Source organism: Leptolyngbya sp. FACHB-541 (assembly GCF_014695875.1).
Classification (GTDB): Bacteria; Cyanobacteriota; Cyanobacteriia; order Elainellales; family Elainellaceae; genus JAAUTN01.
Genome location: NZ_JACJPC010000110.1, coordinates 57,672 through 115,342 on the forward strand (window position 1 = coordinate 57,672; position 57,671 = coordinate 115,342).

The 57,671-nt window shown below is 49.1% G+C and carries 56 protein-coding genes (1 of these 56 only partly in view); 30 read left to right on the forward strand and 26 right to left on the reverse strand.

What is annotated here, in order from left to right; all coding sequences use genetic code 11:
* From H6G00_RS22835 to H6G00_RS22850, 4 genes are all read right to left on the reverse strand, one after another.
* A protein-coding gene (locus tag H6G00_RS22835; protein ID WP_190798520.1) for a heavy metal translocating P-type ATPase crosses the window boundary here: on the reverse strand, positions 1–446 show its start. 2,011 nt of this gene lie to the left of the window's left edge; the window shows 446 of its 2,457 coding nt (coding positions 1–446); it begins with the start codon at positions 444–446; its stop codon lies off the left edge, out of view.
* 107 nt (positions 447–553) lie between these two features.
* Complete coding sequence (locus H6G00_RS22840; protein WP_190798521.1) at positions 554–784, reverse strand: hypothetical protein; 231 nt, start codon at positions 782–784, stop codon at positions 554–556.
* Positions 785–817: 33 nt separating this feature from the next.
* Positions 818–1,309 carry a DUF2752 domain-containing protein gene (locus tag H6G00_RS22845; RefSeq protein WP_199318658.1) on the reverse strand — a complete coding sequence of 164 codons (492 nt, stop codon included), beginning with the start codon at positions 1,307–1,309 and terminating at the stop codon, positions 818–820.
* Positions 1,310–1,356: 47 nt separating this feature from the next.
* A complete protein-coding gene (locus H6G00_RS22850) occupies positions 1,357–1,617 on the reverse strand; it encodes a TM2 domain-containing protein (RefSeq protein ID WP_190798522.1) in 261 nt (86 codons plus the stop codon).
* A gap of 513 nt (positions 1,618–2,130) precedes the next feature.
* Between H6G00_RS22850 and H6G00_RS22855 the strand changes: the two genes are divergently transcribed.
* On the forward strand, positions 2,131–2,655 hold the full coding sequence (locus tag H6G00_RS22855) for a pentapeptide repeat-containing protein (RefSeq protein ID WP_199318659.1): 525 nt from the start codon (positions 2,131–2,133) through the stop codon (positions 2,653–2,655).
* 291 nt (positions 2,656–2,946) lie between these two features.
* Positions 2,947–3,786 (forward strand): pentapeptide repeat-containing protein, encoded by an 840-nt coding sequence (locus H6G00_RS22860; protein WP_190798524.1) that lies wholly within the window; start codon positions 2,947–2,949, stop codon positions 3,784–3,786.
* Positions 3,787–3,958: 172 nt separating this feature from the next.
* Here H6G00_RS22860 and dnaK read toward each other — a convergent pair whose 3' ends face one another.
* Positions 3,959–5,881 (reverse strand): molecular chaperone DnaK, encoded by a 1,923-nt coding sequence (gene dnaK / locus H6G00_RS22865; protein WP_190798525.1) that lies wholly within the window; start codon positions 5,879–5,881, stop codon positions 3,959–3,961.
* A 142-nt stretch (positions 5,882–6,023) separates the two neighbouring features.
* On the opposite strand from dnaK, the gene H6G00_RS22870 reads away from it, so the two are divergent.
* Together H6G00_RS22870 and dusB are read left to right on the forward strand one after the other, a co-directional pair.
* Positions 6,024–6,287 carry a hypothetical protein gene (locus H6G00_RS22870; protein ID WP_190798526.1) on the forward strand — a complete coding sequence of 88 codons (264 nt, stop codon included), beginning with the start codon at positions 6,024–6,026 and terminating at the stop codon, positions 6,285–6,287.
* A 32-nt stretch (positions 6,288–6,319) separates the two neighbouring features.
* A complete protein-coding gene (dusB, locus tag H6G00_RS22875; protein WP_190798714.1) occupies positions 6,320–7,408 on the forward strand; it encodes a tRNA dihydrouridine synthase DusB in 1,089 nt (362 codons plus the stop codon).
* A gap of 5 nt (positions 7,409–7,413) precedes the next feature.
* Here dusB and chrA read toward each other — a convergent pair whose 3' ends face one another.
* Positions 7,414–8,679: a chromate efflux transporter gene (gene chrA, locus H6G00_RS22880; protein ID WP_190798527.1), complete on the reverse strand. Its 1,266-nt coding sequence runs from the start codon at positions 8,677–8,679 to the stop codon at positions 7,414–7,416.
* Between the two features lie 107 nt (positions 8,680–8,786).
* Positions 8,787–9,092 carry a PadR family transcriptional regulator gene (locus H6G00_RS22885; RefSeq protein WP_190646271.1) on the reverse strand — a complete coding sequence of 102 codons (306 nt, stop codon included), beginning with the start codon at positions 9,090–9,092 and terminating at the stop codon, positions 8,787–8,789.
* A 197-nt stretch (positions 9,093–9,289) separates the two neighbouring features.
* Here H6G00_RS22885 and H6G00_RS22890 point away from each other — a divergent pair, with 197 nt between their 5' ends.
* Positions 9,290–9,931, forward strand: coding sequence for a DUF3318 domain-containing protein (locus H6G00_RS22890; RefSeq protein ID WP_190798528.1), 642 nt, complete (start codon positions 9,290–9,292; stop codon positions 9,929–9,931).
* A gap of 195 nt (positions 9,932–10,126) precedes the next feature.
* Here H6G00_RS22890 and H6G00_RS22895 read toward each other — a convergent pair whose 3' ends face one another.
* Entirely contained in the window at positions 10,127–11,200 is a 1,074-nt protein-coding gene (locus H6G00_RS22895; RefSeq protein WP_190798529.1) for a tetratricopeptide repeat protein, read from the reverse strand.
* A 562-nt stretch (positions 11,201–11,762) separates the two neighbouring features.
* Here H6G00_RS22895 and H6G00_RS22900 point away from each other — a divergent pair.
* The 5 genes from H6G00_RS22900 to H6G00_RS22920 all read left to right on the forward strand — a co-directional run bounded on the left by H6G00_RS22900 (position 11,763) and on the right by H6G00_RS22920 (position 15,406).
* The gene (locus H6G00_RS22900; protein ID WP_190798530.1) at positions 11,763–12,212 is read left to right on the forward strand and encodes a MarR family winged helix-turn-helix transcriptional regulator; all 450 of its coding nucleotides are present in this window, start codon (positions 11,763–11,765) and stop codon (positions 12,210–12,212) included.
* A 20-nt stretch (positions 12,213–12,232) separates the two neighbouring features.
* Positions 12,233–13,030, forward strand: a complete 798-nt coding sequence (locus H6G00_RS22905) for an ATP-binding cassette domain-containing protein (RefSeq protein WP_190798531.1) — start codon at positions 12,233–12,235, stop codon at positions 13,028–13,030.
* A complete protein-coding gene (locus H6G00_RS22910) occupies positions 12,987–13,838 on the forward strand; it encodes an ABC transporter permease (protein WP_190798532.1) in 852 nt (283 codons plus the stop codon). Before H6G00_RS22905 ends, H6G00_RS22910 begins: the two co-directional genes overlap by 44 nt.
* Before the next feature lie 419 nt (positions 13,839–14,257).
* Positions 14,258–14,758: a hypothetical protein gene (locus tag H6G00_RS22915; RefSeq protein WP_190798533.1), complete on the forward strand. Its 501-nt coding sequence runs from the start codon at positions 14,258–14,260 to the stop codon at positions 14,756–14,758.
* A gap of 72 nt (positions 14,759–14,830) precedes the next feature.
* Positions 14,831–15,406, forward strand: a complete 576-nt coding sequence (locus H6G00_RS22920) for a sugar O-acetyltransferase (protein ID WP_190798534.1) — start codon at positions 14,831–14,833, stop codon at positions 15,404–15,406.
* Positions 15,407–15,420: 14 nt separating this feature from the next.
* Here H6G00_RS22920 and H6G00_RS22925 read toward each other — a convergent pair whose 3' ends face one another.
* A complete protein-coding gene (locus tag H6G00_RS22925) occupies positions 15,421–16,449 on the reverse strand; it encodes a YhjD/YihY/BrkB family envelope integrity protein (protein WP_190798535.1) in 1,029 nt (342 codons plus the stop codon).
* A 406-nt stretch (positions 16,450–16,855) separates the two neighbouring features.
* Between H6G00_RS22925 and H6G00_RS22930 the strand changes: the two genes are divergently transcribed.
* Positions 16,856–18,721: a tetratricopeptide repeat protein gene (locus H6G00_RS22930; RefSeq protein WP_190798536.1), complete on the forward strand. Its 1,866-nt coding sequence runs from the start codon at positions 16,856–16,858 to the stop codon at positions 18,719–18,721.
* A 118-nt stretch (positions 18,722–18,839) separates the two neighbouring features.
* On the opposite strand, the gene H6G00_RS22935 is transcribed toward H6G00_RS22930, so the two are convergent.
* The 4 genes from H6G00_RS22935 to H6G00_RS22950 form a co-directional block, all read right to left on the reverse strand.
* Positions 18,840–20,189 carry an NAD(P)/FAD-dependent oxidoreductase gene (locus tag H6G00_RS22935; RefSeq protein ID WP_190646262.1) on the reverse strand — a complete coding sequence of 450 codons (1,350 nt, stop codon included), beginning with the start codon at positions 20,187–20,189 and terminating at the stop codon, positions 18,840–18,842.
* 242 nt (positions 20,190–20,431) lie between these two features.
* Complete coding sequence (locus H6G00_RS22940) at positions 20,432–21,496, reverse strand: LOG family protein (protein ID WP_190798537.1); 1,065 nt, start codon at positions 21,494–21,496, stop codon at positions 20,432–20,434.
* A 339-nt stretch (positions 21,497–21,835) separates the two neighbouring features.
* Positions 21,836–22,159 carry a thioredoxin gene (trxA, locus tag H6G00_RS22945; RefSeq protein WP_190646260.1) on the reverse strand — a complete coding sequence of 108 codons (324 nt, stop codon included), beginning with the start codon at positions 22,157–22,159 and terminating at the stop codon, positions 21,836–21,838.
* A 433-nt stretch (positions 22,160–22,592) separates the two neighbouring features.
* Positions 22,593–23,756 carry a GuaB3 family IMP dehydrogenase-related protein gene (locus tag H6G00_RS22950; RefSeq protein WP_190646259.1) on the reverse strand — a complete coding sequence of 388 codons (1,164 nt, stop codon included), beginning with the start codon at positions 23,754–23,756 and terminating at the stop codon, positions 22,593–22,595.
* Between the two features lie 142 nt (positions 23,757–23,898).
* On the opposite strand from H6G00_RS22950, the gene H6G00_RS22955 reads away from it, so the two are divergent.
* The 3 genes from H6G00_RS22955 to H6G00_RS22965 all read left to right on the forward strand — a co-directional run bounded on the left by H6G00_RS22955 (position 23,899) and on the right by H6G00_RS22965 (position 27,104).
* Positions 23,899–24,537 (forward strand): histidine phosphatase family protein, encoded by a 639-nt coding sequence (locus H6G00_RS22955; RefSeq protein ID WP_190798538.1) that lies wholly within the window; start codon positions 23,899–23,901, stop codon positions 24,535–24,537.
* Positions 24,538–24,552: 15 nt separating this feature from the next.
* Positions 24,553–25,305: a TIGR04283 family arsenosugar biosynthesis glycosyltransferase gene (locus H6G00_RS22960; protein ID WP_190646257.1), complete on the forward strand. Its 753-nt coding sequence runs from the start codon at positions 24,553–24,555 to the stop codon at positions 25,303–25,305.
* A gap of 242 nt (positions 25,306–25,547) precedes the next feature.
* Entirely contained in the window at positions 25,548–27,104 is a 1,557-nt protein-coding gene (locus tag H6G00_RS22965) for an adenylate/guanylate cyclase domain-containing protein (RefSeq protein WP_190646256.1), read from the forward strand.
* Positions 27,105–27,113: 9 nt separating this feature from the next.
* Here the strand turns inward: H6G00_RS22965 and H6G00_RS22970 are convergent, their stop codons facing one another.
* Complete coding sequence (locus H6G00_RS22970) at positions 27,114–30,410, reverse strand: ATP-binding protein (RefSeq protein ID WP_190798539.1); 3,297 nt, start codon at positions 30,408–30,410, stop codon at positions 27,114–27,116.
* Between the two features lie 238 nt (positions 30,411–30,648).
* Between H6G00_RS22970 and H6G00_RS22975 the strand changes: the two genes are divergently transcribed.
* The 3 genes from H6G00_RS22975 (at position 30,649) to kaiC (ending at position 33,632) form a co-directional block, all read left to right on the forward strand.
* Complete coding sequence (locus tag H6G00_RS22975) at positions 30,649–31,560, forward strand: circadian clock protein KaiA (protein ID WP_190681423.1); 912 nt, start codon at positions 30,649–30,651, stop codon at positions 31,558–31,560.
* Between the two features lie 81 nt (positions 31,561–31,641).
* Positions 31,642–31,959, forward strand: coding sequence for a circadian clock protein KaiB (gene kaiB, locus H6G00_RS22980; protein ID WP_190646253.1), 318 nt, complete (start codon positions 31,642–31,644; stop codon positions 31,957–31,959).
* 110 nt (positions 31,960–32,069) lie between these two features.
* Positions 32,070–33,632, forward strand: coding sequence for a circadian clock protein KaiC (gene kaiC, locus H6G00_RS22985; protein ID WP_190646252.1), 1,563 nt, complete (start codon positions 32,070–32,072; stop codon positions 33,630–33,632).
* 264 nt (positions 33,633–33,896) lie between these two features.
* Here the strand turns inward: kaiC and H6G00_RS22990 are convergent, their stop codons facing one another.
* From H6G00_RS22990 to puuE, 3 genes are all read right to left on the reverse strand, one after another.
* Positions 33,897–35,354 carry a DUF4335 domain-containing protein gene (locus H6G00_RS22990; protein WP_190798540.1) on the reverse strand — a complete coding sequence of 486 codons (1,458 nt, stop codon included), beginning with the start codon at positions 35,352–35,354 and terminating at the stop codon, positions 33,897–33,899.
* Positions 35,355–35,511: 157 nt separating this feature from the next.
* Entirely contained in the window at positions 35,512–36,129 is a 618-nt protein-coding gene (locus tag H6G00_RS22995; protein WP_190646250.1) for a DUF3038 domain-containing protein, read from the reverse strand.
* 223 nt (positions 36,130–36,352) lie between these two features.
* The gene (gene puuE, locus H6G00_RS23000) at positions 36,353–37,261 is read right to left on the reverse strand and encodes an allantoinase PuuE (RefSeq protein ID WP_190798541.1); all 909 of its coding nucleotides are present in this window, start codon (positions 37,259–37,261) and stop codon (positions 36,353–36,355) included.
* Positions 37,262–37,414: 153 nt separating this feature from the next.
* On the opposite strand from puuE, the gene H6G00_RS23005 reads away from it, so the two are divergent.
* Complete coding sequence (locus H6G00_RS23005; RefSeq protein WP_190681431.1) at positions 37,415–37,810, forward strand: gamma-glutamylcyclotransferase; 396 nt, start codon at positions 37,415–37,417, stop codon at positions 37,808–37,810.
* A 109-nt stretch (positions 37,811–37,919) separates the two neighbouring features.
* Here the strand turns inward: H6G00_RS23005 and H6G00_RS23010 are convergent, their stop codons facing one another.
* Both H6G00_RS23010 and H6G00_RS23015 read right to left on the reverse strand, forming a co-directional pair.
* A complete protein-coding gene (locus H6G00_RS23010; RefSeq protein WP_190646247.1) occupies positions 37,920–38,159 on the reverse strand; it encodes a hypothetical protein in 240 nt (79 codons plus the stop codon).
* Positions 38,160–38,246: 87 nt separating this feature from the next.
* Positions 38,247–38,528, reverse strand: coding sequence for a hypothetical protein (locus H6G00_RS23015; protein WP_190681433.1), 282 nt, complete (start codon positions 38,526–38,528; stop codon positions 38,247–38,249).
* Between the two features lie 336 nt (positions 38,529–38,864).
* On the opposite strand from H6G00_RS23015, the gene H6G00_RS23020 reads away from it, so the two are divergent.
* A complete protein-coding gene (locus H6G00_RS23020; RefSeq protein ID WP_190798542.1) occupies positions 38,865–40,700 on the forward strand; it encodes a nucleoside transporter C-terminal domain-containing protein in 1,836 nt (611 codons plus the stop codon).
* A 67-nt stretch (positions 40,701–40,767) separates the two neighbouring features.
* Here H6G00_RS23020 and H6G00_RS23025 read toward each other — a convergent pair whose 3' ends face one another.
* A complete protein-coding gene (locus tag H6G00_RS23025) occupies positions 40,768–41,361 on the reverse strand; it encodes a MarC family protein (protein ID WP_190798543.1) in 594 nt (197 codons plus the stop codon).
* 287 nt (positions 41,362–41,648) lie between these two features.
* Between H6G00_RS23025 and H6G00_RS23030 the strand changes: the two genes are divergently transcribed.
* Entirely contained in the window at positions 41,649–42,209 is a 561-nt protein-coding gene (locus tag H6G00_RS23030) for a hypothetical protein (RefSeq protein WP_190798544.1), read from the forward strand.
* A gap of 77 nt (positions 42,210–42,286) precedes the next feature.
* On the opposite strand, the gene acnB is transcribed toward H6G00_RS23030, so the two are convergent.
* Entirely contained in the window at positions 42,287–44,896 is a 2,610-nt protein-coding gene (gene acnB, locus H6G00_RS23035; RefSeq protein ID WP_190798545.1) for a bifunctional aconitate hydratase 2/2-methylisocitrate dehydratase, read from the reverse strand.
* A gap of 160 nt (positions 44,897–45,056) precedes the next feature.
* A complete protein-coding gene (locus tag H6G00_RS36230; protein WP_277881941.1) occupies positions 45,057–45,179 on the reverse strand; it encodes a hypothetical protein in 123 nt (40 codons plus the stop codon).
* Positions 45,180–45,248: 69 nt separating this feature from the next.
* On the opposite strand from H6G00_RS36230, the gene H6G00_RS23040 reads away from it, so the two are divergent.
* From H6G00_RS23040 to H6G00_RS23075, 8 genes are all read left to right on the forward strand, one after another.
* Positions 45,249–46,307 (forward strand): zinc ABC transporter substrate-binding protein, encoded by a 1,059-nt coding sequence (locus H6G00_RS23040; protein ID WP_190798546.1) that lies wholly within the window; start codon positions 45,249–45,251, stop codon positions 46,305–46,307.
* A gap of 19 nt (positions 46,308–46,326) precedes the next feature.
* Complete coding sequence (locus tag H6G00_RS23045; protein WP_190798547.1) at positions 46,327–47,169, forward strand: metal ABC transporter ATP-binding protein; 843 nt, start codon at positions 46,327–46,329, stop codon at positions 47,167–47,169.
* 74 nt (positions 47,170–47,243) lie between these two features.
* Positions 47,244–48,083 (forward strand): metal ABC transporter permease, encoded by an 840-nt coding sequence (locus H6G00_RS23050; protein ID WP_190798548.1) that lies wholly within the window; start codon positions 47,244–47,246, stop codon positions 48,081–48,083.
* Positions 48,084–48,427: 344 nt separating this feature from the next.
* The gene (gene gmd, locus H6G00_RS23055) at positions 48,428–49,501 is read left to right on the forward strand and encodes a GDP-mannose 4,6-dehydratase (RefSeq protein WP_190646238.1); all 1,074 of its coding nucleotides are present in this window, start codon (positions 48,428–48,430) and stop codon (positions 49,499–49,501) included.
* Between the two features lie 71 nt (positions 49,502–49,572).
* A complete protein-coding gene (locus H6G00_RS23060; protein WP_190646237.1) occupies positions 49,573–50,517 on the forward strand; it encodes a GDP-L-fucose synthase in 945 nt (314 codons plus the stop codon).
* A 144-nt stretch (positions 50,518–50,661) separates the two neighbouring features.
* On the forward strand, positions 50,662–51,111 hold the full coding sequence (locus tag H6G00_RS23065; RefSeq protein WP_190798549.1) for a hypothetical protein: 450 nt from the start codon (positions 50,662–50,664) through the stop codon (positions 51,109–51,111).
* A gap of 93 nt (positions 51,112–51,204) precedes the next feature.
* The gene (locus H6G00_RS23070) at positions 51,205–51,759 is read left to right on the forward strand and encodes a 5-formyltetrahydrofolate cyclo-ligase (RefSeq protein WP_190798550.1); all 555 of its coding nucleotides are present in this window, start codon (positions 51,205–51,207) and stop codon (positions 51,757–51,759) included.
* A gap of 66 nt (positions 51,760–51,825) precedes the next feature.
* Positions 51,826–53,274, forward strand: coding sequence for an ATP-dependent DNA helicase RecQ (locus H6G00_RS23075; RefSeq protein WP_190798551.1), 1,449 nt, complete (start codon positions 51,826–51,828; stop codon positions 53,272–53,274).
* A gap of 33 nt (positions 53,275–53,307) precedes the next feature.
* Here H6G00_RS23075 and H6G00_RS23080 read toward each other — a convergent pair whose 3' ends face one another.
* The 3 genes from H6G00_RS23080 to clpS all read right to left on the reverse strand — a co-directional run bounded on the left by H6G00_RS23080 (position 53,308) and on the right by clpS (position 55,178).
* Positions 53,308–53,892 (reverse strand): DUF3611 family protein, encoded by a 585-nt coding sequence (locus H6G00_RS23080; protein ID WP_190646233.1) that lies wholly within the window; start codon positions 53,890–53,892, stop codon positions 53,308–53,310.
* A 141-nt stretch (positions 53,893–54,033) separates the two neighbouring features.
* Complete coding sequence (locus tag H6G00_RS23085) at positions 54,034–54,897, reverse strand: CPBP family glutamic-type intramembrane protease (protein ID WP_190798552.1); 864 nt, start codon at positions 54,895–54,897, stop codon at positions 54,034–54,036.
* Positions 54,897–55,178: an ATP-dependent Clp protease adapter ClpS gene (gene clpS / locus H6G00_RS23090; protein ID WP_190646231.1), complete on the reverse strand. Its 282-nt coding sequence runs from the start codon at positions 55,176–55,178 to the stop codon at positions 54,897–54,899. Before clpS ends, H6G00_RS23085 begins: the two co-directional genes overlap by 1 nt.
* Positions 55,179–55,604: 426 nt before the next feature.
* Between clpS and H6G00_RS23095 the strand changes: the two genes are divergently transcribed.
* Positions 55,605–56,012, forward strand: coding sequence for a hypothetical protein (locus tag H6G00_RS23095; protein ID WP_190798553.1), 408 nt, complete (start codon positions 55,605–55,607; stop codon positions 56,010–56,012).
* Positions 56,013–56,158: 146 nt separating this feature from the next.
* Here the strand turns inward: H6G00_RS23095 and H6G00_RS23100 are convergent, their stop codons facing one another.
* On the reverse strand, positions 56,159–56,353 hold the full coding sequence (locus H6G00_RS23100) for a hypothetical protein (RefSeq protein WP_190646229.1): 195 nt from the start codon (positions 56,351–56,353) through the stop codon (positions 56,159–56,161).
* An 885-nt stretch (positions 56,354–57,238) separates the two neighbouring features.
* Here H6G00_RS23100 and H6G00_RS23105 point away from each other — a divergent pair.
* On the forward strand, positions 57,239–57,574 hold the full coding sequence (locus H6G00_RS23105; protein WP_190681462.1) for an STAS domain-containing protein: 336 nt from the start codon (positions 57,239–57,241) through the stop codon (positions 57,572–57,574).
* The last annotated feature ends 97 nt before the right edge of the window (positions 57,575–57,671 follow it).

Sequence of the window (57,671 nt, forward strand, 5' to 3'; positions counted from 1 at the left end):
TGAAACCAAATATTGCTAAGGAGAGGAATCGTACCCCAACTAAAGTGGTCAAGATGCCCGATCGTGGACAGCAGCAGCAAGGTTGCCGCGATCGCCACTCGCTGGAAATGCTGTCGCGTTTCTAACCGCTGCCGTTCGGCTAAGTCAGGAAGATTCTCAGAAGAGGTGCCCGCTGTCCCTTCGACTGCACGAGGTTGAGTAGGAAAGCCAATTTCCGTCACCCGCTCTGCTAGTTTTGCAGGGTCTACCTGTCCTGGCTCACACTCTACCGTCGCCACCTCCGTTACGAGGTTGACGGTTGCCGAAACAACACCAGGGTGCTGAACAAGCTGATTTTCGACTGCTTTGACACAGCCTGCACACTTCATCCCACTGACATCTAGAGTCACCGTGTAGCGAGTATCAGAAGCAGTTGTGGTAGTAGACAGGGGTGGGCTAACTTGCATACTCAACGCAATGAGGGTTACGCCCCTGCAAAATCACAGGGTTTCTCTTTGAGAGTAGGCGAATTAGCGCCAAAATGACCACTGCATCGCGATTTCTTCTGAGTTAGTTAAGAATGTTCTGCTGAATGCTCTACGGGAAATTGGGTTGGCTCGGCTGGGCGATCGCCTCGACGCAAATACAGCAAATAGATCAAAACTCCAACCTGAACTGGCACCAGAGTCAGGTAACTTTTCAAAGGTGAAATTAGCTCTAACTGCGAAAAAGCACCAAAGTAGCCTGCGCCCATTAGCGCCAAGAGTAGAGTCAAAGCAAGCTTTTTACGCTTAATTCCTAACATTATTTCTACCAATATTCTGTTAGATAAACTCAATTAAGTCAGGTTTGCTGCTGCGCCGAGCAAATTCGCCAAGGGGGATTGAGCAAAAGCAGTGTAAAGGTTTCCAGAATTTGCCAACCCATAGAGCCGCCACGCATGGTAGCTCAGAGCTGTAACCAAACACAGCAGCAAGAAACGGTGGTCGCTCACCATAGCGGCATAAACTGCTCTGATTCGTCTAGCGGCAAGCAACTCAACAGCGATGTGAATTGCGACTCCGACAAAACCTGCAAAGACAATTGGTCCAAGCAGATGATGCTGAATGGCTAAGCCAAAATCTCCCTGAGCGATCGCCATAAACGATCGGGTCATGCCGCAAGTTGGGCAGGGAATTCCAGTTAGATGCAAGATTGGGCACTGGAGCAGCGGCACTCGATATCCCTGGTTGTACAGATAGGCACCTGCAATGGGAGCGATTGCTCCCCCCAAAAATCCCCAACGAATGCGGCGATCGCTAGTCGAAAGAGCGTCAGAAAACTCAAACATATCGGTTAGAAACCCTTAACCCTAAAGCCAAGCAGCAAACGAATCAGCTAGAACCAGCCCTTCTTGCTGAGGATATAGGTGCTAACAAACTCTTCATCAGATTTGGTCAGGTACATAATTCCTTCAACCAAACCGATAATGCCCATCACAGCACCACCGAATCCACAGGTCAAAATTGTGACAAGCAGCATAATTAGCCCCTCAGTGGTGTAGCCCAGAAGGAACTTATGAACCCCCAGAGCGCCCAGAAGAATGCCGCAGACTCCAGCCGCAACTTTTTTATCAGTACCTTGAGAAGGATTAGTCATTTTAGCGAGACTCCTATGTAAAATTTCTATGCTTCGCAAGCAGTATACCCAGTTATGCTGTGCATCCACCTCATGGCATATTTCTTGTAAAAAACTTGCAAATCCAAGTTTAGATTCAACTTGAGGATTGGGAAAATCGGACTTTTATCAACAGATTCTCGAGAATTTTCAGGGGTTACCTTCGGAAATCGGCAACGTTTAATAAGAACAGCACTCCACCCTGCAGTTCTTTGCTTGACCTATTGAATTTGCTAACTTTGAGCGTGCGAAAGGAAGCAGACCACTGTAGCTATAGCAGCTTCCAAAACAAATCTTGAAGCGTTTTCTTGGGGCGACTGCTTCAAGAAATCCGAGAATCTAAAAAGAACATTAACCTTAAGCGCTGAAGCTGCTTGTATTTCGTAAACTATTGTAAATAAGTACAAATACTTAACTTCTGTTTTGAACGAGCAGTTCCATCTTCTCTACGGAAGGTGGCGGTTGTGGTGTCAAAAAACTTTTAGTATGCGTAGGATGAGTACTGAGGAGCTATTAGCTGAGTACGCTAGTGGCCGACGAGATTTTCGGGAAGTAGATTTGAGCCAGGCTTACCTCTTTGAATGCAATTTACAAGATGCTGATTTTCAAGGAAGTAACTTAAGCCGTATTTACATGCCTTATGCCAACTTAGGTCGAGCCAATCTGCAAAAAGCCATCCTCTATGGAGCTGAACTCAGTAACACCAGATTTCAGTCTGTAAATTTGACAGATGCAGACTTGACACAAGCGAACCTATTTCGTGCCGATTTACGCAACTGTCAATTACAGCGCGCCAACCTATTCAGCACTAATTTTCAAAGTGCTGATTTGCGTAACGCTGATCTCAGCTTTGCTGACTTGAGTGGAGCAAATCTGGACAGCAGCAACTTAGACCAAGCAAAACTAATTGGCGCAAAGTTGAGCCGCTGTACTCTATTTCGGGCTCAGTCCGTTGACTTGGAGGGAGCTGAGGTAGATGGCACAACCGTCTTTCCAGATGGACACCGATTTGAATTTTGAGTATTGAATTCTACGTCTCAGACGACACGTTTCGATGCGTTTTCTGGACGAAAATTACTACACGGCGATTCTTGTAGGAAGCAGAGTAATTTTCTCTGCTCTCGCTCTTCAAACGCAGAGTCAGCTAAATTCAGCAAACTTCCCGAAAACCAACGCAATTCCTTGTAGAACAACAAAATAGAAACGCAAACGCGCCAAAATGAAAATGCGGGCGATCGCCCCGTCAATTGGGGCAACATAAGAGCAACATCACGTCCAAGTTGGTGTTTTGAGTCACACAGGGCAGTAAGTATGGATGCTGAGGAGTTGCTAAGCCAGTATGCAGTTGGGGTAAGAGACTTTCGCGAAGTCACTCTGGTTGGAGTAAATCTGAGCGGACAAGACCTACGCGAAGCGAACCTACGACGGGCTAACCTGAGCAAAGCAGATCTACGAGGCACAGACCTAAGTGCGGCTAATCTGCGCGAAGCCAATCTGTTTGGAGCAGATTTAACTCAGGCAATTTTGAATGAAACCAATTTGATTGGGGCAGATTTGACTCAAGCAGATCTGACTGAAGCAGATTTGACCGAATCTGGACTAAGAGGCACGAAACTTAATGAAGCCAACCTCAACCGTGCCAACTTGGCAGGCGGAAATTTGGGCGAAGCAAGCCTTAACAAGGCTAATCTACGGGAAGCTAACCTGAACGAAGCCAATTTGAGTCGGGCAAAACTCATTGCCGCAGATTTAACCAGCGCAATTTTAGAAGGCGCGAATCTCACCAACGCGATTTTGAACGAAGCAATTTTAGAAGGCGCGAATCTGATTGGGGCCCTGTTCAACGGAGCTAGTTTAGAAGAAGCAGATTTACGGAATGCAGATTTAAGCCGTGCCAGAATGATGAGCGCAAATCTAATTAACGCCATACTGACTCACACCAGTATTCGGGGCGCAAACTTGAGTTGGGCATCTCTGCGAGGTGCAAATCTGCGGGGTGCAAATTTGTATCGAGCCAGATTAAGCTGGACAAACTTGAGCGAGGCAAACCTGACAGAAGCAGTTTTAATCAATGCCAATATGACTCAGACGAATCTGCATAATGCCGATCTGACCGGCGCTATCATGCCAAACGCCAGTACTCATAAGTAGGCTAGCTACAGGTACACAAAAAAGGGAGGGCTAAGCCTTCCCTTTTTTAATTCAAGCGATCAGCATTATACCAATTCCAAGAATTAGGATTACAGATGGAAGAACACCCCACTCCGTGAAGTGCCCTTCCATGTGTAGCCTCTTTATTAGAATTAGAGAAACGTTATTACGACTACTTGGTCTCTGAGAACTCAGCGTCGATCACATCATCGTCGCCACCTGTAGGAGGTGGGACATCCGCACCATCGGCACCGGGAGCACTGCCGCCTCCAGGAGGTGTAGAGCCATCACCACCTTGCTGCTGATAGAGGTTGCTGCTGATGCTGTAGAAGGTTTGCTGAAGTTCACTGGTGAGTGTCTTGATCTTCTCGTAGTCTTCACCTGCACTGGCTTCGCGCAAATCCTTAATCAAGCCCTCAACCTTAGTCTTATCAGCCGCAGGTACCTTGTCTCCAAGGTCAGCAATTTGCTTCTCGGTTTGATAAACCAGCGAGTCTGCCTGGTTCTTGATGTCGATCTTCTCACGCCGCTCTTTGTCTGCCGTTGCATTAGACTCAGCCTCGCGTACCATCCGCTCGACTTCATTTTGAGGCAGGGTGGAAGCACCCGTGATGCTGATGGACTGTTCTTTGCCAGTCCCTTTATCCTTGGCGCGAACGTTAAGGATACCGTTTGCGTCGATGTCGAAGGTTACTTCGATTTGGGGAACACCACGAGGCGCAGGGGGAATGCCGTCTAAGCGGAACACACCCAGGTCTTTGTTGTCGTTTGCCATTTCCCGCTCACCTTGCAGGACATGGATTTCAACGTTGGTTTGACCGTCTGCTGCGGTGGAGAAGACCTCTGACTTCTTGGTGGGAATGGTGGTATTGCGAGGAATGATCTTGGTCATGACGCCGCCCAGCGTTTCCACACCCAAGGAGAGGGGACTTACGTCAAGGAGCAGGATGTCTTTCACTTCGCCTGCCAACACACCCGCCTGAATTGCCGCACCAACTGCAACCACTTCGTCTGGGTTAACAGTCTGGTTCGGGTCTTTGCCCAAAATCCGTTTGACCAGATCCTGTACAGAAGGGATTCGGGTAGAACCACCCACTAGTACAATTTCGTCGATCGCACCCTTATCCAGCTTGGAGTCACGTATGGCTGCTTCCACAGGGACGCGGCAGCGATCGATTAGGTCAGCACAGAGTTCTTCAAACTTGACGCGAGTCAGGGTCATGTCCAGGTGCTTTGGCCCGTCCTGAGTCGCAGTGATGAAGGGCAGGTTGATCTCCGCCTGAGTCACGCTAGAAAGCTCAATCTTCGCTTTTTCTGCGGCTTCAGTGAGACGCTGTAGGGCCTGCTTGTCTTTGCGCAGGTCGATTCCTTCAGTTCTTCTAAATTCTTCAGCCAGATGGTCTACGATTTTCTTGTCGAAGTCGTCACCACCGAGGTGAGTGTCTCCAGAAGTTGCCAGTACTTCAAATACGCCATCGCCAACTTCCAGGATGGATACGTCGAACGTACCGCCGCCTAAGTCAAAAACGAGGACTGTTTCGTTGCTCTTCTTATCTAAGCCGTAGGCTAAGGATGCAGCAGTTGGCTCGTTGATGATTCGGAGGACTTCAATACCCGCGATTTTTCCTGCGTCTTTGGTAGCTTGCCGCTGGGAGTCGTTGAAGTAAGCCGGAACGGTAATCACCGCCTGAGTCACGGTTTCACCCAAATATTTGCTGGCATCTTCAACGAGCTTGCGTAACACCTGAGCCGAAATCTCTTCGGGCGCAAACTGCTTACCAGCAGTCGGGCAGTCAATTTTGACATTGCCATTGACGTTGAGGATTTTGTAGGAAACCTCTGTCGCTTCATGAGTAACTTCGTCAAACCGGCGACCAATGAACCGCTTCACCGAGTAGAAGGTATTCTCAGGGTTCATCACTGCCTGACGCTTAGCGATCTGACCGACTAGGCGATCGCCATTTTTTGCAAAGGCAACAACCGAGGGAGTAGTCCGAAAACCCTCTGCATTGGCGATTACAGTGGGTTTGCCACCCTCCATTACTGCCACGCATGAATTGGTTGTTCCTAAGTCAATTCCAACAACTTTTGCCATAATTTACTCCAGTTCTACGATGGGGTCTGGTCAATTCCAGATTCATTAAGGGTTCTCAGTTCCCTCGCTTGAGACTGGGGAGATCCGCAGTCACCCCCAACTCTCCTCATGCGGCACAGGTTCATTACTCTATATACTGCGTATGTTTTCCTATTCTCATGAAGGCGTATTTACCGAACCAAGGCTTGGACGGTCGTACCGCATTGCACCAAGCGAGACACTGGGAGACAGAGGAATAACCCTGCTTAGCGCTCTCAATGACTTCAGTTTAGATGCTGCGATCGCTAGCCGAATTGGGGCGAACCGTAACCAGACAGGTGTGTTTGCCGCCAATTTCCAAATTTCAGAGGAAACTCAATGGCAAAGTCAGGTTGCGATCGCCAAAACAGTAGAATTGATCTGGTGAAAACAAACGCAGCGTGCGATCGCCGCCCCCTCATGGTTCATTTGTCTCCTGAATTGAAGTCCCGACTGTCCACCCCTTTGAGCATCGGCTCCTTTGAGGTCAACAGTCGCGTTTTGCAGTCGCCCTTATCGGGCGTAACCGATCTCGTGTTTCGGCGGTTGGTGCGACGCTATGCACCCACTTCGATGATGTACACCGAAATGGTTAACGCTACCGGGTTGCACTATGTGAAGCATTTGCCCAAGCTGATGGAAGTTGACCCCAACGAACGCCCAATCAGCATTCAGCTTTTCGATTGCCGTCCTGACTTTTTGGCAGAAGCGGCGCAGATGGCGGTTGATGAAGGAGCAGATACCGTAGACATCAACATGGGCTGTCCAGTCAACAAAATTACTAAAAATGGCGGCGGTTCCTCTCTACTACGCGATCCTGAGACAGCAGAAGCGATTGTCCGGGCAGTAGTGAAAGCCGTCAAGGTGCCTGTCACCGTCAAGACCCGCATCGGCTGGACAGAGAAAGAAATCAACGCAGTTGAGTTTGGTCAGCGAATGCAGGATGCAGGCGCACAGATGCTCACCCTGCATGGACGGACTCGCGCCCAGGGCTACAACGGACCCGCCAAGTGGGAATGGATTGGTCGTGTCAAGGAAGTGCTTTCGATTCCGGTGATTGCGAATGGAGACATTTTTTCGGTCGAAGCAGCCGTTCGTTGTTTAGAGCAAACCGGAGCCGACGGTGTGATGTGTTCACGCGGAACGCTAGGATATCCGTTTCTAGTGGGTGAAATCGACCATTTTCTCAAAACTGGGGAGTTGAGGGAGCCACCAACCGCTACAGAGAGGCTTCAGTGTGCGCGAGAACATCTGCAAATGCTGTGGGAATATAAGGGCGATCGCGGCATTCGTCAGGCCCGCAAACACATGACCTGGTACGCCAAAGGTTTTCCAGGAGCAGCCGAACTGCGCGGTCAGTTGTGCAACATTGAAACCGTTGAGCAAGGCTGTAGGTTAATCGATCAAGCGCTAGAGCAGCTTGCAAAAATTCCTACTCACTACGACGAGAGTTTTAACGAATTAGCTAACCAAGCAGAAACTGATTCTCCACTAGCAATTGCAGGGTAAGGGAACTACAGGAAAGCCCCTGCAATCAGCCCCACTAATGCACCCGCTGGAACTAACTGCCAGGTCGGGCGCTTGAAGCGAATCAGGGCAATCAAGGCAACCACGCCGACTACCGCTGCAACAATTGTTCGCCCCGGTGTTTCTTGTAGAATTGCTGCCTGGGCAAGAGGAATGGCAGCGGCGGCGATCGCCCCCAACACAGCAGGCATAACACCTTTCAAAAAGCTGCGAATCCAGGGATTTCGCCGAATCCGAATCAGGAACGGAGCAGCCCCCATAATGAACAGGAAGGATGGCGTGAAAATGGCGATCGCCGACACTAACGCACCTAAAGCCCCCGCCACTTTGTAGCCAACAAATGCAGCAGTAATCACAACTGGTCCAGGCGTGAGTTCACCAATGGCAACCCCGTCAATGAACTCGCTTCGAGTCAACCACTGAAACTGGTTAACGACCTCAAACTCCAGCAGGGGAATGATTACCAAACCACCGCCAAAAATGAAGCTACCGACTTTGAGAAAGAATAACGTTAGCGGCCCAAAATATTCCTGAATTCGTTCTAGTCCCCAAAAGCTGGACAGCGCCAAAGTTTCAGCAGGTATGGTGGCGATCGGGAATCCCTGCATAATCGGAGTTAGGGGAAATAGCCAGCCGCTCGTGCGATTAGAGGGAGCAGCAGGGGGATCGGGTCGATACACGATTAGACCGACGATACCTGCCAGGATAAATTGCAGCAGAACGTTGGTCTGGAAGAGTAATGTGACGAGGAGAACGGTGAGGGCGATCGCCACGCCTTTCCAATCCTTAATTCCCTTCTTGGCTAATTTCCAGCAAAACCCGAAAATGATGGCAATTACGACAGGCGAAATGCCCAGAAACAGATCATCAATCTGAGGCACACCCTGAAAGCGAAAGTACGCCCACGACAGCGTTAGCACAATTAAAAAAGCAGGCAAGATGAAACAAATGCCTGCGACCAGTGCCCCCAATTGCCCCGCCCGTATATAGCCGGTGTAAATTCCCATCTGGGTCGATGCTGGACCAGGCAACATTTCACAAACCGCAACTCCTTCAAGAAATTGCTCTTCTGTGAACCAGCCTCGCCGCACCACTGCCTCATCCTGAATCATGGCAATGTGCGCTTGCGGTCCGCCAAAGCCAATGGTGCCAAGTCTTAGAAACAATCGAGCCAGTTCCTTCAGTCGGGCAGCCAGACTGGATGCAGGCAGGCTAGCTTCTGCCACAGAGTCGTGATTGGTATGCTGATCCATTGCTGCGAAACCCTTAGAGGTAATTTACTCGTTGCCATCACAAAATCTTCACAGAAGCAGTGTATCGGATTTCGATAGCGAAAATCTAGACTTATTCCAAACGAGAATTACAGTTCCTCGAACAATTCGCCAAACAGTTCCCGCACCTTCTTTTTGGCATCTTCTAACTGCATTTTTCCTAAGTCGGTTGCTCGATAGAGCCGTCGATTTTGCCGTCCCGATCGCTCCTCCACGGAAGATAGATATCCCTTCCGCTCCATATCGTGCAGCATGGGGTAGAGCGTTCCAGCACTAAGCTTGTAGCCGTGACGGGCCAGTTCTTCCATAATGCCTACCCCAAAAATCGGCTCCTGAACTGCGTGATGGAGAATGTGAAGCCGGATTAAACTGGAGTAAAACTCTCGACCATCCATTGGGTGGGCTTTGCTAGATTAAGTACGGTGTAAAACGAATTTCCCTCTAAGTAGGTAGCGATCGCACCATTCGTGTGCTGATGAAGACCGCTATACTCCAAATTAGTACCTTATCAATTTGTGTAACTAGTCAGACTAGTTAGACTGGTTTTAGACTAGTTAAATTAGATCTATATTGAATATCCCAAGGCTAGATCATGACCTCATTTGCCACCTCTACTGTCAGAGCTGACCTGGGCGAGTTGCGGCGGTTGAAAACCCTGCTGCCTCCCGAACTTAGAAGCTGGGTTTCTATTGAAGCGTCTACTGCTGTCAACCCACCGCTGATTACCTGCGAAGAAATCGGCAAAGACCAGGTTGAGGTTCAAGTAGATCTAATCAAGTGGGATCAACTGGCACTAGACCAAAGAAATCTGCTGTTTTGGCATGAAGTCGCCCGCATCCAGAACGACACGATTCCTAGAGATGGCTGGGAAATGGCGGCTTTGGCAATTGGTCTGGGCGGTGCTGTCGGTGAGCTTTGGGTGCAGGATGGTCTGCTACTGTTCTTGGCACTAGTACTCTGTGGTGTTTCCGGCTATCGCCTCTACCAGCGCAACAGCGGTGAGAAGGTGCTAAACGAGGCGATCGATGCAGACGAAAAGGCAATCGCCCTTGCCACTCGCTTTGGCTATACCTTGCCCAACGCTTACAAAAGCCTCGGCAGTGCGCTCAAAATCTTGATTGAACAAACTCCCAAAAAGCGCAACCGCAAGAAATACGAGTCTCGCCTCGAAGCGTTGAAGCAAAGTGCAGCTAGAGCAAAGGCAAGAGCAAAATCAATGCGAAGCGAAGCTTAATTTTTTGAACTGACGACCATTCATTGATTCCAAAAATTGTAGGGACGCAACGTTATTGTGTCCCTTTTATTCATTTTCTTTGGACAGCAACCACCCCCGATGTAAACCATCAATTTGAAAGAGTTGGTGGCGATGCGTATCTACAAGGGTTGTTGTTACTTAAACGCAGCGTTGTGTTCCTCTATTTGATTGATTCTATGAAACGGTTTGCTTTGTGAAAAGGTATAAAGCTAATGTGATTACACCTATTAGTATCCATCCAAGTCCTGGAATTAGTAATAGAAAAAGTAGCAGAGCTATTAAAGCTCCTGAGCCAGTGAGCAGATTAATTAATATTGGAAAACTGAATATAAAAGCAGTTCCAGCATGAGCGAGTTCTTTGCTTACATTACTGCTATTTCCTCTAGATAATTCTTTAGACTTTAGTAAATCCTCTTGAGCACTTTCCTGATCACCTAGCTTTTGATATGAAATACTGCGATTTTTATAGTAAAGTTCGGAGTTAGGCTCAATCAAAATTGCTTTGCTGAAATCTTGAACAGCCTGCCGGTAGTTTCCTAAGTTTTCGTATGCTGCTCCTCTATTATTGTAAGCAGATGCGTAACTAATACCATAATTAAAAGACCAAGTATAATCTTCAACGGCCTTTTGATATTCTTCTATAGCAAAGAACGCTAGCCCTCTTTCATAGTAAGCCTGACCATGATCAGGCTTCAAGCTAATAACTCGGTTGTAGTCCTCAATGGCTTCTCTGTGATGTTCCAGAGCTAGTTTATTAGAGGCTCTCATAAAGTAGGCTTCAGTGTGGCTGGGGTCAAGACTTATTATTTGTGAGAATAAGTTGATCGCTTCCTGATTCTGACCCTTGTTCTTTTTAAGTCCTTGACTGAAAAGGGAATCAATTATTTCTATTTTGCTTTGATCTAGAATGTGGAACGACTGATTTAGAGATGAGTACTTGAGCGCCTCTACGCCCAACTCAAATTCTCGGTTCCATGCTGGAAAATCTTCGCCTATTTGTTTTCCATAAATCTTGATTCTTTCAAGGTTCAATACTCCTAATTCTGTTAATCTTTCACAGATAAATTTGACCCACGGTTCTTGAGAAGGTGCTTGCTCACTCTCTAGCATAAGATGCAAACAATTATTCTTGAGAGAAACTTTAGATATGATGTTTTTGGTTTGTAGTTGCTGATTTAGCAAAGCAGCAATTGCTTTTGGATTGCCCTGTTTTGCGAGAGCTAAGAGGGATGGTTTTGAAATAGTCATAAAAGTTTCTCAGTTAGAAGTATCGGGAGGGGAATTAATTGTAGGGTGCCCTGAGGTACTTCTGGACTACCTTAAAACTGAAGAACCAATTGACGATTTTGTAGCTAGATGGATTTCCGACTATAACGAAAGCGCAGGTTGTTGGTTTGCTTGAAGAGGCTAAAAAGCAACTCATTGGCTCAGTGCATAGTATGGAACTTCTTCTAGAAGAATGCATGTGATCGCACTTGCGAGAGAGTTTGCTACTCACAAGCTGCGCTAGCCTCAGCAGCCAAAGGACAGGCTACGGTCGTTAGGGCATAAGAGAATCTGTAAGAATTAGCAACGCGCATCAATGTATAAGAACACCTTCTGGTATTCAAGCTAGGGACAGCCCCAGGCGGAACAGCTTCTAGAAAGTCGGGAATTATTTTCACTACAAGTTGCTCGACTAATAGTTAGGCTAGCGAAATGTTTGCTAGGCTATTTAACAGCCAGCTCAATTGAGCTGTATTGGTTCAGTGTTAAGGGTTTGTTCTTTGGGTCTTGTTCTTTCAGTAAGGTCGCGATTGCCCTTTCTCCCATGCTCACCACATCCACTTCAGAGCAATGCGCCGCAAAAATCATGGAAGTCGTCCCAGGAGTAATTCGCTTTATTCGGGCAGATATGCGACGACAGGGGCAAGCCTCCGTATCCCTCTCCCAACTGCGCGTATTGTGGTTTCTGAACCGTTGCCCCCAGTCTTCTCTTTCTGAAGTGGCTGATGATCTGGATGTCACTCGTCCCACAATGTCCGCAATGATTGAACGGCTGGTACAGCGAGGATTTGTGAATCGGGTAGAAGATCCTGAAGAGCGCCGTCGTGTTCTGCTAACCCTGACCGCTACAGGTTCCAAGTATTTAGAACAAGTCTCTGAAGCAACTCGGTCTAAAGTGGCTGGAGTTTTGTCACCGCTCTCCGACACCGAGCTTCAGCAACTCATGCAAGGCATTGCCCTATTAGAAAAAGCATTCCGTGACGTTAAAGACTGAATCTATGTAGAGGATGTGCGATGCCCATTATTGAGACCCGTCAACTGACAAAGCAGTTTAGACAGACAGTAGCTGTTGATGCTTTGTCCATCGCTGTTGAGCCAGGTGAAGTGTTTGGGCTGCTTGGTCCCAATGGTGCAGGAAAAAGCACCGTCATCAAAATGCTAACCACGCTATTGCCGCCTACTTCTGGTGCTGCTAGTGTGGCTCAGTTTGATGTCACCCGACAGATGCCACTGGTGCAGCGGTCAATTGGCTACGTTCCGCAGGCTCTTTCGGTGGATGGGACGCTGACAGGCTACGAAAATTTGCTGATTGTGTCCAAACTCTACGACATTCCTCGCTCTCAACGGTTGGGACGGATTCAGGACATTTTAGGCTACGTCGGACTAGAGGATGTTTCAGATCGATTAGTGCGAACCTACTCTGGCGGCATGATTCGGCGATTGGAAATTGCTCAGGCATTGCTGCACCGTCCGCGTGTGCTGTTTATGGACGAACCAACTGTAGGGCTTGATCCCGTTGCCCGCAATTCCATGTGGAATTTGGTGAAACAGCTTTGCCGCGACTACGAGGCCACGATTTTCCTGACGACTCACTTCATGGAAGAGGCAGATAGTTTGTGCGATCGCCTTGCCATCATGCACCTCGGAAAAGTCGTTGCAACAGGCACTCCTGATCAACTCAAAGCTTCGATTAACAAACGAGATGCCAGCCTCGACGACGTATTCATCTACTACACCGGGGATTATTTAGCATCAGCAGGAGACTACCGTGACACCTCAAAAACCAGGCGCACTGCTCAGCGGCTCGGCTAGACCGACTCAGACTCACTCAGCTAACCCCTTTTCTAGCCTCGGCAACTTCATCTATAAAACGCTGACGGTGACAGAGCTAGAAGTTCGCAAGCTGCGTCATGATCCGACTCAATTGATGACGCGAGCGGTACAGCCTTCCTTGTGGCTACTGATTTTTGGACAGGTATTTAGCCGGATTCGGGCAATCCCAACCGGGGATCTGCCCTACCTGGACTTTATGACACCCGGAATTCTTGCCCAAAGCATTCTATTTATGGCAATTTTCAACGGGCTGTCTGTCATTTGGGAGCGCGATTTGGGCATTTTGCACAAACTGCTAGTTAGTCCGACTCCCAGAGCTGCGCTAGTAGTGGGGAAGGCGATCGCCGCTGGGGTGCGTAGCCTTTCTCAGGTCATCTTGATTTACATCCTGGCTTCCCTGCTTGGCGTTGGAATCGATTGGAATCCATTCGCTCTGCTGGGAGTCCTAATCGCCACTCTGCTCGGGGCTACCCTCTTCTCCACGCTGTCGCTGATCGTTGCCTGCATCGTCAAAACCCATGAGCGCTTTATGGGAATTGGTCAATTTCTCACCATGCCGCTGTTTTTTGCCAGCAATGCTATCTACCCAATCGAAATCATGCCGCATTGGTTGCAGGTGATTTCATACGTTAACCCTTTGACCTATCTGGTAGATGTCTTGCGAAGTCTGATGCTCACCAGTGAAACCAGCACCTACCCGATTGCGACAGACTTAGGCATTTTGTTGGCTGCAACTGCCTTTTTGACTATGGTTTGCGCTCGTCTTTATCCCAAACTCGTAACTTAGGAACGTGAATTAACTAAACTACTTAATTCCCCTGCTGTAAGGGCTTGGCAGTGCCAAGCCTCTAACTGAAATCCTGCACTTTACTAGATTCATGCTCCTTGATGTCCAGTTTGGTGAGTTTGTGGAGTGTAAAAAGCTTTAGATCGCTCTTTCAAAAAAACAAGCATCCAGCTCGATTAGAGAAGCGTACTTATTCAAAGGGCGAATTTTAAGCAGAGATCTATCAGATTGGGTTGTGGAACTTAGTCCCTTAGTCCGCAGTCTCTAGGCTCAAGCAGTTGAGTGTTGGTCAAACCGTCAGCAAACGTTTCGACCCTTCTGAATGCATCTCGTTTCAACTTTGCTAGACAAGCTTGACTGCATAACTAAGACGTCACTATTTCGCCCATCACCCACAAACACAATATTCATTGCTGACTATGAAGATCCAACCGCTGGCAGCAGGGGTGTTAGGGCTGATCGCAACTGGAGGCATTGTCTATGGTGCAGTCAGTTCTGTCCAACCTGCATCAGATGCTCCGACATCGAACACAGCCAGCTCTGATTCCTCATCACCGTTGCCCTCGGAGTTTTCAATCCTAGAAACTCCAGTTGCTTCCGCACCTGCCGATGATTCCTCTAGCGCTTCCGCACCAGAGCCAGAGCAGTCTCCAGACACGCCACTTTACCAGCAGCTAGAAGGCACCTGGTCATCTGACATGATGACAGTAACTTTCAGTTGGGATCAAGGAGTTTACTCAGGCGTGTTGCTAGATCAGCCGTTTACCAAATCCCTAGAGTTTGTCCGAGAACAAGAAAATGCCGTGGTTTTCAAGGCAAGTGGCAGTGAAATGATCTGCGAGTTTCAGGCGGATGGAGCGATCGCCCTGGTGACGCGAGGCGAAGACAATCCACCGATTGTGCTAAGAAAATCTAGCTAACTCATCTATTAACTCATCCGTAAGTTCTGAAGCCAAATGTAGAATTTACAGATGCACGGGTGAGGAAACGCAATGCAGCCTAACAAGACCGAAAAGCAAAAAATGTTGGCGGGTGAACTGTACTGGGCTGCTGACGCAGAGCTAGTTGCAGGGCGACGGCGAGCGACTCGGTTGACTCGTGACTACAACGCAACAACCGAGGAAGAACAGGAACGGCGATCGCACCTCCTACAAGAGCTATTTGGACAAGTAGGACCGAAAATCTATATTGAGCCTCCGTTCCGCTGTGACTACGGCAGCAACATCTACGCAGGCGAGAATGTGTACATGAATTTTGGCTGCATTATTTTAGATTGCAGCACAGTTCGATTGGGTGACAATTTGCTCTGTGCGCCCAATGTGCAAATTTATGCTGCCCATCATCCAGTAAGTCCGGCAGAGCGGCTAACAGGGCTAGAGCTAGCGTCTCCTGTAACGATCGGTAATAACGTTTGGTTGGGCGGTGGAGTGATCGTTTGCCCCGGTGTGACAATTGGCGACAACACCACTATCGGCGCAGGCAGTGTCGTCACGAAAGACATTCCCGCTAATGTGGTGGCGGTGGGCAATCCCTGTCGGGTAATTCGGGAGTTGGGGGTTGAGAATTAGGGATTGGGGAATTTTTACCGGCGCTTTCTTCTGGGATTGTGGGGGAATGGGGGGCGGTGGGGCGATCGCTTCATGCGGCGGTCGCCTCGATGATCGCGATCGATGCGGTCGGCTTCTTCCACCATTTTTTTGGAAGGGATGCCCTGTTCAGCCCGCGCATCATCCGTGATAGCGACAGCGTGGTCGTCGGGGACAATCCTAGAACCGTAGCGTCTGGCATAGACCTGCGTTAGCTCTGCCCCAAAAAATAGAATTTGAGCGGAGTAATAGACCCACGCCAGGATGATAATCACCGAGCCAGCCGCGCCGTAGGCTGAAGCAAATCCGCTGTTACCCAGGTACAACCCGATGAGGTACCGACCAATGGAAAACAGCAATGAAGTCAACACCGCCCCAATGGCAACGTCTCCCCAGGTAATTTTCACGTCTGGCAAAAATTTGTAAATCATTGCAAACAGCAAAGCTGTCACGCCAAACGAGATGAAAAAGTTGACCAGTTGCCAGAGTCCATCAACCCCTGGCACTAAGCCGCTCAGATAATTGTTTAGGGCAGCCAGAACCGCACTGATGACGAGCGACACGAGCAACAAAAAGCCGATGCCGAGCACCATGCCAAAGGACAAAACTCGCTTACGTACCATTTCAAATACATTGCCATCGGGTCGTTCTGTCACTTCCCAAATGGTGTTCAGTGCGTCTTGAAGCTGAGAAAACACGCCAGAGGCACCAAATAGCAAAATTGCGATACTGATGGTCGAGGCAAGGAAACCAGTATTTTCTCCAGGCTGGTGGGCATTGTTGATCGCCGTCTCGATAAATTCGGCTCCTTCTCGACCCAGCAATCCTTGAATCTGCCCTACAAGTTGTCCTCTGGCAGCTTCTTCGCCAAGTACGGCTCCGGCGATCGCAATCACGATAACTAGTAGTGGCGCTAGGGAAAATACGGTGTAGTATGCCAGAGATGCGGCTAACCGTGATGCTTTGTCCTTATTCCACTCTGAAAATGCTTCCTTTAAAAGTCTCCAAATTTTCTTTAAGCTCACAGCCGCCCATCCTTTGAGGTGAAATAAGCCTTGGCAAAAATTGCAATCCCTCTGGCAATTGACTTATACCGTTTTTGTATAAAGCTATGTATTCGGGAGCGTGCCCTGCGTACGCGTGACACACTTCAAAACACACAGCTAAAGAAAATTGGTATTGAACCTCTTGCAAAAGGCTGAGGATTACAGTTCTTGTCTGTCTCCTATTTACTACGAGGTGCCCACTAGAAGGATCTTCCGCAGGAGCGAATGCATCAAAATCCTTGCTAACTTAAGACTGGTTTGGTTGAGATGAGTTGAGACTATCAGCCCAAGTGATCGAGCGGGGTAATGCCCCTCTTGTAGCTTGTCGTGTAGGAGTCTCAAACTGCTATGCAATAATTTTCACAGTGCCAGGGTGTTAAAGATAGTGAGCCAACTATTGGGTGGTCGTTATCAATTCATCAAAATTTTAGGATCAGACGAGCTAGAGCAAACTTATCTGGTCGGGGATACGCAATTTCCAGGACATCCAAAACGGGTTGCCAAACATCTACAGCTTCCCGACCGTAATCCCAGGACGCTCAAATTTGTATTAATTCTGCTGAAAAAGAAAGCAGAAGCGCTACAAAAGGTCGGAAAGCACGACCAAATTCCGCAAATTTTAGATTTTTTTGAGGAAAATAATAATTTCTATCTAGTTGAGGAATTTATCCTCGGTCACCCCCTCAGTGACGAAATTTTGCCGAAGCAGGCATTGTCTGAACTGTGGGTTTTGCAATTTTTGCGCGAGGCGATGGAGATTTTGGTGGTGGTGCATCGCTGGGGATTCATTCACCGCCGAATTAAGCCCTCCAACCTACTGCGTCGCCATTCTGATAGCCGTCTGGTGCTGACGGGCTTTGGCATCTTTAAGGAAATTAGTGCTGAGGTGATGCGATCGCCCGAATACGCTTCTCCCTTTGGCACCAATGGCGCTTCTGCTTACGTTCCAAATGAGCAAACTCAGGGACAGCTTCAGTCTAATAGCGACATTTACGCAGTCGGGATGATTGGGATCCAGGCGATTACTGGACTGACTGCTCCCGAATTAATCAAATTGCAGGATGCCGGACGATTTAGCCAGGGCGAAATTTGGAATGGTCGCACTCGAATTAGCCCAGAGCTAGCAACCATTCTCGATAAGATGGTACATCCCGATAGCAGCCAGCGCTATCAAGAGGCAACAGAGGTGTTGGACGAGCTGAATCGGCTGGTTTCAGGTGAAGAAACTGTGCCGATTCCATCACCGCCCCGCCCTCCACGCTTAAATCTGTCTGCACCTCCAGTGCGTCGCTCTTTAATCCCTGTGGGAATCGCGCTGGCAGTTCTGGGCGGGTTGGCGATCGTCCTTTATTCACGCCTTCCCCAAACGCTGATGTCCAACCATTTGCTCAACCGGGGATTGGAGCAGGAAGAACAGGGCGACGATCAGCAGGCGATCGCTCGCTACGACCAGGCCATTCGCACTAACCCTAGTAGTGAGGTGTACTTTAACCGGGGTGTCGCTCACTCTCGCCTGGGCAACCAGCAAGCCGCTTTAGAGGATCTGACCCAGGCAATCCAACTGAATCCCAATCAGCCTGAGGCTCACTATTTTCGGGGAAATGTGCGCTACGAATTGGGCGATCGCCAGGGAGCGCTTTCAGACTATACCGAGGCAATTCGGCTTGAGCCCCAATCTGCCCGTGCTTACGCAAATCGGGGCAGTGTTCGAGCTGACCAGGGAGATGACCGAGGCGCGATCGAAGACTACACGCAGGCGATTCAAGTTGATCCCAACATGGCAGCGGCTTATCTCAATCGCTGTTTGTCCCGCTCTAATCTAGAGCAGCATCGAGAAGCAATCGATGACTGCACTCAAGCCATCAGCTTGCAGCCTAACTCAGTCGCAGCGTACCAAAACCGAGGGCTAGTGCGTCGTCGTTTGGGAGATATCACCGGTGCAATTGAGGATTTCAACATTGCAATTCGGCTTGATCCTGATGATGCCGATCCCTACTACAACCGAGGGGTGGCACGATCAGAGTATGGGGATGAAACGGGGGCGATCGCCGACTACAGCGAAGCGATTCAGCGCAACCCCAACCATCCATTTGCTTATTACGATCGGGCCTTGTCGCGGGTAGATACCGGAGATCAAGAAGGGGCGATCGCCGACTTTCACCAGTCTGCCAAACTCTGCCTTGATTCGGGGAGAACTGGCTGTTATGAAGATGCTCAATATCAAATCGAACAGCTTCAGGGAGCAGAGTAAATTCTGCTAGAAAGCCGTAGATGGGCAAAGAGCAATTGCTCTTTGCCCATCTCACAAGTTTATGAGCTTAGGATAGGCACGCTTTGCTTTGCCCATCCTGCGACTTCCTGGGAGTTCCCTAAACATTCACCACCGATTTATCGGGCATGACTGACGCAGGTGTAATCTCTCCCAGCAGTTCATCATCTTCACCCGTAATTAACCGAGCGCCTCGATTTTTGGTGAAATAGCTCCACGCCCACTGAGTCATGACGATCAGCTTATTGTCAAACTCAACCAGGTAGTAGATGTGAACGAAAATCCAAATCAACCAGGCGGGTAAACCAGCAAACTTGAGCTTACCCAGGTTTGCCACCGCTGCATTGCGCCCAATCACCGCTAAACTGCCGCCATCAGAATACTGGAAGGCTGGCACTGCTTGACCCTCAAGCCGCTGCTTGATCAGCTTGGCAATGTAGCTGCCCTGCTGCATTGCGACAGGTGCTACACCTGGAAGGGGTTTGTCACCCTGATGGGCAAAATGAGCCAGATCGCCCACCACAAAAATGTTTGGATGTCCCGGCACAGACAGATCCGATTCCACGATTACCCGACCGACGCGATCGAGTTCTGCACCTGCGCGCTCTGCCAACACTTTCCCCATCGCGGAGGCCTTGACTCCAGCCGCCCAAAGGATTGTGCGAGATTGAATCTGTTCGGTGCGATCGCCCTGCTTCATCGTCACCACATTGTCATCAATATTGGTAACCAGAGTGCGCGTCTGCACCGTCACACCCAACTGAGTCAGCGACTTTTCTGCTTCTGCCGACAACTCAGGCGGGTAAGGAGGCAACACCCGATCCAACCCTTCCAGCAAGAAGATGCGGGCTTCAGTCGTGTCGATGTTGCGAAAATCATGCTTAAGCGTCGTGTGAGCCAATTCTGCCAGTGCACCTGCAAGCTCTACGCCGGTTGGACCACCACCTACTACCACAAACGTCAACCAGGCACGCCGCTTCTCAGGATCAGGCTCCTTCTCAGCCGCCTCAAATGCCATGAAGATCCGTCGCCGCATTTCCAACGCATCTTCGACGGTTTTTAAGCCTGGAGCAACGTTTTCCCAGGCATCGTTGCCAAAGTAGTGATGGCTTACGCCCGTCGCTACGATCAGGCTGTCGTACTCTAAAGTCTGGTTTCGCAGCGTCACCTGTCGCTGCTCAGAGTCAATATCCGTCACCTCATCCATCAGCACCTTGACATTGCGGCTACCGCTAAGGACTGCACGCAGAGGTGAGGAAATGTCTCCGGGAGATAAGCCACCCGTTGCTACCTGATAGAGCAATGGTTGAAACAAGTGAAAGTTGCGCTTATCAACCAGCGTTACTTCTACAGGAGCGCGACTCAGCGCTTTGGCTGCATACAGTCCACCAAAACCACCGCCAACGATCACAACCTTGTGGGGGGATGGACGATTCTCTGCGTCTGACATCAGCTCCTGCTCCGCTTGAATAGGTTTTGCAATGGTGTTCACTAAACAAGCTGTATGACTGTGGATTTTGACAGCTTGTTTCGGTTTCTCTGTCTAACTATTTTTACACAAATTTACACTATAACCACCACTTTTGCACAGGTTCACTGAGTATTTATACACAGCAGCGATCGCTACATCTGATATTTGCGATCGCCCCCTTGTCCTTAATGCAATGGGCTAATACAGCGAATGACTTTTAGTCATTTCTTTTCAGGATGATCGCTCTCACCGGAAGGCGTACCCAGTTGATTGATTATCTTGATCATCTGGTACAGTCGCCCCAAATCTCGCTGATTAAAGCTCATGACTAAGCGTGGTAGCTCTGCCATTTCACCGTTGATTTTTTCGGGTACTGCCGAACTTTTCTCAATCTTTCCCTCTAACAAAATATCTGGGAAGGTTTCGTTGAGGTAATCTACATCTGCGTCAGAAAGTTCGCACTTGAGCCGTAGCACCAGCTTCCCCTGCGTATACCGGCTGGAATGGAAAACGCGGTAAAAGCTAATGATCGCTTCGTAAGCCACATCGAGGCAATCGGTGATGGTGTAGAGGCTCAAATCATCCGGGCTAATCAGACCATTTCGCAGCAGTTGATTCTTCACATAATCCTGCCAGCCCAGCCAATACTCGCCCTCTGGACGATCAATCAGTACTAGCGGCAGCAAATCGGATTTACCCGTTTGAATTAATGTGAGGCATTCAAAAGCCTCGTCCTGAGTGCCAAAGCCACCTGGAAACAGGACCAGAGCATCGCTTTCCCGCAAAAAGAAGAGCTTACGAGTAAAGAAATACTTGAAGTTGATCAGCTTGCGATCGCCCTCAATGTAAGGATTAGCGCCCTGCTCAAATGGAAGCTGAATGTTTAAGCCAAAGGAGCGATCGGCACCCGCCCCCTCGTTTCCAGCCTGCATGATGCCACCGCCCGCCCCCGTCATCACCATAAACCCTTGCTGAGTGATGTATCGGGCAAACTCCGCAGCCATCTTGTAATGAGGGCTCTCTGGCAAAATCCGAGCTGAGCCAAAAATCGTCACCTTACGTACATGACGATAAGGATAGAATCCTCTGAATGCTCTCTCCATATCTTGCAGAGAAGCATTCAGAATCTTCCAGTCCAGCCGATCCGCCTCAACCTCTGCCATGCGAACCAGCGTCATGATTGCCTGCTGAACCAACTCCCCATGCATCATGTCTGGCAATTGGTCGATTAGGTTATTGACCTCTACCCGCAGCGAGTCAAGCGAATGGGATGAAGAAGATACCATGAAGTTCTTTAACGGAAGGCACTCTATTTTACCGAGGTTTCGGTCGGGTTGCCCTTAAACCAGACAAAATCACCCTTTCGGGTACACGGATTTTGCCCTACTTAAAATGTTTGAAAGTTTGTCCCTAAACGGCACAAACACAAGAACAAACTCGTCAGTACATACGAAGGGGATCTGCCAAAGAAGATTTGCGCTGTTCAGAATCATCTTCCTTCAGGCTCTCCCTTAAACTCACTAGCAAAAAAGACTAAACAACCCTGAAAGGAGAGAGTTCTTCGCTCTTCTCCGCTCAAGATTGCCTAAGTCTTATGCAATTTTCAGAGATGTTTTCCCTTAGGTTTAGAGATATTTCTCTAGGGTGTTAGCTAGCGTTGTCTTAGGAACCGCACCAACAACCATATCGACTCGTTGTCCTCCCTTGAAGATCATCAAAGTCGGGATACTGCGAATGCCATACTGACTTGCAACGCTGGGATTCTCGTCAGTATTAACTTTAACGACTTTAATCTGTCCGGTGTACTGCTCAGCGATCTCGTCAACGACAGGTGCAACCATGCGGCAAGGGCCGCACCAGGGTGCCCAAAAATCTACTAAAACGGGAACTTCACTATCAAGTACTTCTTGCTTAAAAGTAGAATCCGTAACTTGCGCGGCTGCTGACATGCCTGAAAAATCCTTGCCTACGTGATCTGTCAAAATCTTACCATAGTGAAACGAACCGCCTTCGACCAAGAGATGTATATCACTAGATACAACTTAACGGAATGTTGAAGCTACTCATGTCTGTGTCATTTCTGATTTAGCAACGTAGGCGTTTGTATGTTGCTCATCTTCAAACTTCAGCTTGATGAACTAGAAGAATTGAAAGTAAAGATTCAAAATTTTTCCGCTAACTATTCTGGATTGACTGCTTTGGTGAAGTAGTTCCTTTAAAAGAGGAACCGCCTGAACGGTAGTCCAGGCGGAGTGTGGTGTGAGGAGTGAACGGAAACATGCGTCTCCGCTACTTTCTATTGTAGGCGATAGTTATAGTTTTTCCAGCAGTTCACCCAAACGGAAAGGATAAACTTATTGAAATAACTTGACAAAACTACGCTTACTTGCCCATGCCTAATTGTTGCGCTTTTTGGTAAACCTTACCTTCAGTGAGCAGAGAGGGTGCAATTACAACTTCTACCTGCTGCATTTCTCGAATGTCTTTAGCACCAAGGGTACCCATACTGGTTTGCAGAGCCCCCAGTAGGTTGTGAGTGCCATCATCAAGCTGGGCAGGACCACGCAAAATTTGCTCTAGGGTGCCAGTCGTGCCGACGCGAATTCGCGTGCCTCTGGGCAGGACAGGGCTGGGTGTCGCCATTCCCCAGTGATAGCCGCGACCGGGAGCTTCTTTTGCTCTAGCAAAGGGAGAACCAATCATTACACCATCAGCACCGCAGGCAATACATTTACAGATGTCTCCACCTGTAACAAGTCCGCCATCTGCAATTACAGGGACATAATTTCCGGTTTCCTGATAATAATCATCTCGTGCTGCGGCACAGTCTGCGACTGCTGTGGCTTGAGGTACGCCCACTCCTAGCACGCCGCGTGAGGTGCAAGCTGCACCTGGGCCAATGCCAACTAACACTGCTGCTGCCCCTGCTTTCATCAAGTTGAGGGCAACTTCGTAGGTGACGCAGTTACCCAGCACGACCGGAATTGGCATTTGTTGGCAAAACTCTGCCAGGTCGAGCGGTGTGACCGCTTCGGGCGACAGGTGAGCGGTTGAAACGACGGTTGCCTGGATAAAGAACAGATCTGCCCCCGCCTTAGCGACAGCCGAGCCGTACCGAGTTGCTCCAAGGGGAGTAGCACTGACCGCAGCGATGCCACCCTGTTGCTTGATTTCTTGAATTCGCCGTTCGATTAGTTCTGGCTTGACCGGTTCTGCATAAAGTTCTTGCATCAGCGGCACAAATTCGGTGGTGCCAACTGAGGCAATGCGATCGAGGATGGGGTTGGGGTCTTCGTAGCGAGTCTGAATTCCTTCCAGGTTGAGTACGCCCAGTGCGCCCATTTGCGAGAGCTGCACTGCCATCTGTACATCAACGACTCCATCCATTGCGCTGGCGATGATGGGAATTTCACGTTCAATTCCACCGATGCGCCAGCTAGTGTCTGCCAATTTTGGGTCTAGCGTTCGCTGTCCAGGGACGAGTGCGATTTCGTCAAACCCATATGCCCTACGGGCCGCTTTGCCCCTGCCAATTTGAATGTTCACGCTTTTAATTCTTCTATAACCCGTTAAGGCTAGACTATCAAATCTAGAACAAAATTAATGCAGCCTAACTATTAAAAACCGAGGGAACACCCTTCCAGGGGAACTCCCCAGTTCTATTCATTTGGCGATTGGAGGAATTGAGTTGAGTCTGACGCTGTACTTACTTCGACATGGGCAAACCGATTGCAGTCGCGCCAATTTGTTTTGTGGCTCGATTGACCCAGAGTTAACGCCCGAAGGAATGGAAATGGCTCAGGAGTTTGCGGCAGCTTACCGCACTACAGATTGGGAAGCAGTTTTTGGTAGCCCAATGCGACGAACCCAGGCGACGGCTCAGCCACTTTGTGAGGCAATTGGGCAGTCTATTCAACTGCGAGATGGGTTGAAGGAGATTAATTACGGCAAGTGGGAGGGGCAGACGGTCGAGACAGTCAGACAGGATTATCATGATGACTATATTCGCTGGCTGGCTGATCCGGCATGGAATCCACCGACGGGTGGGGAGGCAGCGATCGCCATTGCCAACCGTGCCCTGGGTGTCCTTGAAGAAATCCAGCAACGCTATCCTCAGGGCAACGTCCTGATTGTTTCGCACAAAGCGACGATTCGGATTATTCTCTCTAGCCTTTTGGGAATTGACGTGGGGCGGTTCCGATATCGGTTGGGCTGTCCAGTGGGTTCGGTTAGCGTGGTTGAGTTTGGCTCTCACGGCCCATTAGTCAAGGCGGTTGCCGATCGCCTTCACCTGAGTGAACGACTGCGCAACCTACCGGGAACTTGAAGTAGGAACTTAAAGATGGCTCGCGTTTCGATTGTGATGCCAACACTCAATGAGGCAAGCTGCTTAGGACGCACTTTGCGTCACTTGAGTTTGCTTGACCCTGCGGCAGCAGAGGTGCTGATTGTAGATGGGGGCAGTACGGATGAAACGCTAGCGATCGCTCGTCAAACCCAGCAAGCCTTTCCTCAGACAGAAATGCGTATTCTGTCAACGGAGCAGTGTGGGCGATCGCTGCAAATGAATCGAGGAGCAGAGGCTGCAACGGGTGATATTCTCTGCTTTTTACACGCAGATACTCTGGTTCCAGATGATTTAGTCACCGTTGTGATTGACACTCTGACTGATTCGACTGTTGCCTGTGGGGGGTTTATCTCGCTCATGGCTGGCACTCAGACAACTCGCTGGGGCGTATCACTGCACAACTATTTGAAAACATATTACGCGCCGCTGATTTTTCGTCCCCATTTGTTCCTGAAAGGGATGCGGCTGCTGTTTGGCGACCAAGTGATGTTTTGTCGGCGGGAGGATTTTTGGGCGTGTGGTGGCTTTGATGCAGCAATGCCGATTATGGAAGAGGCGGATTTGTGCTTGAAGCTGACGCAGCGTGGACGAATTCGGCAGGTCAATCGGGTGGTGCAATCGTGCGATCGCCGTGTAGCAAAATGGGGGACACTCAAAGCAACTGCGATTTATCTCTACATTGGGTTGCTCTGGGGCATTGGTGTTTCGCCTGCATACCTGAAGCAGTTCTATGAAGATGTTCGCTAGGTCACAAAACCACAAGAGTTTGATAGAGCCTAACCCTAGGGCAAAAAATCATGAGGTGTGGATAAAAGCTTGAGTCATCTGTCTAAAAGCCCTGGTGATTTCAACCGATAGTCAGGATACTTAAACAAGGACTCTGCTGACCTTAAATAGAAACGGATTGTGGGAAACTTCGTTGGGAGCATCCCACCTTTGTGTTTTTATAGTGGGCGGAAAAGCGCAGGACAGGAACAGGCAAAACAGACGTGAGCAAAGCAGACGCAAGCAAGACGGGTGAGGGCAAGGCAGACATTTTGGTCGTGGATGACCATCCAGCCAATCTTCGGCTGCTCTCGGCGATGCTTGAGAAACAGGGATATCAGGTCAGGAAAGCACTCAGCGGACAGCTTGCTCTAGATTCTGTTGAGGCATCTCTGCCGGATATTGTTTTACTCGATGTCAATATGCCTCAGATGAGCGGTTACGAAGTTTGCGCCAAGCTAAAGGCAGCAGAACGGACTCGCGACCTACCGGTAATTTTCTTAAGTGCTGCTTCAGAGGCGCTCAATAAAATTTATGCGTTTGAGGTGGGAGGTGCAGACTACATCACCAAGCCATTTCAGTTAGAGGATGTGCTGATTCGGGTAGAGAATCAATTGACGATTCAGCGACAGAAGAGACAGCTTACCGAGCAAAATACTCGGCTTCAGCAAGAAATTCGCGATCGCCAACAGGCAGAAGCCGCCCTGCGTCGCAGCGAAGCCCAGAACCAGGCTGTATTGGCAGCCATTCCCGACTTGATGTTTCGCGTTCGTCGAGACGGGGTTTATCTAGACTATTTCCCAGCTAAAGGGTTCCATGAACCACTATCGCCTGAGATGGAGCGGATTGGGCGAAAAATGATGGATGTGATTCCCGCAGAAATGGCGCGGCGACAACAGCAATATATGGAATTGGTGCTGCAAACGGGTGAGATTGAGGTGTATGAGCAGCAGTATGAGGTAGATGGCAAACTCTTTGAGGAAGAGGTGCGCGTTGTTGTCAGCGGCGAAGATGAAGTTTTGTTTATCGTGCGGGATATTGGCGATCGCCGCCGCATTGAGCGAGCGCTTTACGAAGCTCAACGCAAATCTGAAACGTTGCTGCTGAACATCTTGCCTAAAATCATCGCGGATCAACTCAAAAAGAATCAAGACTCTGTGAATCAAGAGAATGGGGCCATCGCAGAACAGTTCAGCGAAGCCACAATTCTGTTTGCTGACATTGTTGACTTTACCTCTCAGGCGGCGCGGACTCGTCCAACAGATCTAGTGAATCTGCTCAACCAAATTTTTTCGACCTTTGACCAATTGGTTGAACAGCACGGCTTGGAGAAAATTAAGACCATTGGAGATGCCTACATGGCAGTGGGCGGGCTGCCAACTCCAAGGGATGACCACGCCGAGGCGATCGCGGATCTTGCCCTGGATATGCAGCAAGCAATTCAGCGGTTTCATCGAGATCAGGGTGAGCCGTTTCAACTGCGGATTGGCATCAACACAGGAGCTGTCGTCGCAGGTGTGATCGGCATCAAAAAATTTAGCTATGACCTCTGGGGAGACACCGTCAACGTCGCTTCTCGGATGGAAACCCAGGGTGAAGCCGGAAAAATTCAGGTGACGGCAGAAACCTATCAGCACCTTCAGCACCGCTACCAGTTTGAAAAACGAGGGGCGATCGCCGTCAAGGGCAAGGGGGAGATGACGACCTACTGGCTTTTAGCCAAAGCTTCTAACGATGAGCCGTCAATAGCAGACGCAGAACTCACTGCACAAATAAATTAGGATGCAGCCCTATCGTCTGACCAGAGTTTGATTAATTTGATCGAGCAACTCTTTCATCGAAAGCGAGGGAGGGAGGACTTGAGCGGCGATCGCCTCCAGCACTTCGCCTATCGCCCCCATTTCAAACGGCTGGGGTTGACAGTTCCAAACCAGAATGGGTGGTTTAGTACCGACCTGAGCTAGAGTTTGCAGTGCTTTCAGCACCGATGGATGCGGTTCAGCATGGCGCACGCACAACAGCAGCAGATCAACGCTCTGATGCTGGATTTGCTCCAACACCTCTGACCAGGAACGACTGATTGAGCTACGAAAGCCCGCAGCTTGAAAATATTGCATTGAGGCTTGCAGCCATTCTGCCGCGCGCTTAGCGCTGGGATCAGGTGCTGTCCCCTCTACCCAGTCAGACTGCGGCGATGAAACCCAGTCTTGCTGAAGTGCCGCCACATCAACAACCAAAACATGCGGTGCCCAACTCATTCCAGCAGCGACCTGAATTACCTGAAGTAGTGCTGAGTCTGCATTTGAACTAGCTGTCTCATCTGGCAAAGGCGAAGCCAAACAAGGAAAAACTGTTAGCTCTGGCAGTTGGTTTGCAGCTTGCGTAATCTCTGCGGTGAGCGTTACCAGCGGCAGGGCTGCTAGAGCTGGATATTCACTCAACTGCCTCAGGTAGGTCATTGGCTCAGAGATGACTCCATCCAACAACACCACATTAGGCTTCCAAACTTTTGCCAGCAAATCTGCCTGGTCTAAGTCGTCCACTTCTAGCATCCGGCAGTTGTGAGGATGCAACAGGCTATTTAAGTGAGTCGCTAAATAATGCTCGGATCGGGCAGATAGCACCTGTCCACCTGCGTTCAGGTGCAGGATGGTTAGACTGGTGACTGCATCTTGTGGCTCAGACGCTTTGTGAGTTAGAGGCTTCAGGCTTTGCTCTAACGCATCAGGCTGAATCGGCAAGCTGAGAAAGCCATCTGCTCCATTGCGCTGAGCCTGAGTTTCTTCCAGATGACTGGCGGTCACAATAACGGGGATGTGGCGAGTTTCGGCGTCCGATTTCAGCAGGGTCAGGACATCCCAACCAGTCAGCAGGGGCAAAGCCGGATTTAAAAAAACCGTCGCAGGCTGGAGCCGTCGCACTTTTTCTAGGGCTTCGGTGCCAGAGCGGGCGATCGCCACCCGATAGCCCAGACCAGCCAACTGATGGGTCAAGTCTTCTAAAAAGCGGGGCACTACCTCGACCACCAGCATCAGACGGTTGCTGTAAGTTTGTGCGAGCAGCTTAACCGACGATTGCGTTTCAGTTGCAGTGGCTTGAGGAGGGCTGGGCGGCAGCAAAATAGTAAATTGGCTCCCCTGCCCCTCAACGGAGGTGAATGTCACATCGCCGCCATGCAGCCGCGCTAGCCGCTGGGTCAATACGAGTCCCAGTCCGGTTCCTTCATATCGACGAGTCAGCGGGTTTTCAAGCTGCTGAAATTTTTGGAAAATCAGGTGTTGCTTTTCATCAGGAATGCCAATTCCGGTATCCCACACAGTGAAGGCAATCCAACCTTCCCAGGCTTCCACGGTTAGCCCCACTTCGCCGCCTACTTCTGTGAACTTAAACGCATTGGAGAGCAGGTTGGTCAACATTTGCCGTAGCCGTAGCTCATCGGCAATCAAGGTTTCTAAACCGGGCTGCACGGTCAAGTCAAAATGAATTTCTGATGCTGAAGCGCTAATCTCCATGCCAGAGCTTTCTTCCCGGGGCTGCAACCGACGGGCTTGCTCATAAGCGCGATCGCACACCGTTTTAACATGAACTGGCTCTAACGTTAGCTCCAGTTGTCCAGTTTCAATTCGAGTCAAATCCAGGACGCCATTAACAATTAGCACCAGATGTCTACCGCTCTGGTGAATCAGTTGCGCGTAGCGAGTCTGGCGATTGTTTAGCTCACCCAACGCCTGGTCTTTGAGCAGCGTTGATAGCCCTAAAACCGCAGTCAGCGGTGTCTTTAGTTCGTGGCTAATGCAGGACAGAAACTCATCCTTGAGACGGTTAAGCTGGACAAGATCTGCATTTTTAGCAGTTAGCTCTTTGGCTACCCGGTGCTGCTCGGTAGTATCCTGAGCCATCACCAGCCATAGTTCCTGAGAATGGGCTTGAGCAGGATGATCTGGCTCAGCAGCGAAGTCAGATATCTCATGGGACTGGAAGCCAGACTGGGCACGACGACGAGATTCTACCACCGACAAAAGAGCCGCCATGCTGAACTGTGCGTAAGTAGAGCGGTTTCCCAGCGGAATTTTGAGAAACTGCCAGGTTCGCTCCTGTCCGTCTTTCATAGGACAAGTACAGACACAGGTATCTAAGTCAGCCCCTAAATGACAAAAACTGAAGCGATCGCCCATCGCATCAATCGGATTGGCAACACTCCAAGTCCCGGACAGATGGGACCGCTGGGCTGCGCTGAGGAACCACGGAGGCTCAAAGGAAGATTCGGTAGAGAGAGCAGGTTGGCTACGCTGTAGCACAGGCGTAGCGACTTCCAGCAGTAAAGCGGCTTCTCGACCTACGCTGCTAGGGTCTTGCAGCTCACCGAGTTGTTCCCGCCAAGACAAGTTGCGAGCAACAACCTCCCCAGTGTTGGTTTGTAGCATCATGGGCAAGGGCAGTCGCTCTAGCAAATCAATCAACAGGTCTGCGGAAATTGACTCAGCAGAAATCGACTCAGCAAAGGTTGGCTCTACTGAGGGCGATTGCCTCGTGTGCTCAAACGCGATCGCCTTTTCACCTAGGGGCCCCAGGCTTTTTTGCATCTCCGCCATCCCTAACGATCGTTTCTGCAAACTGGGCATGGGGTTTAGCACCAGAAACTTGAGCAGTTGCGTTTGGTTTAACAGCCCCAGACAGTCGCCGGACTCGTCAATCAAGGCATATTGCCACTGCTCCAGGTCTTTCAGGTAAGGAGCAAGCTGGCTGAGTGGCAAATCTGCAGATAGCTCAACTAGCGGCTCATAGAGCGGCTGATCGACAAGAAAGGACAATTGCTGAAGGGTTTGCTGCCGAGGAGCGATCGCAGTCTCAGAGTAATCACGATCTACGCGATCTATAACTGTTGTCTCTTCAACTTCTGCAGTCTCTTTAGATAGAAAGTCTTTAAGGCAATGAAGGGTCAACGTTCCCACTAACCGCTGTCCATCGGTAACAATAACCCGCTCACAGCTAATTTGTTGAAATAACCCTAGCACCGCTGGCAGTCTGGCAGTTTGAGCGCAGACTGGCGTAGGTTGGATAAATTCCCTGACAGAAGCAACATACATGTATTACGAGAAAGCAGGCCCCAGTGAGAATTTTATCAACAAGCTAGCGATCCTAGCTCAATTATGGCCACATGACAGGAGAAGTAAAGACGTTTGCAATTACAATAAATGTTAAGTATTTTAATGCTGATTAGCGATCGCCCAGTTTTCGCTAGGATTCTTGACAAGTCTACTTATCTCACTATCAGCTCAGCTTTATAGTTCTTCTTCAGTTATTGTCCTTTTTGCAGTTATAGCTTTGCGTCCTCAACTGTTCATTTGTTGCCTGATCTCTTCTGATGCACTAGCGCAATCCCTCAAGCATTCTCTTCAGCGAGACTCGTTTGAGGGTGCGTTAAGTGGACAGTACAGCCTGACTCAATTTGCGGTTGAGACTGAATTCCTCAGTTTTATTGAGCGAGAAAAGCAGTTGGACTGTTTAATTCTGCAAGATACTGCAAAGCTTCTGGCAACACTTGGACATTTGAGAGAACGCGCCATCTTCCTGCCAACGGTGATTTTAGACTCAGTCACCCCGTCGTCTGTCCAAGACTCACCTATCTTGGCAGAAGCTGATCTGTCAGATCTGGCTGCTCTCTACCATACGGCTGTCCTGAGAACATCAGTTGATCAGCTGCATCAGATCGACCAAACCATTGATCGAGCGATTGATCAATTCTTGACGCTATCGCTTTCTTGCCCGCTCCCTGAACAGGACTCAACCCCTGGCTCCCTGGCAGCCCTGACTACCCACACGTCTCTCGTTGCCCAACAAAAACGCCTGTCTGACAAACTGAAGGAACGGCTAGGATACCTCGGTGTGTACTACAAAAGGAATCCCCAAAACTTTCTCCGACACTTGTCTTCATCTGAGCGAAAAGAGCTAATCCAGCAGCTTAAGGAAGATTATCGGGAAATTGTCTTGAATTATTTTGCCCGAGAAGACAATCTCAACGAGAGAATTGATAATTTTGTCAATGTGGCTTTTTTCGCTGACATCTCAGTCTCGACCATTGTAGAAATGCACATGGAATTGATGGACGAATTCTCTAAACAGCTACAGCTAGAAGGACGCAGTGATGATATCTTGCTGGACTATCGCCTCACCCTGATCGATGCGATCGCCCATCTCTGTGAAATGTATCGCCGCTCCATTCCTAGAGAGTCTTGAAAACTCTGATAAGCGATCGCCATCAGCATTTACAATCCTCCTTGTCGTCTCGTCAAAAACCGAATTCTTCATCGGAGATCCATGAGTCCACTCAAAAAGACTTACATTTTGAAGCTTTACGTCGCTGGGAACACCCCCAACTCGATTCGTGCTTTAAAGACTTTGAACAACATTTTGGAAAAAGAATTTCAGGGTGTGTATGCGCTCAAGGTAATCGACGTTCTCAAAAATCCTCAACTTGCTGAAGAAGACAAGATTCTCGCGACCCCAACCCTATCAAAAATCCTGCCTCCGCCCGTGCGAAAGATCATCGGAGACTTATCGGATCGCGAGAAAGTTTTAATCGGACTAGACCTTTTGTACGACGAATTGCGAGAAGATGAACGGGAAGAACAGTAGTTCAATCCAAAAACCTTATCCATCCCACATCCCACATCCCACATCCCACCGCACATTTCACACCATTAAACTAACTTTAAAAACTCTTTTGGTAAGCTGTTGACAGATTTATGAATAAAGCTAATCAAACTGGGCAAGCCATTGAATCGACCTCAGCAGGTATCCAGAAGATTCGTACCCTAATTGAAGGCTTTGATGATATCAGTCACGGCGGTCTGCCAGTTGGTAGAACTACTCTAGTCAGCGGCACCTCTGGAACTGGAAAGACCCTGATTGCCGTCCAATTTCTCTACAACGGCATCACTCACTTTGACGAAGCCGGGGTATTTGTCACGTTTGAAGAATCTCCGGCTGATATCATCAAAAACGCTCACAGCTTTGGCTGGAATTTGCAGCAGCTAATCGATCAGGGCAAGCTGTTTATCCTGGATGCTTCCCCTGATCCCGAAGGGCAGGACGTAGTCGGCAACTTTGACCTGTCTGCGCTGATCGAGCGAATTCAGTACGCGATTCGTAAATACAAAGCCAAACGAGTTTCGATTGACTCCGTTACAGCAGTCTTTCAGCAATACGATGCAGCTTCAGTCGTGCGGCGCGAAATTTTTCGGCTGGTGGCTCGCCTTAAGCAGATGAATGCCACAACGATCATGACCACGGAGCGAGTCGAGGAATACGGCCCGGTTGCCCGCTTTGGCGTTGAGGAATTTGTCTCTGATAACGTAGCGATCGTCCGCAATGTGCTGGAGGGAGAACGCCGTCGCCGCACGATTGAAATTCTCAAACTGCGTGGCACAACCCACATGAAGGGCGAATATCCCTTCACCATCACCAACGATGGCATCAACATCTTCCCACTCGGAGCCATGCGCTTAACACAGCGATCGTCTAACGTTCGCGTTTCCTCTGGCGTAAAGACGCTGGACGAAATGTGTGGTGGCGGCTTTTTCAAAGATTCGATCATCCTGGCAACGGGAGCGACAGGTACAGGCAAAACGATGCTGGTCAGCAAGTTTTTGCAGGATGCCTGTAGGATCGGCGAACGTGCTTTGCTGTTTGCCTATGAAGAATCTCGCGCCCAGCTTTCCCGCAACGCCTATTCCTGGGGGATTGACTTTGAGGAACTGGAGCAAAAGGGCTTGCTGAGAATTCTCTGTGCTTATCCAGAGTCAGCGGGTTTAGAAGACCATTTGCAGATTATCAAGTCTGAAATTGCCCAGTTTAAGCCGTCTCGAATTGCGATCGATTCGCTTTCTGCCCTGGCGCGGGGTGTAAGTAACAATGCATTTCGTCAGTTTGTCATTGGCGTGACGGGCTTCGCTAAGCAGGAAGAAATTACAGGGTTCTTCACCAACACGACCGACCAGTTTATGGGATCGAACTCCATTACCGATTCCCATATTTCTACAATCACCGACACAATTTTGATGTTGCAATATGTCGAGATTCGCGGCGAAATGGCGCGGGCGCTGAACGTCTTTAAGATGCGCGGTTCCTGGCACGATAAGGGCATTCGGGAATACACGATCAGCGCTCAAGGACCACAAATTAAAGAATCCTTCCGCAACTTTGAAGGAATTATCAGTGGCTCCCCCACTCGAATTGCCGTTGATGAGAAGAATGAGCTTTCGCGGATCGTACGCGGCTTCCAAGAAAAATCTGACGACGATGCCTAACTAGCAGGATGGGCAGTACTCACCTTTAATCTTGTTCTCAGGTAAAACTCGGGAGGCATTGCTGATCTGAGGTATGAATTTCGTAGAGTCATGGCAATGCCATGACCCTGCAGAGGGAATTGAGATCCGTGAATTATGCCCGCATTCAGTAACGCCAAACCTAGAAATGTCTATAGTAAGGCTTTGCCTCATAAAGAGTACAAGAAGCAGAGCCTTTGGTTGGCACTACGAGACGGAGCCTCGTAACGAGGAGAGCTGGAGGATTCAAGGGCTTTCCATGAAGGTTTGGACTCTGCCGCTGGGGTCGAGAACAATGCGGATTTGAGGGTTACCACCATTCTCAACCGGAGAGACAAAGGGTTCACCGGGAAGGGGCATTCCAGTGCGATCGATGTAGTCCCCAGCAGCCCGTCCGAGGGGAATGATTCGCTGAATTGTACCGTCAGCGCCTAATTGCAGCCGATATTCCAGCGTTTGGTCGAGGCTTTCGGGCGGTTGCCAGCGTTCCTGGAAAAAGGCGCGGGCTTCTGCAACTTGGGGAATGGTGTCAAAGGCAGTGCTGCCTGGGTTGGGGCGATCGCCTCCTCCTTCATCCGACGGTGCAGCCTCCGACGAAGCAAATGCATCCCCTTGCCCTGACGAAGATCGCGCTGCACTCGAAGGCGCATCTGCCGCTTCTGATTCCGTTGGAACTTGCAGCTCAGATGGATTGCTGCCTGTTCCAGGTGCATCCGATCGCTGCTGGGAAGGGGCGATCGCTACATCGGGGAGATTGGTGGGAGCGCTGGGAGCACTGGAAGTGTTAGGAACAGGAGCATTCGGAGTTGGGGTACGAGGCACCCCAACCGACGGCAATCCGGTACCCGGTGAAGGGAGAGTATTGGCATTGGGCGGCGGTAGCGGAATATCGAGCGGTTGAGAGTTAGGAGGGGTTGTGTCTTTACCAGACGGAAGAGGGGTAAGCGCAATGTCTTGCGGATCTTCGCTAAAGGTACCTTCTGCAGTTTGGATTTCGTTCGTGTCTTCGTTAGCAGCGGTGATCGTAGACTGTCCGGCGTAAGGATCGACAAAGCGAACGATCGACGCTGTCACCCCAACTGCCAGCACTAGGACAGCGGCAACCTTTGCCCAGGCAGGCGTAGCGTTAAGCCAGGTGGGACGGTTAAGCGTGGGGAGAGCGATCGCCTCCGCACTGTATTCATCCAAAGCATTTGCCAGATCAAATAGCTGCAAAGCGCTTAGCCGCACTACATTTGACTCACCTGTGGACAGTTCCCCCAGGCAAAGGTCGTGGGACAGCAAGCCCTTTGGCTTGAGATAAATCTCAGTTGCGCTCCCAGTTGCACCAGTACCATTACCCTCCTCAGGTTGCATTACTGCTGTACCGTTTCCTACCCTACTAGAAGCAGCACCCGGCAAAGACTCTAGCTGGTCAAAGGATGCCAACAGGGGAGGAGATTGCCCTGGCGTAGGAGCGGTACCTAAAACATTTTGCACATAGCGCTCGACTGCTTCACACAGTGCTTCTAACTGAGCGCGATCGCCTGTAATCTGTACCTGCTCTTCGGGCGGTAAGCGCGGGTCATCAAAGCTAAGCTGAAACCGCAACTGCTTCAACACAGGGCGACCTGCCCAGCGAGACAGAGGCGACCCTTTTGCCGCAATTTCCAGTGTGCAGGTAGGGGGAGTATATCGACGCAAAACGGAGTTGGGCAAAGACATGGTTAAGGAAGAGAGGTTTGGCTTTCTTCTAAAGACACACGGATAGATCCACAGGTGAACAGAAGCAAGCTGTTTTGTGGAAGCAAGAATACGACTCAATCACCGAAATTATAAGGATACTGCTGAGATAAAGCTTCGTCTCTGCGGTATGTAAAGCTCATAGCTCTGGCTTTGAAGGATGAACTGGCGCGACACCAGTGCGATCGAGCAGTGCCATCCAAAGCCGCCGAGAGCCATTAGGAGCGCTATAAAACAACAGATCAATCAGCAGTTTCAGCGCCAGGTGAGTCAACTGGTCGGGCGGTGTGTTTTCGCCGTCTTCCATCCGTTCCTGGTAGGCATTGCTGAAATTATCGAGGTAATCCCCCAATAGCGCAGCCTGGTGAGGTTCACGGTTTTGTTCAGCAAGTTGTTCTAATAGCCCCACTGCACGGCGAATTAGCTCTTGATGCTGGTTTGCCAGACGACAGGCAATCAAGACAAGCGATCGCGCCTCCTCTACATCCAACCGCTTACGTCCCTGCCCCTTTCGCAAAGGGCTAGACTGCCTCAACCGCCACAGCGAAACGCGATCTGCCACGACATCTGCCAGGTTTAGCTCTGCCGCCGTTCGCAACATTGCTTCAGAGCCAATTCCAGCTAACGCCTCCAGCGCCAGCAACACCAAATCCAGTTGGGCTTTGATGTTGTCCAACTGAGTCGGGTCTGGCTGAATGCCTGAAGTTAGCTCCTCCCAGGCAGCATTTGAATTGGGTGACTTAACGGTAGAAGGCATAAGTCTAAATTACGGCACGAGACAAAGTTTGGCGGAGCAGTTACAGGACTTGAAACAAGACTACTTAACTCTAGAGTAAGTTTCTTTCTACCCTAAAAGTTGGTTATTTCCGATACATCCCCCAATGGGACAGCTTCTGCAATAACAAATCATTTGCGCCTTAAATAATCTATTAGCCCATCTGCTAGAGCAATCTTATTAAGCGGTTTTTACGGAAAAACTACTAACTTACCTTATGGTGTTCATGCCAGTGTTTAGCAATGTCAATCCGACGGCAAAGCCACACTCGTTCATGCTTTTGCACATAATCTAAAAACCGTGTCAGTGCCAGCGCTCTACCCGGTCTGCCGACGAGCCGACAATGGAGTCCAACGCTCATCATTTTGGGTGCTGTTTCACCCTCAGCATAAAGACAATCAAAGGCATCACGCAAATAGGCAAAAAACTGGTCACCAGAGTTAAACCCCTGTGGGGTAGCAAACCGCATGTCGTTGTTGTCTAGCGTGTAGGGAATCACTAGGTGGGACTTGCCATATTCCTGCACCCAGTAGGGCAAATCGTCAGCATAACTGTCGGAGTCATAAAGAAAGCCACCCTCCTCCACAATCAGGCGGCGCGTGTGGGGACTGTTGCGCCCTAAGTACCAACCCAGGGGACGACTGCCTGTGACTTGGGTGTGGAGGGCGATCGCCTTTTCCAAGTGATCTCGCTCTGCCGCTTCCCCAAAATACTTGTAGTCAATCCAGCGATAGCCGTGACTGGCAATTTCCCAATCTGCTTCCAGCATGGCAGCCACCGCCTCTGGATTTCGTTCTAGCGCCATCGCCACTCCATAGACGGTGATCGGAATGCCTCGCTCCACAAATAAGCGGTGCAAGCGCCAGAATCCAGCCCGACCACCGTAATCGTAGCAAGACTCCATATTCATGTGGCGCAATCCTTGCAAGGGAACTGCCCCAACGATTTCAGACAGAAAAGTTTCTGAAGCCTGATCGCCGTGCAGAATGCAATTCTCTCCCCCTTCCTCATAATTAATCACAAACTGCACGGCAATCCGGGCGTGATTGGGCCACTGCGGGTCAGGAGGGGTCTGTCCATACCCAATCAGGTCTCGCGGATACGGTGGGGTCATAAGGTTGAAGTTGCCTATTTTGTCCAGATTCTTGAGGGGTTAACATCCTGGCTACCCAAGACGCTGAATACGTCCGTCAAAGACATTACCTTAATATCGCTACCGGCTAAGATACTGTATCTACAGACAAAATTCAGGCATTGCTTCACGTCTATGACCTCCCCTAACAAGCGAGTTTTCATTTGTGGTTCTGCGCTGCGAGGGCAACCTGACCACCAAAATCTTCAGTCTGCTGAGTTTATTCGTCCAGCAAAAACTCAGCCGATTTATCGGCTCCATGCGGCTGAGAATGGCTGGCATCCCGCGATCTATGAGGTGACAGAGGGCGGTATTTCGATTCCGGGTGAGGTATATGAACTCACTCAGGAGCAGTATGAATATCTGTTAGCCAATGAGCCACCCCATATGTATCCCGGTGATGTGATGTTGGAGGATGGGGAAGTTTCGACGGCAATGCTTTACCCGCGTGAGTTAGTAGAGCAGCACAACTGGATTGATATCTCTGATTATGGAGGTTGGGCAGCTTACAAGGCAGCTGTAGTGAGTTAGCTGCAATCTACAAGAATCTCCGGCAGGGGCAAACGATCGTTTGCCCCTGCCGGAGGTTCTCCTATTAAATTTTTAATCTGTATATCGGTGTTTCCACAACGAGCTCGGCTTACATTCTGCCGTTCTGCATAACCTGCTGAAGGTGCTGACGAATCTCTTGTGCCTGCTGTTGGTCAGAATCCCGTAGCTTTTGGAATAGCTCCACACAAGGCTGCGAGTCCATGCTTTGAGCATCCTGAATGTAGGTTTCGTAAGCTTTTACTGCTTCGGCTTTATTTTGCAAAGCTGTAATCAGGTCATACTCTAGATTGCTGACGGCTCGGTTTTGGCTACTTTGGGTATTAACCATCGGTTTCACCTCTGTGAATGTTCAATCTCACAGTGACTCACCTTTAGGGACAATTCATCTGCCCAAAAGCGTAGGGGTTGTAACTGATTAAAGTAGTCCCCCGTCGCCCCAAGACATATCAGAGATGTCCCAGCTTTTCAGGTCGGTTGGTGGGCGATCGCTACTCCACGCCCACCAGGAAACACCGCAGGTACAGAGATAAAACTCCTGCCACCTTTTACGATGTTCTTCGGTAAAAACGGGCGATCGCCGATTAATCCAAACCTTTTCTGCTTCTACACAAGCGGTGCGGCAGGTCGGGCAAGAAAATTCGTGAACGTGAACAGCTGAATTTGTCCAGTCAGGTGGAATTGGAGCAAACGCATCCATGAACTAAAACTGAATAGCATCTGCTACCCATTATTAACGGTTTGTTTACGAATCGGGTGAGCTAAATAACTGTAGAAACCTAATCAGAATCTCAAATCTAGGTAAAAGGACAGTTTTCTAGTTTAATTGAGAACATTCACTGTGCCAGAATTTCCACCTTTAGGTACTGTCTGGGATGAAATTCGTAGTAAAACTAGAGCAAAACTGAAAGCTATAGTCTTTCAATCTTCTTTCAATCTTGAAGTTCTCAGTTTTACATTGCCTGCTCATTCAAGGCTAGAGTTCAAGTCTCAGATAATCTTGTAGCCTCACCTCTCCACAGGAAGGATGACCTCTATGACAGACAATCTTCTCATTCTCAGGGTGATCTCCCTGATTGGGATCTTTGTATTGTGTGCGATCGCCTGGTTATTTTCTGAAAATCGCAGTTTCAAGGTCTTCCCGTGGCGACTGGTGATCATGGGAATTCTCTTGCAGCTTGTTCTGGGCTTTTTAGTCTTTCAGTTTCCACTCACCCGGCTTATTCTTCAGGGCTTTAGCAACCTCCTCAACGTCGTGCTAGATGCAGCCGACTACGGAGCGCAATTTGTGTTTGGTAGAAACTTGGTGCCAGAGCCACCTCGCAATAACCCAATTCAACCCATTTTGCTTTCACCGCTTGCTGCGGGCGGCGTTTGTGCGCCCAATACAGCCGGAGAAGTCATTCCTGGATTTTGTGGTATCAGACTTGGCTATGTTTTTGCCTTTCGGGCTTTGCCCGCAGTTATCTTCTTCTCTGGTTTTGTAGGCTTGCTCTACAACTTGGGGGTTATTCAATTTATTACTAATATTTTTGCCAAAATCTTTTACTCGGTGATGCGGCTGAGTGGTGCCGAAGCTCTAAGCGGTGCCGCCAATATTTTTGTTGGAATTGAGGCGGCGATCGTTGTCAAACCGTTTCTGCCCAAAATGACGCGCAGTGAGCTTTGTGCCATTCTCGCCTGTTGCTTTGGTACAGCCGCTTCGTCAACCCTGGCAATTTACGTCAACTTCCTCAGACCTGTCTTCCCCAATATTTTGGGACACCTGGTTTCGGCGTCCATCATGGCAATTCCTGCCTGCTTTGTCCTGTCCAAGATTTTGGTGCCAGAGACAGAAATTCCTCTGACGGCAGGTGGTATTCCAGATGAACGGGCTTTGAGACATAGTCCTGACCCAGTAGATGAGCGGGTCGAGGAAGCCGACTTTCAAGATGCCCCTAGGGAAACGGTTGCTGGAGAATCGATTGAGCGTGTTAGCCCCTTGGACGCCGCCATTTTAGGTGCGTTAGATGGAGTCAGAATGGCAGTTTCGATCGCCGCTGTCCTGATTCTGATTCTGGGACTGGTTTATCTGGTCAATCAGCTCTTTGTGGGATTGGCAAGTTTGCAGGAGTCTGAGATTGCTGCCTTACAACCGATTGGTCGCTTCTTTAGCGTTGTCTCTTTAGCAAATATTTTAGGCGCTTTGTTTTTGCCACTGACTGCCCTAACAGGCGTCTCTCTCAGTTGGCAAGAGCTATGGGAATCCTCGGTGATCATCGGGCGACGCTTGTTTGAAACTGCTATCCCGCCTTATCAAGCTTTGGGTGCAGCAGCAGCTTTGCCTGTGGGCGAAAGAATCATTAGCGATCGCGCTGTCCTGATTGTCAGTTATGCCCTATCCGGTTTTGCTCACCTGGCTTCAGTTGGCATCTTTGTAGGCGGCACAACCGCCCTAATTCCCTCTCGCCGCAAAGACATTTCAGAACTCGGCTGGAAAGCCCTATTTATCGGGACACTGGCAACCCTAATGATCGCCTGCGTCGCTGGTGTTTTTGACACGGGTGATTATTCTGGTATTCTAGGCGCACCTGCCCCTGAAGCGGCTCCCCTAACTGCTCCGTCGCCCAGCCCTGAAGAAACGCCAGAGGAAAGCCTGGAGGAAGAAAGCCCAGACGCCTCTCCTGTCCCAGCTGAAGCCGAATCACCTGAGGCAGAAATTCCCTCCCCTAGCCCGACAGTTCCTCCTAGCCCGACAGTTTCTCCTAGCCCAACCGCTCCTGCTGGTCAAGCTGCTCCACCTACCGCCCCAACAACTAGCCCTTCTCCGGTAGATAGCCCAACTCCACCACTACGGACTTCACCATCTCCGTCTCCTTCACTGACTCGTTGATGAACTGGAATTTTGGGTGGTAGTCAACCAAAGCTGATGAGAGAGGGGGCGATCGCCCCCTCTCTCATCAAACTAAAAATAGCTCTCGAATTCCAGCACTGCCGATCTCTACCGCCAAAGCCGCCAACAAAAACCCCAAAATCTTGGTAACAATAATTGCGCCCTCAGCCCCCATCCATTTATCAATTCGGGAAGACTGACGAACAATGAACCAGGTGACAGCCATTGCCGCCACGATTCCCGCTACTACGCTGAGCTGAGCTGCCTGCGACTCCGACATCATCAGCATCACTGTTGTCAGTGTTCCTGGCCCTGCCAGTAGCGGCAATGCTAACGGCGTAATCGCAACATCTCGCCCCTGCTCTATCACAGGCTCATCCATCTCGCCTTTCAGCATATCCAGCGCCACCAGCAGCAGCAGCAATCCCCCCGCAACCTGCAAAGAGGCAATACTGATATGCAGGTAATCTAAAATTGCTTGTCCTGCAAAAGCAAATCCCAGAATTACAGCAGTAGCGACGAACGTAGCGCGATCGACAACCCGATTTCTTTCATCTATCTCCATTCCCTTAGTAAGCGCCAAAAAAATCGGTGCATTACCCAGTGCATCTGCCAGCACAAAAACCGCGACAAAAGTTCTAACCAGAATTGAGGTGTCCACAGATAGAAGCTCAAGGAATTTCCCCTCAACAGTATCTTGAGTGCTACCAGATTGCCATCCATTCAGCAGTGAAAAATCAGAAATAGCTTTGTGCGAATTCTACTTCAGTAAACCTCACCCTGAATAAGTAAATTTCTGACAAATTTTATACAGACTTTTATCTCTATTGATGAATCTCGATCCTTTGTAATCTAGATAACATTACAGGTATGGAAAAGGACGGCTACTGCCTATCCCTAATTCCCACAAACAGGCTTTTGTCGTTTTTTGCTAAGAGGCTTTCAAATATGAAACGTTTACTAATCAGCAGTCTTTCACTTCTACTACTGGGAACTGCAGTCATACCCGCAGCTCAAGCACAGTCCCAGTCAGGTCAGTCGAGTCCAGACAGCATGCAGCAAAACCAGATGGATCAGGAGAGCCTAGAGGACTCAAACCAGAATCAGCGTGCTACCCCCTACGAAGATGGATCACCCGCTTCAGTTGAAATTCAGCAAAATAACTCTTCTGAAAATCAGCAGAACGATTCTTCTCAAGACAGCTCCCAACCTGCTGCTAACGAAGGCAATCAAAACACCTATGCAGCTACAGGAAACTTTGTTAGCCAGTATGAGCCCACACCTTTTGAGATTGTCAGTCTTGCCCGTCAAGGGTACCTACAGAATCAAGGCATTCCCAGCTACGCTACACTAACCGACAACTACCGAACGCGCGATACCACTCCAGAAGACATTGTTCAAGCTGCGGTTGATGCAGGGCGCTTACCTGCTAGCCGAGTTGATGATGCTGCCTACACTTATGGAGTTCTTACTCAGTTGAGAGGGCTAGACCGCAATTTCCGGGATTAATTTAGCTGTTGAAGCTATAGCAGTGGGGTGGGCAATGCTCACCCCATTATTAATGAAAGTTCTACAATCCTGTACAACTACCGACTCGCAGTAGTCGGCATTCCTAAAATGTCCTCAATCCGAGGCATTTCCTCTAGGGGAATTACCCGACCTTCATCTTCAAAACCAGCAATCTGGTCAAAGTTGAGGTAGCGATATAGGTCGCCCGCAAAAGGATTCAGCTTGTTCGCCACAATGTCCGTGTATTCCTCCACTGTGGGAATGCGTCCCAACAGGGCACAAGCGGCGGCAAGCTCAGCAGAACCAAGGTAAACCCGTGCATCCTTACCCATACGGTTGTTGAAGTTGCGAGTTGAAGTCGAAAAAACAGTTGTGCCGTCTTCAACTCGTGCCTGATTCCCCATGCAAAGCGAACACCCTGGCATTTCAGTTCGGGCTTTTACTGCTTCAAAGGTTTCGTAAATTCCCTCTTTGCGAAGTTGGCTTTCATCCATACGAGTTGGAGGGCAAATCCATAGCCGACCCTTAACCGCAGGTTGAGCTTCTAGCACTTTTGCTGCTGCCCGATAATGCCCGATATTTGTCATACAGGAGCCGATGAAGACCTCCTGAACTGGGTCACCTGCCACCTCTGACAGCAACTTTACGTTATCTGGATCGTTGGGGGCCGCTACGATTGGCTCTTTGATCTGGTTCAAGTCGATTTCAATAACCTCGGCGTATTCTGCATCAGCGTCGGCTTCCATTAGTACTGGATTTGCTAGCCACGCTTCCATCTTGGCAACTCGACGCAGAATGGTACGGGCATCTTGATAGCCTCGTGCCGCCATATTCTTTAGCAGAGCAACGTTTGAGCGGATGTATTCTGCTACCGTGTCAGGACTAAGTTTAATCGTGCATCCAGCGCAGGAACGTTCGGCAGTTGCGTCGGTTAGTTCAAAGGCTTGCTCTAGCTTCAGATTGGGCAAGCCTTCAATTTCCATAATGCGTCCAGAGAAGACATTTTTCTTGTTTTGCTTCTCGACGGTAAGCAACCCTTTCTGCATTGCCACGTAGGGAATGGCGTTGACTAGATCCCGCAGGGTTACGCCGGGTTGAAGTTCACCCCTAAACCGAACGAGGACAGATTCGGGCATGTCTAAGGGCATTACACCCAGAGCAGCAGCAAAAGCAACCAGTCCTGAGCCGGCAGGGAAGGAAATGCCAAGTGGGAATCGGGTATGAGAGTCACCGCCTGTCCCCACGGTGTCGGGTAACAGCATTCGATTGAGCCACGAGTGAATGATGCCGTCACCGGGACGTAGAGCAACGCCGCCCCGCGCTGAAAAGAAGTCGGGAAGGTCTTTGTGGGTCAGCAGATCGACAGGCTTAGGATAGGCAGCAGTGTGACAAAAACTTTGCATAACGAGGTCAGCACTGAACCCTAAACAGGCAAGCTCTTTTAGCTCGTCGCGAGTCATAGGACCAGTAGTGTCTTGGGAACCTACGGTTGTCATCAAGGGTTCGCAAGATGTGCCTGGACGGACGCCAGGTAGACCACATGCTTTACCAACCATTTTTTGTGCCAGGGTGAAGCCCTTACTGGAGCTCTCCGGAATGCTGGGGCGGGTAAACACGGGGCTTGGCTCTAGTCCTAACCCAGTTCGAACTTTGTCAGTAAGAGTGCGTCCAATCAGCAGTGGAATACGTCCACCTGCACGAACTTCGTCCAGAATTGTCTCTGGCTTGAGTTTGAATGTAGAAATTACTTCTCCAGCTTCATTGGTGATTTCGCCTTTATAAGGATGGATCGTGATCACCATGCCTGTTTCCATTTGGCTGACATCACACTCAATGGGCAACGCACCAGAGTCTTCAGCGGTGTTGAAGAAGATGGGAGCGATCGCCCCTCCCAGGATAAATCCACCCGATCGCTTGTTTGGCACAAACGGAATGTCCTGCCCAATGTGCCACAGCACCGAGTTGATCGCCGACTTACGGGAAGAACCTGTACCCACGACATCGCCCACGTAGGCAACCGGATGTCCCTTTTGCTTTAGCTCAGCAAGGGTTTCCAACCCACCGGGCATTCGTGATTCCAGCATTGCCAGCGCATGAAGCGGAATGTCGGGACGAGTCGTCGCGTGAACGGCAGGAGAAAGGTCATCTGTATTGGTTTCTCCAGGTACCTTAAAAACCGTGACGGTAATTGCTTCGGGCAAAGATGGGCGACTGGTAAACCAATCTGCTGCTGCCCATGAATCGAGCACTTGCTTAGCATAAGGATTGCTTTCGGCTAGCTCCTCCACATCATGGAAGGCATCGTAAACCAGTAGGGTTTTGCTCAGAGCGATCGCTGCCGCTCCTGCAATCTCAGCATCTTCTACCTTCAGCAGATCAATTAACGACTGCACGTTGTAGCCACCCATCATCGTTCCCAGCAATTCCACTGCCTGCACCGGAGAGACGAGCGGACTAGTCGCTTCACCCTTGGCGATCGCTGTCAAAAATGCCGCCTTCACATACGCTGCCTGATCAACCCCCGGAGGAATGCGATCGCGCAGCAGTTCCAGCAGTGTTTCTGCCTCATCTGCCGGTGGAGACTTTAGTAATTTACATAGCTCGGCCGTTTGTTCAGCAGTCAACGGTAACGGTGGAATACCCAGCGCCGCTCTCTCTGCAACTTGTTGACGGTAAGATTCCAGCATTTCAAGATTCTCCAGACACGATTAAGACATCAAAAATAGTTGAAATTTTTTAGGCTGCAATTCGGTTCGCAGCAGTTAAACTCCAGCACTTGCTGCCCGTTCCGCTCTACCTCACCGCCCCTGCCTCAACTTCATCATTTTTAATCTCAAGCATATATTCCTACGGTAACGTGCTGCACCATTGACTGGGATTGCAGCCAGATTTACGTTTTTTGCGATCGCACAGCTTCAATCCACCCGCATCTGGCAGAATTTTGGCAGAGCGTAATAGAATAAGATTCATTCTCAAAAAGAAATTGAGATCATTCTCGTTTTGCGTTACCCCCCAAACCTGTTAAAGGAGATCTGCGTCATGCACCCAATTTTGCGTCGGCTGCTGATTGCCCTGCTACTACTACCCGTTGCCGCTGGATGTAGTACTTCTGCTCCTGATGCTCAATCACCAGATGTCACTACTGAAGCTTCAGATGAAAAACTGCAAGTTCTGGCAACATTCTTGCCGATGTATCTATTTACAAAAGCGGTAGCTGGAGATGCAGCAGATGTGGAAGTCTTAATCCAGCCTGGAACAGAGGTGCATGAATATCAGTCCACCCCCGACGATGTGCGAGCGATCGCCGAAGCAGACGTGCTGGTACAAAACGGCTTGAGCATGGAAGAGTTCCTGGACAGCACAATTAATAGCGCTCAAAATGCCGAACTGGTTGTAATCAACGCCAGCGAAAACATCGACCCAGTTGGAGAATTATCTCCAGTTGTTTTTCCGGGTGGAGAAGTTGAGGAAGCACACGGGCATAACGAAGATGAACACGGTCACGATGAGGAGGCTGCAACAACTAGCGAAGAACATGCAGAGGATGAACAGGCTTACGAAGCTGAATCATCGGGGGAAACTCACACTCATGCTGAAAATCCTCATGTCTGGCTTGATCCCGTATTGGCTATCCAACAGGTGGAAACCATTCGAGATGGTTTAGTTGAAGCAGACCCCAACAATGCCGAAATCTACGAGGCAAACGCAACCGCTTATGTTGAGGAATTGCAGGCACTAAATGCTGAGTTTGAGCAGCGCTTGGGAACCTATAGCGATCGCACCTTCATTAGCTTTCACGACGCTTTCCCCTACCTGGCGCAGCGGTATAATTTACAACAGGTAGCGATCGTTGCGATTCCTGAAGACAGCCTTTCCCCTACAGACATTCAGCGGACTGTTGAAGTCGTAAAAGAATATGATGTCAAAGCCTTGTTTGGTGAACCAGGAGTGGATAATAGACTACTGCAAAGTCTCTCCCAAGATTTAGGTATAGAATTGCAGACTTTAGATTCCCTAGAGTCTGGTGAACTAGACCCGCAGTACTACTTCACTGCAATGAGCGAAAACCTAAAAATCCTCGAAACTGCGTTTCAATGAATTTCAATGAATTGGTGTGATGAACTCTGACCCCCCTGATGCTGCGATCGCCCCAAGCTCCCACCCCAAGGAAATTACACCTGTTCTCAAAGTCGAAAACTTGACTGTTTACCAGGGAACTTACGCCGCCGTTGAAGACGTTTCCTTTGAGCTTCCGGTAGGCACCAATACTGCGATTGTCGGACCCAACGGTGCAGGTAAAAGTACTCTGGTTCAAGCCATTTTAGGCTTATTGCCATTTGAAGGCGCGGTTCAAATCTTGGGATGTCCGCTCAGTCGTCTGGGCAATTTGCGTTACCAGATTGGCTACATCCCTCAAAACTTTGTATTTGACCGGGGCTTTCCCCTATCTGTAAGTGAGTTGGTTGGCTTAGGCTGGGTTGATCATAAACTAAGCAATTCGGCTCAACTGCCCGTTTTTCCTCACTGGCGAATTACCTTACCCTGGAAAACTGACCCTAGAAAAGCACCTGCGATCGCCCAAGCAATGGAGCGAGTCGATATCTATCACCTTCGCAATCGAGCGATCGGCAACCTTAGCGGTGGGCAACTCAAACGAGTTTTATTAGCCCATTGTCTGGTCATGTCTCGACGGCTCCTGGTCCTTGACGAAGCACTGGCAGGCGTAGACTTGCAGGGAGAAGCAGACTTTTACACTCTGCTCAATCAGCTCAAGCGAGAACATGGTTGGACAGTGCTGCAAGTCTCCCACGATCTAGACATGGTGAGTCACCACTGCGATCGCGTCCTCTGTCTCAACCGTCGCCTCGTCTGTCAAGGGCAACCCGAAGAAGCCCTCTCCCCTCAAAATCTGCTAGATGCTTACGGACCTTCCTTTAGCCGCTATCAGCATCATCATTAAATTCCTGAATTGAAGTAAGCGGTGAGGAGGTCACCGCTTACTTCAATTCAAAAAACTAAAATCCCCTCTCCCCTATGGAAAACCTGATCGAACTCCTCCAATTTCCCTTCATGCAGCGGGCGATCGCGGGAGGAATTCTGCTTGGGCTACTGGGGGGACTGTTGGGTTGCTTTGTTACCCTGCGGCAACTATCCTTTTTCAGTCATGCCGTCGGTCATGCCGCTCTAGTTGGAATTGCATTGGGAGTACTGCTACAGCTTCCGCTCAATTCAATGCTGCTGCCTTTCACCCTGGTCTTCGGGCTGGTCGTGCTTTACCTGATTGACCAAACTGACCTGTGGAGCGACAACGTACTGAGCATTGTGCTATCAGGCGCACTGGCGATTGGAGTCATTCTTACCAGTTTCATCCAAGGCTATCGGGGCAACCTGATGGGTGTTCTATTTGGCGACATTTTGGCGGTTAACGGCACAGATCTGATTCTGACCGCTCTGCTGCTTCTGGGTAGCAGTATTTTTCTGCTTCTGACACTGGATCAGCAGATTCTCTTGACTTTAAATCAGGCGATCGCCAAAGTTCAGGGCGTTTCCGTTCAGCTACACCGTTATTTGTTTGTCATCCTGCTATCCCTGGCAGTCGCAGTTTCCATCAAAGCCGTTGGCATTTTGCTTGTAAATGCATTCTTGGTTATTCCTGCTTCAACCGCTAAACTCATCAGTCAGCGATTTACAAAATTTCTGTGGCTCTCCTTAATCTTGGGAGTCTTGAGCAGCATCACCGGAATGCTAGTATCTGGCATTTTTGATTTTGCCTCTGGCCCCAGCATTGTCCTCGTACAGTTCACGCTCTTCCTGACTTTTCTAGGATTTTCAAAGTTAAATCGAAAAAATTCGGAAATCCTAAAGAAACAGTGAAAGAAGTAAGTGATGAGGGGCATACTCCGGTTGGCATTGCAGTTAAACCCTGCCTAAATGTCACCATGCTCTGGTGTATTTAAAGCGAACAAAACCCGTTTGATCAGTAGGAGGAACATTGAGATTCTTTGCAGAGAATATACAGTTTCTTGATGTTTCGCGAAAAGTTTCGGGTTAACGTTAGTGAAGCAATCTGAGCATTTCTCTACCTCTGGAGATAAATCCAGGTGTTATCTGGAAATAAATTCAGATGTTAGAGCTGATTTCTAGTGGTGGTTAGCTGATGGCGATCGCGGTCTGCCCTTGCTACCTCCATCCACTCAACTCACAAGGAATTACTGAGGATGACGCAACAGAAACGAGCACTGATCACCGGCATTACAGGTCAAGATGGTTCTTATTTAAGTGAGCTTTTGTTGGAGAAGGGCTACGAAGTTCATGGCATCATCCGGCGAACTTCTACGTTCAACACCGACCGGATTGATCACATTTACGAAGACCCTCACAACGACCAGGCTCGGCTGTTCCTTCACTACGGTGACCTTACAGACGGCGCAACAATGCGGCGAATTCTAGAAGAGGTTAAGCCGGCAGAAATTTACAACTTGGGCGCACAGTCCCACGTTCGAGTTAGTTTTGATTCCCCTGAATACACCGCAGATGCAGTAGGCATGGGGACGCTTCGTTTACTAGAAGCGATCAGAGACTATCGCCATCGCACTGGCATTGAAGTGCGGTTTTATCAGGCAGGTTCCTCTGAAATGTATGGGAAGGTTCAGGAAGTTCCCCAAAAGGAAACCACTCCTTTCTATCCCCGCAGCCCTTATGCCTGCGCCAAAGTCTACGCACACTGGCAAACCGTAAACTACCGCGAGTCTTACGGGATGTTCGCTTCTAATGGCATCCTGTTTAACCACGAGTCGCCTCGTCGCGGCGAAACCTTTGTTACTCGCAAAATTACCCGAGCAATCGCCCGTATCATTGCAGGTCGCCAGAAGAAGATTTATATGGGCAACCTCGACTCCAAGCGTGACTGGGGCTATGCCAAAGACTACGTTCGAGCAATGTGGTTGATGCTTCAGCAGGACCAACCCGATGATTACGTTGTTGCCACAGGCGAAACCTACTCAATCCGTGAATTCTTGGATATCGCCTTTAATTACGTCAACTTAGATTGGCAGAACTACGTCGAATTTGACGAGCGCTATCTACGTCCTGCAGAAGTAGACTTGCTGATTGGTGATCCAACCAAAGCTAAGCAAAAATTGGGCTGGGAGCCTTCCGTTACCTTTGAGCAACTGGTTCAACTAATGGTAGAGGCAGACCTGAAGGCACTGGGTCTAACTTCCAGTAATAGCAATGCATCTCATGCTGCTCTAGAAAATGCCACGATCCGGCAAGAACTGAGCAACGTTTAATTCTCGTCTCACTGTCCTCACTACAGAAGGGCAAGCTCACCTTGCCCCACCTGACAAAGGTAATTTCAACTATGGCAACTTTGAACCTTGAGCATAAGCGAATTCTGGTCACGGGCGGGGCGGGTTTTCTAGGTCGCCAGGTGATTGCTCAACTCGGTCAGGCTGGCGCTGACCTGGAGAAAATCACCGTTGTGCGATCGCGCGACTGTGACCTCCGCACCCTAGAAAACTGTAAAAGAGCCGTCGATCAGCAGGACATCATAATTCACCTGGCAGCTCACGTCGGTGGCATTGGTCTAAACCGCGAAAAGCCTGCTGAACTGTTTTATGACAACTTGATCATGGGAACGCAGTTGATTCATGCATCCTATGAAGCAGGCGTAGAAAAATTTGTCTGCGTTGGCACAATCTGCGCTTACCCTAAGTTCACCCCAGTTCCGTTTAAGGAAGACGACATCTGGAATGGTTATCCAGAAGAAACCAATGCTCCTTACGGAATTGCTAAAAAGGCTTTGCTAGTGCAGCTTCAAGCCTATCGACAACAGTACAACTTTGACGGAATTTATTTACTTCCAGTCAATCTGTATGGGCCTGAAGATAACTTTGATCCCCGCAGTTCCCACGTCATTCCAGCGCTAATTCGTAAAGTTCACGAGGCCCAGCAGCGTGGCGACAAACAGCTTCCCGTTTGGGGTGACGGCAGCCCGACTCGTGAGTTTCTCTACTCAGAAGATGCTGCCAGAGGCATTGTCATGGGCACCCAGCTTTACAGTGATTCTGAACCTGTCAATTTGGGCACAGGCTACGAAATATCCATCCGCGATTTGATTACTCTAATTTGCGAACTAATGGAATTTGACGGCGAAATTGTCTGGGAAACTGACCAACCCAATGGACAACCTCGCCGCTGTCTGGATACTGAACGAGCAAAGCAAGCTTTCGGCTTCACTGCTCAGGTTGATTTCAAGCAAGGCTTGAAAAACACCATTGACTGGTATCGGCAGCACGCTGCATAACAGCAAAGTCAAAATTTTCAAAGCGAGAGCGTTGGCAGTACCAACACTCTCGCTTTACTTTAGAAATCAGCGATCAAAACAACTTCTAAAATGTTGCTATGCCGTTCCACTTAAGTTTGATAATCAAAGCAATTAGAGCTTAAGATGTCTACTCTTATTCATCGCCGAGTCGAGGAAGCACGTCAGGGAGTTAATCCAACAGTAATTTGTCGGGTTCCATCAGGTTGGGTAGTGCTTGGCGATGTTCAATTTTTGCGGGGTTACTCCCTTTTGTTGCCCGACCCAGTTGTGCCCGATCTGAATGCTTTGCCAATGGAGCAGCGCATTAGCTTTTTACAAGACATGACAATTTTGGGAGATGCGTTGCTTGAAGTAACGGGTGCAATTCGCATTAATTACGAAATTCTGGGTAACAGCGAAGCAGCACTACACGCCCATGTGTTTCCGAGGTATGTAACTGAACCAGAAGAGAAACGACGAAAGCCAGTATGGTTTTATGATTGGCAAAGTGCGCCTCTACTGGATCTGAAGCGGGATCAACACTTGATGGATAAAGTTGCAGCAGCAATTAAGCAGCATCAGAAAATTATCTAGGGCAAACAAAGAGCTTGAAGCCTCTTTCCCAGGTGATGGGGATGTAAATTCTGTCAGTTTAAATGTTGGAGTTAAGTGTACGGTTGAATTTGCATGGAGAAGGCTGAGTTAAGGCGATCGCTCCTCAAAGCCAGACAGGCGATGCATCCTGATGTTTGGAGAGAAAAGAGCGAGCGGCTTTGTTGTCATTTAGAAGCTTCTGAAATATTTAGGCGATCGCAAACCATCTTGGCCTACTTCAGTTTTCGTCAGGAACCTGACCTAACCCCTTTGTTTACGACATCTCAGCAATGGGGGTTTCCCCGTTGCAGCGATCGCAATTTATCCTGGCATTACTGGTCGCCTCATCATCGGCTCCCTCCTCCCCAGCCTGGAGCTTATGGCATTCTAGAACCTCACCCCAGTACGCCACTTTTGCAGCCAGAGCAAGTCGATCTGATTCTAGTACCTGCTGTGGCATGTGACGTACGCGGATATCGTTTAGGCTACGGAGGCGGTTTTTATGATCGCATGTTGAGCCAACCTGGCTGGCTACACAAACCAACTATTGGTATCGTCTTTGAGTTTGCTCGCCTACCCAAATTGCCAGTTGACCCTTGGGATCGTCCCCTTCGCGGAATTTGTACAGAAGCAGGTTTATTTTTATAGCGGTTGCCCAGAGGAAAAAAGCGGGAATTCTGAGGACACAGCTTGCGACTAACTTGCAACTCAGTCATGCACCTCTCAGAACAGACCGCTTGGAGCCGTGTTCGCGCCACATTTCAAAAAGTTTGGGGTTATCAGGACTTTCGCCCTCCTCAGGGTGAAATTGTGCATACGCTGTTAGCCCACCAAGACGCTCTAGTCGTAATGCCTACAGGCGGCGGCAAGTCAATTTGCTTTCAGCTTCCGGCTTTAATGCGAACAGGAGTCACGCTCGTAGTATCGCCTTTGGTCGCGCTGATGGAAAACCAGGTGCAAGACCTACAGCAGCGTCAGCTGTCAGCGGCTCTACTGCATAGCGAACTTCCGACCCATCAACGCCGTCAGACCCTGTGTGCACTCGAACGGCAAAAACTGCGGCTACTCTACCTTTCGCCTGAAACACTACTGAGTGAAGCAGTATGGGAGCGTTTATGTCAGCCCAATCTAAAGATAAATGGATTGATTTTAGATGAAGCTCACTGCTTGGTTCAGTGGGGAGACACATTTCGCCCCGCCTATCGCCGTTTGGGGACAGTCCGCTCGGCTCTTTTGCAATCAAAGCCTGCGGGAACCCAGATCGGCATTGCTGCTTTCACAGCAACGGCTGATCCTCAAGCGCAACAAATTATCCAACAGGTTTTGCAGCTCCAACATCCTCAAATTTTTCGACTTAATCCTTACCGCTCAAACCTTCATTTAGCTGTTCAAATTGCCTGGACACCCAAAGGACGTCGTCAGTCTTTACTCAAGTTCGTTCAAGCTAGATCACCACAAGCAGGGTTGGTTTACGTTCGCACTCGGCAAGATAGCGAAAGTTTGGCAGATTGGTTAGCGGAGAAGGGGTACAAGACAGCTGCTTATCATGCTGGACTTAGCCCTGAAGAGCGCCGCGCAATTGAATCTACCTGGTTAAAAGATGAAATCAGATTTGTGGTTTGTACGTCTGCTTTTGGAATGGGAATCAACAAACCAGACGTACGTTGGGTTGTTCACTTTCATGCACCAGCGCTGCTATCTGAGTATGTGCAGGAAGTTGGACGGGCAGGAAGAGATGGCTTACCCGCTGAGACACTAACGCTGGTGAGTGAGCCGACAGGATGGCTCGATCCTGAGGATCGACAGCGGCAGCGCTTTTTTCAAGATAGAGTGCGATCGCTCCAAAAAAAAGCTCAGCAGCTTGCTCAGCAGCTACCCGTCGAGGGAGACGTTAAAGAAGTATCGCGCCAGTTTAAAGATGGGGCGATCGCACTGGCGATGCTCCACAGTAGTGGACAGCTAGAGTGGCAAGACCCATTTCGCTACAGGATTCATGCCTCCCCTGCTCGTCAAACCTGCGATCAGGCAAATGCAGCACAGCAAATGCAGCAATATTTGACAACCTCAGAATGTCGTTGGAAATTTTTGCTGCAAGCTTTCGGTTTTGGCACAGAAGCGAATATTTTAAGCTGTGGACATTGCGATCGCTGTCCTCCAACATAAACTTAGGTAATTATCAGAGCGATCGCCTATCAACTACTGGCGGCTCATACACCGCACCAACCATAGCGAAGCAACTACACCCACAAAATGGGCCAGCACCGTATTCGTGTTTGCCTGCACGATGAAGATATCGGCTGCTTGAATAAACTGAGGATTTCGCCCGAATTCGTATATCGCACCTGACTGGGAAAAAGTCCTTGCCAACAACGAACCAACGATCGCCTCTGCTCCTAGGAGCGTCAGCAACATACCAACCAGGTTGATCGTCAGCCCAATCCTTAGAGCCTGAATGACATCCCCAGGTTTTGGACGACCTCTAGAATCAGGAGATCTCAATCTCCGAGACAGGCGAGTGTAGCGAAATGCCCAGTAAGCGCCTATGCAAAGAGCAACTAATCCACAGACGGCAAGAAATAAACCAGAGCCGGTTCCTGGTCCTCCAGACGTTTCAGCCCCACTTCTCAAGCTCAAACTACCAACAGCAAAAACAAGAGCTACCCCAGAAACTAAAGCCAGGACTGCTTGCACCCAGAAGCTAAGCCAACCACAAACACGGAAGTAAGTGGCAATCCGTCGAACGGCCGGGGGCAACGAGTAGGAATCTATCTTGCTTGTCATATCTGTATGAGAGGGCGCAGTTAACGAAGGGATTGATTCTGCAATGCGCTCTCGCCCTAAATCTGGCGATCCATCTATGAAGGTACGATAACAGAGATGCCAGTTCTCTAGCTAGAGATCAGAAGAATTTGCTGAAATAGCTTACCTTGCGACTGTTTGACGGGGGAATATCTGCGATCGCCTCCACATATAGAAGGCAATTCCACCCAAAAACATTAGTCCCATTCCACCCACTAATGGATTTCGGTCAATTCCTGTAACCCACTCAGGCACTTGGTTAGAATATTCCACCAGCTCACCAACTTGAACCATGTAGTAGCCCCAAATTAGCCCAGCGTGTAGACCAATTGATGATCCTAAACGACCAGAGTGCGATCGCTTTGCCCAAACGAGAGCCAAACCAAGCAACACCAGTCCTGGAAATTGAGGCAAAGTCCGCAAAACTTCCGCAACTGGCTTTAGAAAATGCAGACCCGCATAGACTAAGCTGCTACTCCAAAGCGCGACTTTAGGACTGTAATCTCGCTGTAACTCATCCAACAACCAGCCCCGAAACGCCAGTTCCTCAGCTAAACCAACACCCAGCGCAACCAGCCATCCCTCTAGCAGAATGAGCGGGAAACGTGGAGGAAAGTCTTGCCAACTCAACCATCCCAGCCAGCCCTGAAGCAAAAACAAAGCCCATAAGCTAGACAGCCCAATGACTAATCCTTCAAGTAAATCCCATCCATTTCGGCGCGTAAAAATCAGACCGTAGCTCCGAAAAATGTGAGGCTGCCGGTAAACAACTTTCCCCCAAACCTTGACTAGAGCTAAAAATCCAAGTGCCAGCAGCGACATAGCTACGATGCTGAGCGTATTTGAATCTTTCACTAACCACAGAGATAGACCTGCGAGCGGCAACCACGCTAAAAGCAGAACTGAAACAAAAGTCAGCAGCCGAAGTAAAAGTGGATAGCGAGCTATGGAGCGAGGGTTAAACCTTGCCTTAAATTGGTCAAACACTAGTCGTCTGGTTCAATTGTGCTAGTTAAACCATGAGCGTTAAGGGTTTCACTGTAGAACTCTGCATGTTCTTGGGCACATGTGATAACCAAGCCCGTCCCGTTGTTGTGAGCCTGCATCATAATGCTAACTGCCTGCGGAATAGTCAAACTAGTCACAGTCTTGACTAGAACTTGCACCACGTATTCCATCGAGTTGTAATCGTCATTGTGCAGCAAAACCCGATAGCGGGGTGCGTGTTTGCGGGACGTTGAACGCTGTTCAATGGTCTCGACGGACACGACTCTACCCTCTCTATAAACTACTTAAAACCAGTTTATCTAGCCCTGCTTGAATAGTCGTATTGCTGAGCTAGTGATGAATCCATATAAGCAGCTAGCAAAGCCTCCAGTACAAAGAAATCAGCGCAAATCACCATAGCAACTAGGTAAACCTACATTCAAATGAGATGCATATCTCAACCTTACCAGACTTAACCTTTCGTTACCCAACTTAATTTATGCCTTTCTTCTTACCAGTGAAATTTTATGAGCTATATACGTACAATCGTTTTATCCTTCCTACATCAGTACTTCAACCACCAGGTAGTTCAAGCATTGCAGTTTCTCTCTGGGCAACCTTACCAAAAGCTACAATCAATTTGACAAAAGTTTAGCTATCAAAACACTTCTTGACAGCAAGCTAACCCGCTGAGAAGGCAAGAGCTAATGACCTCTATTACCGATTTTCAACCCGGTCAAATTCTTTGCTTGGAGCATGGAGACACCTGTCTATACGCAGAACTCATTCAAATTGCTCCTAAAAACAAAAGTAGGAGAGGGTGGGTTCGTCCATTAATCTTGAAAGTTTCTCCCACCAGAGACTCCATTGCCTCTTCTAGTGTAGATATCGACAATCCAACCGCTTTTGAACAGCCTAGCTTATATGACTTACGACAGGGGTCTGATTTGCTCTGCCCTATAGCTCTATTCCGTGCTGCTCTAGATACAGAGGTTGTACCACTGCTGACTCAACTAGCTCATCCCAAGACCCAAACACAAGGCGATTGCATAGCCCATCAGCAGCTACATCGCTTTATCCATGGTGTTTGTCAGATGCATTTAACGACTCTTTAATTCAACTTTCAGCAGGGGTTTAACACAAGCTTAAAACCGATTAGGCTTGTCTAGTTTAAACGAAATTAGAACTCTATTAGGGGTAATACAAAAGCTAGAAACCCACAAGAACTCAGCCGTAACGTAAAGTACTAACTGAATAAAAACTATGGACTAGGAACCAACCGAACTCGACCAGCATCCATCTCGGACATTAATAGCTCTAACGCTTCATAATCTACGTCAGAAATATAGCCTAAGCGAGTGAGTTCGTAGTTTATCTCGTTCTCAATATCAGGAGTAAGTTGCCTGATATAAAGTGCCTTCTCTACAAGTTTGCGAATAGCATAAGTCGTTTTCATAGCAGGTACCACCAAATTGAGAGGAGGATGCATGTAAAAGGAAGACATGCCTAAGGTGAATTTTCTGCTGAATACCTGGGCAGGAAAGTGATCTACAACCTTACTTCAGAGTGATCTCAGTCACGGACTTGATTTTGAAGTCACTACTCTCTTAATGCTTTACTCCTTCATAAGTTAAATTTACCATAGTTTCTCTAGTGGCAGAATATAGGGAAAACATTGCCCTACCTAAAATCCAACCCCTGCTTCAACCACCTCGCCCGACATATGGGAGCCAATGCATCTCTTCTTAGCAACCCTCCTGTCGCTGACGAATAGTCCTACACAACACAATAGCTTCACAGAGCTGAATACCTCAAAACCTGCCTTCCTCCATAAAGCTTTCAGCTTGTCATGAAAGGAAATCCTAAGGAGCGGCATTAACAGCCCTAGAACAACGAACAATTTATCTACTTGGTCTTAGTGATCTACGAACCCGCGACTTGCAGCATTTCTATGAGCTATTGCTGAATATGTCTCTGATTTCAAAGTACAAACTTATAGGCATCTATCTTTAGACGCAAACTTTTTGGAGCTTTGTATTAATCAAAACGACTCTACAGAAAAGACTTAATTAATTCACCAAAAGCTATAACTTAACCACCCCCAACTCTTGATTGAAGACTCCGCTTCACCCACTAGCAGTAAATCGCTTGATTGAAGGAATAATTCGTAACTTTGAACACTTTCTTGCAGAATGACTTGCTGAAAACTTCAAGTACTGAAGTTAACTCATAAAGTTTTAGTGAAATGAATTAGATTTTGTGGTCTAGACCCGAATCTTAAAGTTATCTTCGGAGCATCTGAAAGCAGTTCTCCAGTTGGTTGTTTTAACAGGATCGAACGATGCGAAGTGTTCTTGCCCAATCTCCAATGACAGTTGTTCAACCTTGCGGTCATCTCAATGCATCCAATGCAGCGGGATTACAGCAGCAGTTAATGTCAGCCGTTTCTTCGCGGGACTCTTCTGCCGTTTTGGTAGACATGAGCCAGGTCGAATCTCTCGACAGCGCAGGCTTGATGGCGTTGGTTTCCGCCTTGACCCTATCTCAGCGATTGGATCAGCGATTTGGACTATGTTGCGTATCTCCCTCGATTCGCATCATTTTTGAGCTGACTCAACTAGATCGGGTGTTCGAGATTTTTGACAGCCGCTCTGCTTTTGAAATCGTTGCGGCTTAAGTTTTACTTTTCCACCGAACCTTGTGACTGTTCTCTTTAGTCAATTTGTGCGCCAGATTGTGTTCAACCCCTTACTGATCTGGCGCTGAGTTTATTT

Coding starts and splice junctions, on each gene's coding strand:
- H6G00_RS22840 (WP_190798521.1), bottom strand. CDS start 784: ATGTTAGGAATTAAGCGTAAAAAGCTTGCTTTGACTCTACTCTTGGCG.
- H6G00_RS22845 (WP_199318658.1), bottom strand. CDS start 1,309: ATGTTTGAGTTTTCTGACGCTCTTTCGACTAGCGATCGCCGCATTCGT.
- H6G00_RS22850 (WP_190798522.1), bottom strand. CDS start 1,617: ATGACTAATCCTTCTCAAGGTACTGATAAAAAAGTTGCGGCTGGAGTC.
- H6G00_RS22855 (WP_199318659.1), top strand. CDS start 2,131: ATGAGTACTGAGGAGCTATTAGCTGAGTACGCTAGTGGCCGACGAGAT.
- H6G00_RS22860 (WP_190798524.1), top strand. CDS start 2,947: ATGGATGCTGAGGAGTTGCTAAGCCAGTATGCAGTTGGGGTAAGAGAC.
- dnaK (WP_190798525.1), bottom strand. CDS start 5,881: ATGGCAAAAGTTGTTGGAATTGACTTAGGAACAACCAATTCATGCGTG.
- H6G00_RS22870 (WP_190798526.1), top strand. CDS start 6,024: ATGTTTTCCTATTCTCATGAAGGCGTATTTACCGAACCAAGGCTTGGA.
- dusB (WP_190798714.1), top strand. CDS start 6,320: ATGGTTCATTTGTCTCCTGAATTGAAGTCCCGACTGTCCACCCCTTTG.
- chrA (WP_190798527.1), bottom strand. CDS start 8,679: ATGGATCAGCATACCAATCACGACTCTGTGGCAGAAGCTAGCCTGCCT.
- H6G00_RS22885 (WP_190646271.1), bottom strand. CDS start 9,092: ATGGATGGTCGAGAGTTTTACTCCAGTTTAATCCGGCTTCACATTCTC.
- H6G00_RS22890 (WP_190798528.1), top strand. CDS start 9,290: ATGACCTCATTTGCCACCTCTACTGTCAGAGCTGACCTGGGCGAGTTG.
- H6G00_RS22895 (WP_190798529.1), bottom strand. CDS start 11,200: ATGACTATTTCAAAACCATCCCTCTTAGCTCTCGCAAAACAGGGCAAT.
- H6G00_RS22900 (WP_190798530.1), top strand. CDS start 11,763: ATGCTCACCACATCCACTTCAGAGCAATGCGCCGCAAAAATCATGGAA.
- H6G00_RS22905 (WP_190798531.1), top strand. CDS start 12,233: ATGCCCATTATTGAGACCCGTCAACTGACAAAGCAGTTTAGACAGACA.
- H6G00_RS22915 (WP_190798533.1), top strand. CDS start 14,258: ATGAAGATCCAACCGCTGGCAGCAGGGGTGTTAGGGCTGATCGCAACT.
- H6G00_RS22920 (WP_190798534.1), top strand. CDS start 14,831: ATGCAGCCTAACAAGACCGAAAAGCAAAAAATGTTGGCGGGTGAACTG.
- H6G00_RS22935 (WP_190646262.1), bottom strand. CDS start 20,189: ATGTCAGACGCAGAGAATCGTCCATCCCCCCACAAGGTTGTGATCGTT.
- H6G00_RS22940 (WP_190798537.1), bottom strand. CDS start 21,496: ATGGTATCTTCTTCATCCCATTCGCTTGACTCGCTGCGGGTAGAGGTC.
- trxA (WP_190646260.1), bottom strand. CDS start 22,159: ATGTCAGCAGCCGCGCAAGTTACGGATTCTACTTTTAAGCAAGAAGTA.
- H6G00_RS22960 (WP_190646257.1), top strand. CDS start 24,553: ATGGCTCGCGTTTCGATTGTGATGCCAACACTCAATGAGGCAAGCTGC.
- H6G00_RS22970 (WP_190798539.1), bottom strand. CDS start 30,410: ATGTATGTTGCTTCTGTCAGGGAATTTATCCAACCTACGCCAGTCTGC.
- kaiB (WP_190646253.1), top strand. CDS start 31,642: ATGAGTCCACTCAAAAAGACTTACATTTTGAAGCTTTACGTCGCTGGG.
- kaiC (WP_190646252.1), top strand. CDS start 32,070: ATGAATAAAGCTAATCAAACTGGGCAAGCCATTGAATCGACCTCAGCA.
- H6G00_RS22990 (WP_190798540.1), bottom strand. CDS start 35,354: ATGTCTTTGCCCAACTCCGTTTTGCGTCGATATACTCCCCCTACCTGC.
- H6G00_RS22995 (WP_190646250.1), bottom strand. CDS start 36,129: ATGCCTTCTACCGTTAAGTCACCCAATTCAAATGCTGCCTGGGAGGAG.
- puuE (WP_190798541.1), bottom strand. CDS start 37,261: ATGACCCCACCGTATCCGCGAGACCTGATTGGGTATGGACAGACCCCT.
- H6G00_RS23005 (WP_190681431.1), top strand. CDS start 37,415: ATGACCTCCCCTAACAAGCGAGTTTTCATTTGTGGTTCTGCGCTGCGA.
- H6G00_RS23010 (WP_190646247.1), bottom strand. CDS start 38,159: ATGGTTAATACCCAAAGTAGCCAAAACCGAGCCGTCAGCAATCTAGAG.
- H6G00_RS23015 (WP_190681433.1), bottom strand. CDS start 38,528: ATGGATGCGTTTGCTCCAATTCCACCTGACTGGACAAATTCAGCTGTT.
- H6G00_RS23020 (WP_190798542.1), top strand. CDS start 38,865: ATGACAGACAATCTTCTCATTCTCAGGGTGATCTCCCTGATTGGGATC.
- H6G00_RS23030 (WP_190798544.1), top strand. CDS start 41,649: ATGAAACGTTTACTAATCAGCAGTCTTTCACTTCTACTACTGGGAACT.
- acnB (WP_190798545.1), bottom strand. CDS start 44,896: ATGCTGGAATCTTACCGTCAACAAGTTGCAGAGAGAGCGGCGCTGGGT.
- H6G00_RS36230 (WP_277881941.1), bottom strand. CDS start 45,179: ATGAATCTTATTCTATTACGCTCTGCCAAAATTCTGCCAGATGCGGGT.
- H6G00_RS23040 (WP_190798546.1), top strand. CDS start 45,249: ATGCACCCAATTTTGCGTCGGCTGCTGATTGCCCTGCTACTACTACCC.
- H6G00_RS23045 (WP_190798547.1), top strand. CDS start 46,327: ATGAACTCTGACCCCCCTGATGCTGCGATCGCCCCAAGCTCCCACCCC.
- H6G00_RS23050 (WP_190798548.1), top strand. CDS start 47,244: ATGGAAAACCTGATCGAACTCCTCCAATTTCCCTTCATGCAGCGGGCG.
- gmd (WP_190646238.1), top strand. CDS start 48,428: ATGACGCAACAGAAACGAGCACTGATCACCGGCATTACAGGTCAAGAT.
- H6G00_RS23060 (WP_190646237.1), top strand. CDS start 49,573: ATGGCAACTTTGAACCTTGAGCATAAGCGAATTCTGGTCACGGGCGGG.
- H6G00_RS23065 (WP_190798549.1), top strand. CDS start 50,662: ATGTCTACTCTTATTCATCGCCGAGTCGAGGAAGCACGTCAGGGAGTT.
- H6G00_RS23070 (WP_190798550.1), top strand. CDS start 51,205: ATGGAGAAGGCTGAGTTAAGGCGATCGCTCCTCAAAGCCAGACAGGCG.
- H6G00_RS23075 (WP_190798551.1), top strand. CDS start 51,826: ATGCACCTCTCAGAACAGACCGCTTGGAGCCGTGTTCGCGCCACATTT.
- H6G00_RS23080 (WP_190646233.1), bottom strand. CDS start 53,892: ATGACAAGCAAGATAGATTCCTACTCGTTGCCCCCGGCCGTTCGACGG.
- H6G00_RS23095 (WP_190798553.1), top strand. CDS start 55,605: ATGACCTCTATTACCGATTTTCAACCCGGTCAAATTCTTTGCTTGGAG.
- H6G00_RS23100 (WP_190646229.1), bottom strand. CDS start 56,353: ATGAAAACGACTTATGCTATTCGCAAACTTGTAGAGAAGGCACTTTAT.
- H6G00_RS23105 (WP_190681462.1), top strand. CDS start 57,239: ATGCGAAGTGTTCTTGCCCAATCTCCAATGACAGTTGTTCAACCTTGC.